The organism is Streptomyces sp. SAI-135, from assembly GCF_029893805.1.
Lineage (GTDB): Bacteria > Actinomycetota > Actinomycetes > Streptomycetales > Streptomycetaceae > Streptomyces.
The window spans coordinates 3034958-3091885 of record NZ_JARXYP010000002.1 but is presented as its reverse complement, the minus strand read 5'-3'; the positions used below and the strand labels follow the sequence as shown (position 1 = coordinate 3091885).

Here is a 56928-nt window from a genome sequence, read left to right as displayed (position 1 = left end):
GCCACCCGCCCGGACGCCCCGTACGCCGTCGAGGGCCCGTCCGTCGTGCGGCACGGCCGCTACTACTACCTCCTCGCGTCCTACGACGCCTGTTGTGCGGGAGTGAACTCCACGTACAAGATCAGGGTCGGAAGAGCCACGACGGTCACAGGCCCGTACGTCGACAGCACCGGCAAGCCGCTGTCGGCGGGCGGCGGCGACCTGCTGCTGGCAGGACACGGGAGGTACATCGGCACGGGAGGCGAGTCGGTCTTCCGCACCCGCGGCCAGGAATGGCTGGCCTACCACTACTACGACGCAGAGGACAACGGCACGCCGAAGCTCGGCCTGAACAGGCTCGGCTGGGTGCGTGACTGGCCCGTTGTCCGGTAACTCCGTTCCTGAAAGGTCCCCATGAGCAAGTCCACCGCCCGCTTCACCCTCGACCCCGCCTTCACCGTCGGCGAAGTGAACCCCCGTCTCTTCGGCTCCTTCGTCGAGCACCTCGGCCGCTGCGTCTACACCGGCATCTTCGAACCCGGTCACCCCTCCGCGGACGAGAACGGAATCCGCACCGACGTCCTGGACCTCGTCCGCGAACTCGGCGTCACCGCCGTCCGCTACCCCGGCGGCAACTTCGTCTCGGGCTACAAATGGGAGGACAGCGTCGGCCCGGTGGAGGACCGGCCCCGCCGCCTCGACCTCGCCTGGCGCTCCACCGAGACCAACCGCTTCGGCCTCTCGGAGTACATCGCCTTCCTGAAGAAGATCGGCCCCCAGGCCGAGCCGATGATGGCCCTCAACCTCGGCACCCGGGGTGTCGCCGAGGCCCTCGAACTCCAGGAGTACGCCAACCACCCGGCCGGCACCGCCCTCTCCGACCTCCGCGCCGCCCACGGCGACAAGGATCCCTTCGGCATCAGGCTGTGGTGCCTCGGCAACGAGATGGACGGCCCCTGGCAGACCGGCCACAAGACGGCGACGGAGTACGGCCGGATCGCCGCCGAGACGGCCCGCGCGATGCGCCAGATCGACCCGGGAGTCGAACTCGTCGCCTGCGGCTCCTCCAGCCAGTCCATGCCCACCTTCGCCGAGTGGGAGGCGACGGTCCTCGCCGAGACCTACGACCTCGTCGACTACATCTCCCTGCACGCCTACTACCAGCCCGAGGACGGCGACCTCGACTCCTTCCTGGCCTCCGCCGTCGACATGGAGTCCTTCATCGAGAACGTGGTCGCCACCGCCGACCACATCGGTGCGCGGCTCAAGTCGAAGAAGAAGATCAACCTCTCCTTCGACGAGTGGAACGTCTGGTACATGTCGAAGTGGCACGAGATCGAGAACTCTGGTGCCCGGGACTGGGCGGAGGCGCCCCGCCTCCTGGAGGACAACTACAGCGTCCTGGACGCGGTCGTCTTCGGTTCCCTCCTCATCGCCCTGCTGCGGCACGCGGACCGCGTCACCGTCGCCTGTCTCGCCCAGCTCGTCAACGTGATCGCCCCGATCATGACCGAGCCCGGCGGCCCGGCCTGGCGCCAGACGACGTTCTTCCCGTTCGCCCAGGCCTCGCGGTACGGCCGCGGCGAGGTCCTCGACGTACGCGTCGACTCACCGACGTACGAGACGCGCAAGTTCGGCGAGACCGACCTCCTGCACGCCACCGCGGTCCGTGCCGAGGACGGTTCGGTCACCGTCTTCGCCGTCAACCGCAGCCGGAGCGAGTCGCTGCCCCTCGAAGTCGCCCTGAGCGGCCTCGGGCTGACGGACGTCGTCGAGCACAGCGTCCTCGCCGACGCCGACCCGGACGCCCGCAACACCCTGGACGCGCCCGACCGGGTCGCCCCGCACGCGGCCGAGGGCACCGCGCTGGAGGACGGCACCCTCACCGCCGTACTGGAGCCGCTGTCCTGGAACGTGATCCGGCTCGGCTGAACCGGGCACCCCGGGGGCGTCAGCAGGTTTCGCGCAGGAAACCCGCGGCGCCCTCGGGCACGACCTCCTCGTCCCGGCGCACCACGCCGAGGGTGCAGCTCCAGCCGGCGCACGCCTTGGCCAGGCCCTTCTTCGTGTACTCGACCAGGAGGACGTGGCCGTCGAAGGCGTCGGCGAACGTGCCGCACTCGTCGTGGCGCGCGCACTCCTCCACGACGGCGAAGTCCAGGCCCAGCGAGGCGCGGCCGGAGACCACCTCCGCGGTGCTCTTCTGCGCGACCGCCCGGGCTAGCGGCCGGGGGAGTCCACCGGCGTGACGGGTACACCTCCGGCAGAAGCCCCCAGCAGCGCCAGCCGTACGACCCCGGGCCCGGACTCCGTCGTCCCGTCGGACAGCACCGCCAGCGCCAGGGTGTTGGTGCCCCGGGTGCGCAGGATGCCGTTGGGCAGGACGAAGGTGTGCTGCGGGCCCACGTCGTTGACGTACTGGCCCATGTTCCAGCCGTTGAGGAAGATCTGGACGCGGTAGGCGCGCTTCGGGTCGTCCTCGAGGACGAGGCCGACGGAGGCGTCGATGCCGGTGTCCACGGCGAGCCGGAACGTCGTCCGGTACCAGGTGACCCCCTGGCGCCGGTCGGCGCGCGGCAACTCCGTGTCCTCCCAGTGCTCTTCGCCGAATCCCGGCAGATGCCAGCCCTTGCGCTCCCCGTACAGGCCGCCGTTGTTGAGCGGCCCGCGCACCGGGTCGGGTGCCCTCTCGCCCCGGATGCGCCAGCTCGCCCTCGCGGAACCGCCCTTGAAGGTGACCGCCGTCAGTCCCCGGGCCGCCTTGTGGGAGTCCGCGGACCCGCCGTCCGTGTCGTGCGCCATCCGCCGGACGAGCACGGACAGGACACGGGGCGAGCGCCCGGCGGGCGGCGGTGTGTCGAAGGTGGCCGTCGCCGTCCAACTCCCCTTGTGCGCGCTGCCCTTGTCCGGCACCGGCATCCGGTGCGTGCCCAGCGGCTCCCCGTCCAGCCACGCCATCAGCAGCCCCTGCGCGCCCGTGCTGTAGGCCAGGGACACCGACTCCAGCTCCTCGGCGTCCGTCAGGCGCCCCCGGTACCAGACGTCGCCGTAGTGGAAGCCGTAGTCGTCGGCGAACAGGACCGGCTGCCCCTCCGGGACCGGGGTGACGCTGTGCGAGGTCGTGCGGTCGGCCCGGGTCCAGCCGGAGTCGTCGTAGTCCGGGAGGGCCTCGAAGTTCTCGTCACGGCGGCGCCAGCCGCCCAGCGCGGGCAGCCGCACCGCGCCCACGGCGGGGAGGGGGAACTGTCCCGGCACGGCCGGCATGTCGGCCCGCAGGCTGTCCATGGTGGTGGGGGAGGCGGGCACCGGGCGGCCGTTCCAGGTGATCCGGTCCATGCCGCGCGGCCCCCACACCTCCATGCCCGTGCCCTTGACGGTGTCGCCGGTGAGATGGACGGTCGTGCCGTCCAGGGTGACCCCGCGCACCAGCGAGGGCCCGTACACCAGCACCGGCCCGGTCGGGGTGTCCACCGGGAACAGCCGCAGCGACCAGGGGTCGTCGGCGAAGAGCAGCAGCAGCGGGGTGTCGCTGCCGCCGCCCTCGACCCGCACCCGGGCCAGGCCGCCGGCACCGACCGGCACGGTGATCCTGAGGACGCCGAGGTCGTAGTTCCACGCGGGGTCCGAGTCACCCCGGGTGACCAGCGGCTCCTCCGGGCACTCGAGGAGGACCTGGGCCATCTCGCCGTGCGGGGCCGTGAACACGGCGATGTCCAACCGGCCGGCCTTCAGGAACATCATGGGCTGCGCGGTGGCGAACTTGAGCCTGCGTTCGCCCAACTGCAGTCCCGTGACGAGCAGTCGGGCGTCGTGGGCGGCGACGGTGAACGCCACGTCGATCCCGGCCTCCGGGACGGACGTCGTGATCGGCGCGTCGGTGTCGTTGCGTACGACGTACACGTGCGAGCCGGTGTCCGGGTTGGTCAGGTGGTACACCTTCAGCCGCTCGTCCGCGGCCCGCACCGGGTCGGACCGGTCCAGTTTGGCGAAGTCCGGCACGGTCCGCAGGAGATGGCCCAGCTGGTGCTGGGGAGCCAGCTTGGGCGTCGGGCGGCGGGCCTCGTCGATCGCCGCCCCGTAGTCGTACGACGTGTAGACCTGCGGCGCGGGCAGCCAGCCCCAGGAGGTGCCGCCGAAGGTCATGTAGACGTTGTGCACGGTGATGCCGTTGGCGAGGTTGGTGAGCTGGAAGCGCCGCTCGTAGGCGGCGTCCCGGCTGTACCGCGCCTCGGCGTACCCCTTGCCGTCGAGGGCGGCCCCGCCCCACGGATCGGGCCGGCCCCCGCCGAACTCCGGGACGAACCCCGGCGTCCCGGGACTGGCCGTGGCCCCGCCCGTCAGCCCGCCCTCACCGAAGTCCCCCCAGTCCGGCGGCACTTCCTCGGGCAAGGGGGAGCCGTCGAAGCCGTAGAGCCAGCCGCGTTCCTCACCGCCGGTGTTGAAGGACCCCGGGGTCCAGTAGCCGTTCCTGCCCTTGTCGTTGTGGAACAGCGGGACGTCGATCCCGTCGGCGCGCACCTTCTTGTACAGGTGGGACATGTAGTCGCGGCCGAGGGACTCGTCGACGAAGGCGTCGTACTCGTTCTCGATCTGGTAGAGCAGGACCGTGCCCCCGCCCTTGGTGAACAGGTGCCGGGCGGCGATGGCGTTCACCTCGGTCAGCCACTCGTCGACGTACGAGAGGTAAGCCGGGTCAAAGGTGCGGGCCCGGCCCGCGGTCGCGGTGAGCCAGCCGGGGAAGCCGCCGCCGTCGACCTCGGCGTCGATGTACGGGCCCGGGCGCAGGATCACGTACAGGCCGGTCTCGGCGGCCGTGCGCAGGAACAGGTCGAGGTCGCGGACGCCGGTGAAGTCGTACTGGCCGGGGCCCGGGGAGTGGTAGTTCCAGGCCACGTGGACACTCACCGCGTTGAAGCCGTGGGCGCGCATCTTCTGCAGGATGTCCCGCCACAGCGACGGGCTCGGCAGCCGGAAGGGGTGCATCTCGCCGGACCACAGCACCAGGCGCCGGCCGTCGACCAGCAGCGAGTACTTGTCGTAGCCGACCTTGTGGCGGGCCCGGTCGGCGGCGGGCGCCCCGGGCGCGGGCCCGGTGGGCACGCTGTGGGAGGCGTAGGCCCGGGTGGTCTCCCCACCGCTGCCGCTCAGCGCGAAGCCGAGCGCCGTGGTGCCGGCGAGGGCGCTGAATGTACGTCTGCTCAGCTCCAAGGGAGCGCCTCCTGGTCGTGCCGCGCTTGCGCCAGTCCGTCCGTGGGTGTGGGTGGTGTGCCTATTGTGGCGTGGCCATTGTCTCCGCCCGTACGCCGCACAATTGTCGTATGAGGATCTCTGCACGGGCGGACTACGCGGTACGGGCGGTGCTGGAGCTTGCCGTGCGGCAGGACACGGAGCCGGTGAAGGCCGAGGCCATCGCGGCGGTCCAGGGCATTCCGCACAAGTTCCTGGAGGGGATCCTCGGCGACCTGCGGCGTGGCGGCATCGTCGACAGCAGGCGTGGCGGGGGTGGCGGCTACCGGCTCGCGCGGGAGGCTTCGGCCATCACGGTCGCCGACGTCATCCGCGCGGTCGACGGGCCGATCGTGTCGGTGCGCGGCGAGCGGCCCACCGGTCTGGAGTACACGGGTTCCGCACAGCCCCTGCTCCCGCTGTGGATCGCCCTGCGGGCCAACGTCCGCAAGATCCTGGAGGGTGTCTCCATCGCCGACATCGCGGGCGACGCGCTCCCCGAGCCGGTGCGGCGGCTCGCGGCTGAGCCGGCCGCGTGGGAAAACCCCTGATCCGGTCAACTACGCCTGTAGACACGCGAGTTGAGCCATTGCCGGAATGGCTGGAGTTCGCCCTGGCGGCGCCTCAGGGGGCTCCCTACGATTCGAGCGCCGCGGTGCTTCACAAAAAACACACAGGTTCTCCACGCTTCAACATGTCAGCGCAGAGGAGAGACCCCCCATGGCAAGTGGACTGCTCCTGGGCGGCGCCGTCGCCGCTCTCGTGACCGCGGCGGTGCCCGCGCACAACCCCTCCGGCGGATTCGTCGACCCGCCCCCGGACAAGATCGTCATCAACGTCGCCACGGTGAACGGCTCCGGCTGTCCCGCGGGCACGGCGGCCGTCGCGGTCTCCGAGGACAACACCGCGTTCACGGTGACCTACAGCGACTACCTGGCCCAGGTCGGCGGCAACTCCGACCCCACGGCGTTCCGCAAGAACTGCCAGCTCAACCTGATCGTCCACGTCCCGCAGGGCTTCACGTACGCCATCGCCAGCGCGGACTACCGGGGCTTCGCCTCGCTCCAGGCCGGGGCGAGCGGCGTCCAGCGGGCCTCGTACTACTTCCAGGGCTCCTCGCAGACGGCCTTCAAGACCCACACCTTCCCCGGCGCCCTCAACGACAACTGGCAGGCGACCGACACCACCGACTGGGCCCAGCTGGTCTGGGCACCCTGCGGGGTGCAGCGCAACTTCAACATCAACACGGAGGTCCGCGTGAACGCGGGCACCTCCTCGCCGTCCAAGGTCAGCTTCATGACGATGGACTCGACCGACGGCGACATCAGCACGATCTACCACATGGCCTGGAAGGAGTGCCCGGGCAAGTGAGGTCCTGAGAGAACGGGTCGCCCGCCGCCTCCCCGGCGGCGGGCGACTTCTGTCCGCTGTGTCAGCGTTCGACGCCGAGGGTGAGGGTGCCGGTGTATCCGGCGGACGGGCTGCTGCCCAGGGCGGTCAGGGTCAGGAGGCCGGACGCGGCGCCGCCGTCGTCGTAGATCCCGTCCTGGGCGAGGGTGGTGCGGGTGACCGTGTTGGCCGAGTACGGCGGGAGCGCGCCGACCTTGGCGGTGACCGCCTCGTCGAAGAAGAGCTGGCCGGTGTGGAGTTCGGTGCCGCCGGTGAAGGAGCCGTCGGCGGTGAGGGTGACGTTCACGTGCACCTTCACGTGGATGTGCACGCAGCGGCCCCGGTACCAGCCCGGGTAGACCGTGGTGATGTCGGCGACGCCACGGGAGTCGGTGAGCACGCCGCCGCGCAGGAAGGTGCCGCTGTCGGGCTCGTTGTGGCCGTTGTTGCCGACGTAGCCGGAGTACTCGCCGAGCGCGTCGCAGTGCCAGATCTCCACGAGGGCGTTGCTGATCGTGGCGCAGGTGTCGTCGTCGACGACGGTGAGGGCGAGTCTGAGCGGGAAGCCGGTCTTGCCCTCGGTGATGTCGGAGCGGACGTACTGGCCGTCGAGGTAGTAGGGGCCCTCGGTCATCTCCCTGGTGAGCGTGCAGACCGCTGCCGCGGCTACGGGGGCCGTGTCGGTCGTGTCGGTCGTGCCGGTCGTGGGGGAGGGGTGGGTCCTGGAGGTCGCGGTGCCCACGGCCAGGGTGGCGGCGGTGGCACCCGTGGCGACCAGGACGGTGCGGCGGGCGAGGCTGTTCCTCGCGGGGGCGCCGGTCGTCGGGGTCGCTTCCGTGGGGTGCTCGTCCGCGGGGTTCGCGGGGGTCTCGTGCATGGGGGTCTCGTGCATGGGGGTGTCTGTCATGGACACGGCACCGTAGAAGTGGTTGCTGTCGGCGGGCTGTGGGTTCGGCAAAGTGAGGGGTCGTCAAGTTTTCTGCGAGACAGGTTGCGGTGTCGGACGGGGTGGGCGCGCTACCGTATCGGGGCGTATGCCGACAAGGAGGGTAAATGGGGCTTACCGTGCGGGTCGAACGGCGCATCGCGGAGGACTTCCCCGGCCGGGAGGGCGAGGTGGTGGGCGATCTCCTCACCGAGCTGGTCAACCACCTGACCGACCGGGGCGACCAGGAGGACAAGGAACGGATCGCCGCCGCGACACTGCTGTGCGGCCAGGGCCGGGTGGACCGGCTCCTCGACGCCGTCCAGCTGGCCAAGGAGGACTGGCGGGACGTGCTGGTGGGGGCGGGGCTGGCGGACTCGGGGTGGAAGGAGCGGCTGGAGGCGGACTTCGGCCCGGCGGCCGCCTCGGGCTGACCGGGGATGCGGGCCCCGCGGTGGCTGCCGGACCTCAGGGGTCCGGGGCGGCCGCGGGGCCGGCCCGTGCAGTGCCGGGATCCGGCCGTGCGTCGGAAGCCGCGTGTGCGTGTCGTACCGCCCGCGTGGCGGAGCGGTGCACGGGCCGAACGCACCCGGACTCGGCTGCCGCCCTGACGCTTACTCCTCGGGTAATCGACCCCGGTCGGGAGCGCGTGCCAAGCTCGTCCGCGTACGGAGCGAGCCGAGCCGAGCCGACCGGAGGACACCATGACCGCCTACGCCATCGCCCACCTGCGGGAAGCCGCGCCGCACCCGGAGATCGCCGAGTACATCGAGCGGATCTCCGCCACCTTCGAGCCGTACGGCGGCCGCTTCCTCGTGCACGGCACGCAGCACGAGGTGAAGGAGGGCAGCTGGCCCGGGCATGTCGTGGTGATCGGGTTTCCCGGGATCGCGGAGGGGCGGGCCTGGTGGGACTCCGCCGCGTACCAGGAGATCGCACCGTTGCGCTCGCGGCACATCGAGGGCGACATCATCCTGGTCGAGGGCGTTCCGGACGGCTACGACCCGGCGGTCACCGCGAAGGCGCTGCGGGACGCGATCGCCTCCTGAGGAGACGGGTCCGCCGACTGCCGTGGCGTCTGCTGCTGTTGGATACTGGGGCGACTGACGTACGGGAGGGGGAGGTCAGGGTGCCGGACGGACGTGAGGTGGATCAGGGGGAGTTGCTGGGTGTCGCGAAAGACGAGGAGCGGGCCCGTAGCCTGCTCCGCGCGCTGCGCACCCTGAGCACCGGGCCCGATCCGAAACTGCGCGAGATGGCGAGCGGGGTGCTGCGCGGCGACCTCACCGCCGAACAGGCCTTCACCGACCCGGAGTACACCGCCGCGCTGTTCTCCGGCGCCGACAGGATCCGCCGCGCGGGGGAACGGCGTACGGAGGCGGAGGCCCGCGAGGCGGGTGAACGCTTCGGCGCGTGGCAGGCGGCGCGCGACGCCGTCGACGAGGGCGAGGGCGAGGGCGAGGGGGAGGAGACGGCCGGGGCACCGTCCGACGCGCCGTCCCGTCCGGCCCCTCGGCCGCCGTCGGGACCTTGGGGACAGTCCGGTGCGGGTGGCCTGGGCGGTTCCCGCCCGGCAGGCCCGTTCGGCCACCGCTGAACTCGCGTCCGGTGCGACCTTGTTCGCGTAACGGGAGTACAGAGCGGTGCCGAGTGCCGCGTCCGTCTGTCCACTTCGACGCTGCCGTCCGTGCCGGGGCCATGGACTGCTGCCGAACCTGAGCCGGTTCCAGAACTGCGCCCGGTGCCAGGGCGCTTGGCCTCGCCCGGACGCCGCTCCCTTCCCGTGCGGCCCCTCGCTCTCGGCCTGTTTGCTCCCCTTGGCCGCGGCTGAATCCTGCGCGCCCGCGGCACGGCCCTCCACCTCGACCACAGCCCCCTTCGCCCCAACACGCCACCCCTGCGCCCGAATCCAGCCACCGGACGTCACCCCACCCCACCGCACCCCACCCCCACCGCAGGCCCTGACCCGGCCCGCCGCGCCCACCTCAGCCCCTCCCGACCCTCCAGCAATTCCCGTCCCCCGTAGTAAGGTTCGGCCGTCGTACGCGTGACCTGAAACGGTCCTGCCAAGACAAGGGGGAACGAGCATGGGGGTCGTGCTGCCCGACGAGGCGGCGTGGGTGCTGGACCTCATCGGGGTCGAGTGGCCGAACGTCGACGAGGACGACTACCGGGACATGGCCGACGGCCTGCGTTCCTTCGCCGCGCAGATGCGGGAGGGCAAGGCCGCCACGGCGAGCGTCGTCCGGGAGTTCCTGGAGGGCAACGAGGGCATCGCCACCGCGGCCTTCCAGCAGCACTGGGGCAAGGTCAGCGACGTACACCTGGAACGGCTCGGGGAAGCCGCCGACCTCGGGGCGACGGCCCTGGACGGCGCCGCGATCGCCGTGGCCGGGGCCAAGGTCGCCGCCATCGTCCAACTCGGCATCCTCGCGGCCGAGATCATCGCCGCCCAGGCCGCCGCCCCCTTCACGCTCGGGCTCTCCGAGGTCGGCGCGCTCGGTGCCACCCAGGCCACCCGGCTCATCGTGCGGCGGCTGCTGAAGGAGGCCGAGCAGCTCCTGGTGGAGGAGCTCATGTCCGTCGCGATGGGCCCGGTGTACTCCGCGCTCGGCAACATGGCCACCGACCTCGTCCTCCAGCTCGGCGCCAACGCCGTGGGCCTCCAGGACGGTTACAGCCCCGGCAAGACCCTGCACGCGGGCAGCGAGGGCTTCTCCGAGGGGCTGGACGCGGCCACCGGCACCACGGGCACCTTCGGCAAGGGAGGCGCCGCGTGAGCGACACCGTGCGCAGCGACAAGGACCTCCACGACCGGCTCGCCGACCGCATCACCTCCCAGGCCGACGAGCACGAGTCCGGCGCCCGCCCCCATCTGCGCCCGCAGCCGCGCCGGGCTGGACCGCACCCGGGGCAAGGGCGCCCTCGCGGCGGCCGTCGAGACCGGGGCCGAGAAGATCCTCCGGGCCATCGAGGAGGCCGAGGACCAGCTCCACAAGCACCTTCAGGACGTGTCCAAGGGTGTGCGCGCCATGGGGGACAACCACGCGCGCAACGACAAGAACATCGAGACGATGCTCCAGAGCATCGTCAAGCGCTCCCGCGACCAGGACACGGTCCGCGACGGCGGCGGGATCGGCAAGGACCGGCCGGACACGACGAAGGACCCGCACACCGTCACCCTGGAGTGGAAGCCCGGGATGCCCAAGCCGGCCTTCGAACGCAAGGCGCGGGCCCTCCAGCGGCTCGGCGAGGAGGGCAAGCTCTTCAAGTTCAAGGGCAAGACGGAGGACTACCGGGACAAGGAGATCACCAAGCAGTACAAGGGCGCGCTGGAGGCGCTGATCCGCAGGAACCACAAGGACGACCCCGAGTTCGCCGAGGAGGCCGCCGTGGCGGCCCGCGCGATGCAGCCCGACCACGTCAACGAGCTCCAGACCGGTGGTCCGGACGCGTGGCGTAACCTGCGGATGCTGGACCGGACGACCAACTTCGACATCGGTACGCAGCAGATACGTCCGCAGATCAGGGATCTTCCGGACGGCAATCCGATCAACATCGACATCAAGTGGTGGCCAGATGACTAGCGCGAGCCCGGGACCGTCCCGTCTGACCGACACGGTGGACGCCCTGCGGACGGCACTGGCGCAGAGCCCGGACGTGCTGAGCTTCACGCTCGGCGGGACGATCGACGAGGAGACCGCGGCCGCCGCGGAGGCCGACGGGGTGCCGCGGGAGTTCCTGGACTTCTGCCGGGTCCTGGACGGCGCGAGCTGCGGACCGAACGTCCAGCTGTTCGGCCTGGCGGAGGCCGAGGAGCACCAGTTCTACTGCGGTCCGGTGGCCGACTCCCCGCTGCCGCTGTCCCCGGAGAAGCTGTTCTGCGTCGGGATGGTCAACGAGGCGCCGCTCTTCCTCGACCGCGCGGGAGGCGGCGTGCTCGGCGCCCCGGCAGCCGGCCCCGACTGGGTCGACGCGGAACGCTTCGAGCAGCTCGCGCCCGGTGTGGAGGCGTTCTTCCTGGACCGGCTGGCCACCGCGGAGTACGCGCGGCTTGCGGAGATCGACGACGAGCTGTTGGAGTACGACGACTGGCTGAAGCTGCTGCGGCGGGCCGGTCTCACGGACTGAGTCACACGGAGCACGAGGGGAAGCAGAGGACGCATGGCCACCCATGACGAGATGACGGAGCTGTTCGGCGCGGACCGCGTGGTCACGCTGGACCGGGCCGTCGCCGAGGAGCGCGGACTGTCCGGGGCCGACGCCGAGGTGCTGTGCGAGGTCGGTGTCCCCGTCTTCGTCGACGTGCTGTTCACCCTCGACACCGCCGACGAGGGACCGGACCCCTTCACCGTGGTGCCGGTGGCCGCGGGCGGCGAGGAGACCCACATCCTCGTCCTGGGCGGCCCCACCGACGACCCGGCGATGCGGTACTGCCTCGACATGGACCGCGGCTACGTCATCCTCATGTCCTTCGACGCGGAGCCGCGCGCCGAGATCGTGAACCGCACCCTCGCCGACCTCGTCGAGTTCCTGTACCGCTTCGCCCTGCGCACCAAGCACCTGGAACAGGCCGCCCCCCAGGACCGCGCCCCGTACACCGACAAGCTCGTCGAGTACCTCAAGGCCCGCGACCCGTACGCCTTCGCCCAGCCGGACAGCTGGTGGTCGATGGTCTTCGAACAGGTCGGCTGAGACCCGCGACGCGCTCAGCCCCGTGAGGCGTGCGCGGACCATTGACGCGCAAGGGGTTCGATTCTACGGTCCCGTCCGAAGCTCTGATCGGTGATCGGCATATCGAACATCCCCCACTCGCATCCTGCGAAGGAGCGTCACCGTGCGCCGCACCTCACTCCTGGCCGTCCCCGTGGCCTTCCTGCTGGCCCTGATCCCGGGCACGGCCTCCGCGTACCCCAACCCCGGGACCGTCACCGGTGCCACCACCATCCACGACCCGACGATGATCCGTACGTCTGTGGGCCGTTACCTGCTGTACGGCACGGGTGGCGGCCTCGGCCACCGCACCTCCACCGACCGGATCGCGTTCACGGCCGGCGGCGACGCCTTCTCCACCAAACCGGGCTGGTGGTCCTCGTACGCCACCGAGGCATGGGCGCCGGACATCTCCTACCAGGGCGGCAAGTACCTGATGTACTACGCCGTCTCGACCTTCGGGTCCAACAAGTCCGCCATCGGCCTCGCCACGTCGGGCACCGGCCTGCCCGGCTCCTGGAGCGACCAGGGCACCGTGTACACCTCCACCACCTCCAGCGACTACAACGCCATCGACCCGAACCTGTTCGTCGACGGCGACGGAAAGTGGTGGCTGTCCTTCGGCAGTTGGTGGACCGGCCTGAAGATGATCCAGATCAACCCGTCCACCGGCAAGCAGCTCTCCACCAACACCACCCGCTACTCGATCGCCTCCCGCCCGACCGGGACCAAGGCCGTCGAGGCGCCGTACATCGTGAAGCGCAACGGCTACTACTACCTCTTCGCGTCCTACGACACCTGCTGCGCCGGCACCAGTTCGACCTACAAGGTCAAGGTCGGCCGTGCCACGAGTGTCACCGGGCCGTACGTCGACAGGAACGGCGTGTCGATGATGAACAACGGCGGCACCCCGGTGCTGGAGTCGCACGGCCGGTACATCGGCCCCGGCGGCCAGTCGATCATGAACGACTCCGACGGCGACCTGATCGTCTACCACTACTACGACGGCAACGACAACGGCACGCCCAAGCTCGGCATCAACCTGCTGAGCTGGAGCAGCGGATGGCCCGTCGCCTACTGATCGCGCCGGCCGCGCTCCTCCTCACCCGGTCCCGCCGGCGCCCGTCAGCCGGCCTGCCCCATACCGGCCGCGTTGGGCCAGCTCTGCGCGTTGGGCCACCCGGTGGCCGGCGCCTGGGACAGCTCCTGCGGAGCCCCCGGCGCCGGTGCGGTCATCCCCCGCACCTGCGCGGCGGTGAGCCCCCCTCGGGCCGGCACCCCCGGCGGGGTCGGCCCGCCGGGCGGCGCGAAGGGCGCCGGAGCCGGAGGGGCCGGAGCGGGCATCGGGGCCGGGGCGGGCATCGGGGGCGGCGTCTGCATCGGGGCCGGCATGGGCATCCCCGCCCCCATGGACCCGGCCGTCCCCAGGGAAGCGGCCGCCCCCATGGGAGGCGCCGCGGCCACCGCCACCGGCTGGGCGACCGGCATCGGCATGCCGACGCCCCCGCCCGCCCCGCCACCGCCGACGGCCATCGCGGCGAGGTCCTGAAGGCCCGCCCCGTTGGTCTGACCGACCAGCCGGTCCACTGCCGCCGTACCCGAGCTGTAGCTGGTCCCTTGAGCGAGCTCGGGCACGGCGGCTCCCCTCCTGGTCCCGTAGAGCACCTGTTCCAGGCCGGACACCAGGCGACGCACGTCCACCTGGGGGCGCACCACGAGCCGCAGGAAGCGGCTGGAAGAGCCGATCTTGTTGCCGCACTCGCGGACGAGGATGCGGTGCTCGGTGAGCATCCGGTCCCGGACCACGGTGCCCTCGGCGCCCACGGGCAGGCGCACGAAGAGGAAGTTCCCCTGCGAGGGGTAGACGGTCAGGCCGGGCAGCGCGGCGAGCTGGCTCGCCATGTCGAGGCGGTCCCGGCGGACCTGGTGGAGGCTCTGCGCGTACTCGGCGCCGTGCTCCTTGAGCATGAACACCACGTACTCGGCGAAGGCGTTGAGGTTCCACTTCGGCAGCATGGAGCGGACCCGGCCGGCCAGCGAGGGGTTGGCGACCATGTAGCCGAAGCGGATGCCGTGCAGGCCGAAGTTCTTGCCGAGGCTGCGCAGCACGATGACGTTCGGCCGGACCATCGCCTCCTGGACGACGCTCGGCTCCTGCTCGGCGTCGGCGAACTCCAGGAACGACTCGTCGATGACGATGAGGTCCAGGTCGGCCATGGCATCCATGAACTGCACCAGCGCGTGCTTGTGGAGGAAGCCGCCGTCGGGGTTGTTCGGGTTGCAGATGACCGCGACCCGTGTCCCCCGGGTGCGTATGAACTCGGCGTACTGCGCGAGGTCCAGGGCGAATCCGCTGGACTCCTGGAGCGGGAACATGTCGACCCGCTTGCCGGTCTCCATCGGCTGGTCGGTCCAGCGGCCGAAGGTGGGGACCGGGACGGCGAGGGACTCGCGGACCAGCAGGTGGTCGATCCAGGTGATCAGCTCGGTCGAGCCGTTGCCCATCGCCACGGCCTGCGGCGGGAGTTGGAGCAGGTTGCACAGCTCGGCGGTGATCGTGTCGGCGCTGCTGGGGTAGTAGGTGATGATGTCCTTCAGCCGCGCGGCCATGGTGTCCATCATCGCCGGGGTGGGGAAGTAGGGATTGCAGGGGATACAGAAGTCCACCGGGCCGGTCCCGTCGCCGCCTTCGCGCGCCAGCGCCGCCATGGACGGGCTGTGCGCAGTCGTGCTGCGGAACAACGAGGTGACGTTGTCGGCCATCGAACCTCCGTATGGGGCGGACCCGGCGGGGACGACCGGGTCCGTCGTCATTGGGTGGCCCGCGCGGGGGAGCACGGGCCGCCCATACATACGGATGCCTGCGTGGCGCTGTTCAACGGGTGTGAAAGAAGTGTGAGTTCGGGAACCCCTACCCCGATCTCCGCATCTCCAAAGGTCAGGCGCCGAACGAGTGGATCGTCGTCGTCCGGTACGTCTGTCCCGGGCGCAGCACCGTCGAGGGGAACGACGGGTGGTTCGGCGAGTCCGGGAAGTGCTGCGTCTCCAGGCACAGGGCGTCGCCCTGGCGGTAGGTGTGACCGGAGGGGCCGACCAGGGTGCCGTCGAGGAAGTTGCCCGAGTAGAACTGCAGACCCGGCTCGACGGTGGAGATCCGCAGGCTGCGGCCGGACGCCCGGTCGCGCAGGGTCGCCACGTGCTCGGGCTTGGCCGTGATGCCCTTGTCGAGCACCCAGTTGTGGTCGAAGCCCTTGGCGGTGACCAGCTGCGGGTGCCCGACGCGGATGTCCCGGCCGATCAGCTTGCCCTTGCGGAAGTCGAAGGGGGTGCCCGCGACCTTCGCCAGCTCACCGGTCGGGATGAGGCCCGAGTCGGTGGGCGTGTAGCGGGAGGCGGCGATGCGCAGCTCGTGGTCCTCGATCGTGCCGGTGCCCTCGCCGCCCAGGTTCCAGTACACGTGGCTGGTGAGGTTGACCACGGTGGCCTTGTCGGTGGTGGCCTCGTAGTCGATCCGCCAGTCGCCGTGCCGGGTGAGGGTGTACGTCACCTTCACCTTGAGGGTGCCCGGGTAGCCCATCTCGCCGTCGACCGAGGTGTAGTACAGGTGCAGGCCGACGTCCGAGCCCTTGGTGAACGGCTCGACGTCCCACACCCGCTTGTCGAAGCCCTGGGTGCCGCCGTGCAGGCTGTTGTCGCCGTCGTTCACGGAGAGCTGGTAGCTCTTGCCGTCCAGGGTGAACTGCCCCTTGGCGATGCGGTTGCCGTACCGCCCGATCAGCGCGCCGAAGTACGGGGTCTTGGCGACGTAGTCCTCGAGGTTGTCGAAGCCCGCCGAGACGTTGGCGTAGTGGCCCTTGCGGTCGGGGATCTCCAGGGACTGCACGACGCCGCCCCAGGACAGGACCTTCATCCGCGTGCCGCCGTTGGCCAGCGACCAGATGTGGACCTTCGTGCCGTCGGCGAGGGTGCCGAAGAGCTTCTTGGTCGGCTTCCTGCTGCTCGACGCCTCAGCGGTGCCCCCGAGCGTCGTCGCGGCGATTCCCGCGGCCGCGGCACCGGCGATGACCGTTCGTCTGTTCAGTTCCATCTAGCGGCTCCTGTGAAGGAAGCGGGCCCCGCCGGTTGCTCCGACGGGGCCCGAGACGACTTACGAACCGGACTTGCGCTTGTTCCACACGTCGAACCCGACCGCGGCCAGCAGGGCGAGGCCCTTGATGACCTGTTGCCAGTCGGTGCCGACACTGAGGAGGTTCATGCCGTTGTTCAGCACACCGAGGACGAGACCACCGATGATCGCGCCGAGGACGGTTCCCACACCGCCGCTCATGGACGCGCCACCGATGAACGACGAGGCGATCGCCTCGAGTTCGAAGTTCAGACCCGCCTTCGGGGAGGCCGCGTTCAGACGGGCTGCGACCACCAGACCCGCCAGGGCCGCGAGCACGCCCATGTTCAGGAAGACAAGGAAGGTGACCTTCTTGTCCTTGACGCCGGACAGCTTCGCGGCCGGCAGGTTGCCGCCGATCGCGTAGATGTGCCGGCCGAAGACCGCGTTGCGCATGACGTAGCCGTAGCCGACCACGAGCACACCGAGGACGAGCAGGATGATCGGCGCGCCCTTGTAGCTGGCGAGCATCATCGTCAGGGCGATGATCGCCGCGCTGATGGCGACCAGCTTGAGCAGGAACAGGTTGCGCGGCGCCACTTCCAGGGAGAACTCCTGCGAGCGCCGCCGCTCACGAAGTTCCTGGAGGATCACGAAGGCCAGCAGGACGAAGCCCAGCAGCAGTGTGATGTTGTGGTAGTTGGTCTCCGGGCCGACCTCCGGCAGGAAGCCGTTGCCGAGCTTCTGGAGCCCGTCCGGGAAGGGGCCGAGGGTCTGGCCCTCCAAGAAGATCTCCGTCAGACCGCGGAAGAGCAGCATGCCGGCCAGCGTGACGATGAACGACGGTATGCCGAGATACGCGATCAGATAGCCCTGGATCGAGCCCGCGACGGCACCCACCACCAGGCACAGCACCAGGGCGATGGGCCACGGCACGTCGTGCTGCACGGTCAGGACGGCCGCGAAGGCGCCCACGAACGCGGTCAGTGAACCGACCGACAGGTCGATGTGCCCCGCGATGATCACCAGCATCATGCCGATGGCGAGGATCAGGATGTAGCTGTTCTGGAGCACCAGGTTGGAGACGTTGCGCGGCAGCAGCAGGTCTCCGTCGGTCCACACGGCGAACAGCGCGACGATCAGACCGAGCGCGATCAGCATGCCGTACTGCCGCATGTTGCGGCGCAGCCCGTTCAGCATCAGCTGGAGCAGGCCCCCGCCGGAGGACGACCCCCCGTCCTTGCCCGGCGGCGCCGCGGCCGGGACCTTCGTCACATCGGTGCTCATCGCGTTACCTCTTTGTCCTTCGTCATCTGGCGCATCAGCACTTCCTGCGTGGCCTCGGCCCGCGGAACCTCACCCGTGAGGCGTCCGGCGGCCATGGTGTAGATGCGGTCGCACATGCCGAGCAGCTCCGGCAGCTCGGAGGAGATGAAGATGACCGCCTTGCCCTCGGCGGCCAGCTGGTCGATGACCGTGTAGATCTCGTACTTGGCGCCCACGTCGATGCCGCGCGTGGGCTCGTCCAGGATCAGCACCTCGGGACCCGCGAAGATCCACTTGCTGAGGACGACCTTCTGCTGGTTGCCGCCGGAGAGCTTGCCCACCGGTTCGAAGACGGTCGGCGCCTTGATGTTCATGGACTTGCGGAACCGCTCGGCGACCTGCCGCTCCTCGTGCTCGTCGACCACACCGCGCTTGGCCACCTTGTTCAGGGCCGTCAGCGAGATGTTGCGGTTGATGGTGTCGATGAGGTTGAGGCCGTAGTGCTTGCGGTCCTCGGTGACGTAGGCGATGCCGTGCTTGACCGCCTCGGCGACGGTCTTGGTACGGATCTCCTTGCCGTCCTTGAAGACGTGACCGCCCGCGTGCCGGCCGTAGGTGCGCCCGAACACGCTCATCGCGAGTTCGGTGCGCCCCGCGCCCATCAGGCCCGCGATGCCGACGATCTCCCCGCGCCGCACGTTGATCGACACGTTGTCGACCACCTTGCGCGTCTGGTCGATCGGGTGGTGGACGGTCCAGTCGCGGATCTCCAGTGCCGGGGCCGCGTCCACCTCGCCCTCGTAAGGCGTGCGCTCGGGGAAGCGGTGGTCGAGGTCGCGGCCGACCATGCCCGTGATGATCCGGTCCTCGGTGGTCTCCGGGGCCTTCACGTCGAGGGTCTCGATGGACCTCCCGTCGCGGATGATCGTGACCGAGTCGGCGACCCGGCGGATCTCGTTGAGCTTGTGGGAGATGATGATCGAGGTGATGCCCTGCTTCTTCAACTCCAGGATGAGGTCCAGGAGTTTGCCGCTGTCCTCGTCGTTCAGAGCCGCGGTCGGCTCGTCCAGGATGAGGAGCTTCACCTTCTTGGAGAGCGCCTTGGCGATCTCCACGAGCTGCTGCTTGCCCACGCCGATGTCGGCGATCCGGGTCTCCGGGTGATCGGTCAGGCCCACCCGGCGCAGCAGTTCGGTGGCGTGCTTCAGCGTCTCGTTCCAGTTGATGAACCCGCCCGCGGCGTGCTCGTTGCCGAGGAAGATGTTCTCGGCGATCGACAGGAACGGCACGAGTGCCAGCTCCTGGTGGATGATGACAATGCCGTGCTGCTCGCTCGCCCGGATGTCCTTGAAGGAGCAGAGTTCGCCCTCGAAGAGGATGTCTCCCTCGTAGGTGCCGTGCGGATGGACGCCGGAGAGCACCTTCATCAAGGTGGACTTGCCGGCGCCGTTCTCACCGCAGATGGCGTGGACCTCGCCCTGGCGGACGGTCAGTGTGACGTCCGACAGCGCCTTGACGCCGGGAAAGGTCTTGACGATCGAGCGCATTTCCAGGACGGGTCCCGCCATGGTCGTGCCTTCCAATCCGTAAGGTTCGACGCTTACTTGAGCTGGTCCGCCGTGTAGTAGCCGTCGTCCACGAGCTCCTTGACGTAGTTGCTCTTGTCGACGCTCACCGGCTGGAGCAGGTAGGCCGGGACGACCTTGGTGCCGTTGTCGTAGGACTTGGTGTCGTTGATCTCGGGCTTCTTGCCGTTGAGGGAGGCGTCCACCATGTCGGTGGCGACCTGGGCCAGCTTGCGCAGGTCCTTGTAGATCGTCATCGACTGCTGGCCGGCGATGATCGACTTCACCGAGGCCAGCTCGGCGTCCTGGCCGGTGACCACCGGGAGCTTCTTGCTGCCCGAGCCGTAACCGTCCGACTTCAGCGCGGCGATGATGCCGATGGAGATGCCGTCGTACGGCGACAGGACCGCGTCGACCTTGGCGCTGCCGTACGTGGAGGTGAGGATGTCCTCCATGCGCTTCTGGGCGGTGGCGCCGTCCCAGCGCAGCGTGGTGACCTGGGTGAGCTTGGTCTGGCCGGACTTGACGACGAGCTTCTTGCTGTCGATGTACGGCTGGAGCACGCTCATCGCGCCGTTGAAGAAGTACTTGGTGTTGTTGTCGTCGTTGGAGCCGGCGAACAGCTCGATGTTGAAGGGGCCCTTGCCGCTCTCGAGACCGAGCTTGTCGACGATGTACTGGGCCTGGAGCTTGCCGACCTTCTCGTTGTCGAAGGACGCGTAGTAGTCGACGTTCTTCGTGCCGAGGATCAGGCGGTCGTAGGAGATGACCGGGATGTCGGCGTCGGCGGCCTGCTGGAGGACGTTGTTCAGGGACTTGTTGTCGATGGCGGCGATGACGAGTGCCTTGACGCCCTGGGTGATCAGGTTCTCGATCTGGGAGACCTGCTGGTCGGGGTCGTCCTCGCCGAAGACCAGCTTGGTCTTGTAGCCCTTGGCCTTGAGGTCCTTCTCGACGTTGGCACCGTCGGTGATCCACCGCTCGGAGGACTTCGTCGGCATCGCGATGCCGATGGTCGCGCCCTTGGTGCTGCCGCCCTTCTCCTCGCTGCCGCCCTCGCTGTTCTGGCCGCAGGCGCTGAGGGTGAGGGCGAGGGAGGCGGCGCCGGCTATGGCGGTGAGTGCGGCTCGACGAGTACGCATGATCATCATCCTTGATGTCGGGACGGGCTCGGTCTGGTGGTGCGGTGACGCTCCGGCAACGAGGTGCGGCTCGGACCGAGGGAAGAGGCGTGTGGGATTGTGTGTGACTGCGTCTGCTTTTGTGAAGGGACTCGGCCCGAAACGTTATGAGGGTGTTTCGAAACGCTTCAGAGCCCCGGGCAGTCGCGAACCGAGCGGCGCCATGTCGCCGTCCGCTCCGTGCCGTGCCAGCAGGTCCAGGGCGAGCCGGCCCCGCCGCACCCGTTCCCGGGCCGTGTTCAGGGTCAGATCGCGCAGGTGGTGGCCGTACGGGTAGATCCCCGGGGCCTTGGACAGGCCGAACTTCAGGTAGAGCGGCGCGCCCCGCCGGATGAGTTCGGCGACCTCGTACATCCGGACATAACCGCCGAGATCGTCGGGCGCCTCGATGTACATGTCCATCGGAGCTGCCGACACCCTTCGGATCTCCGTGAGGTGATCGAGCGTCAGATCGCTGGGCACGTTGATGGAGTCGGCGCCCAGGTTCTCGTAGACCGCGAACGCGGCCGGGTTGACCGGACCGACGAGCGCGCTCAACTTCAGGGTGGTGTCGGCCGGAAGGATCCCGGCGGCCCGCGCCCGGTGCAGCGTCCACAGCACGCCCTCGTCGGCGACGAGGAGGCACTGGACGCCCAACTCCGTTGCCCGGACGGCGTCTTCGACACAGCCGGCCACCGCGTCGTGACCGCGGGCCCGCAGGCCCCCGCCGCGCGAGTCGGTCCGGACCGAGCCGCCGATGTCCCAGGTGCCGCGCGGGCCGGTGAACAGGCAGAGCTCGATGTCGCGTTCGTTCGTGGCTTCGACCATCTCGGTGATCTCGGCGTCGGTCAGCATCCAGACTCCGCTGCCCTGACTGATCCGGTGGATCGGCACGTCGAGCCGCGAGGCTTCCTTCAGGACGACGGCCAGCGCCTCCGGTCCCTCGCACGAGGGGATCTCGGTGCGCCAGCGGCCGCCGCCGGGGAAGGCGTGCGGTGAGGCGTCGGCGGGATCGAGGGCGGGTGCGCCCAGGCCGAGCGCGGTGAGCGCCTGCTCACCGGGTCGGCGGGCCGCCGGGGCGGAAGCGTCGGTCGTCACAAGCTGTCCTTCGTGTTCGGTATGTCGGACGAGGTTCGCGGCTCAAGTCGTGCGGGGCTTGGGGGTACGCCGGTACGGGGTGGTCAGGTCACCCCGTACCGGCGTACGGCTAGGGGCGGAGCAGCACCTTCCCGACCTTCGGATCACCGGACCCGACGAGCTCGATCGCCTCCGGGAACCCGTCGAGCGGCAGCTCGTGCGTGACCAGCGGCAGCGGGTCGAGCAGACCGGCCCCGAAGACCCGTACCGTGTGCGCCCAGGCGTCCGGCGGGGCCCCGAAGACGGTGTGCACCTCCAGCTGCCGTACGACCAGGTCCGTCGGGTCGAGACCCTCGGCACCCGGCGCCGGGATGCCCGTCAGGACCAGCCGCCCGCCCCGCCGGAGCAGCGAGGCGGCCGTGGCCGCGGCGGACGCGGACCCGGCGGTCTCGATGACGACGTCGAAGTCGTCCGGGAGCTCCTGGGACCTGGTGCGGAAGTCGGTGGCGCCGAAAGCTTTCGAAAGCTCCGCCCGGTCGGGCCGGGTCCCCACCACCAGCAGCTCGGCGGGGGAGTTCGCCTTCAGGAACTGAACGGCGAACATCCCGAGCGTCCCGGTCCCCACCACGGCCACCCGCTCGCCGGGCAGGGCGTTCGCCTTGATCGCGGCGGCCGCGATGCAGGCGGCCGGCTCCAGCAGGGCCGCGGCCGTCAGGTCGGCGTCGTCCGGCAGGACGTGCAGCAGCCGTGCGGGCAGGGTGAGCGTGGTGGCCATCGCACCCGGCTGGGTGAACCCGGTCTCCTCGTACCCGGCCGTGCACAGGGTCGTCTCACCCGCGTGACACCGGTCGCACACCTGGCAGTTGCGGAAGCCCTCGCCGACGACCTTGCGGCCGACAAGACTTGAAGGCACACCCGCCCCGACCGCCTCCACCGTCCCGGACCACTCGTGGCCCGGAGTGAGGGGGTAACGCACGTATCCCTCGGGCCGGTTGCCCTGGTACACCTCGCGGTCGCTGCCGCAGATGCCGACCGCGTGGACGCGCACCAGCGCCTCACCGGCCGCGGGCTCACGAGGGGCGTGCGCGTCGAGCCGGTGCTCGCCGGGCCCCTCGATGACGACCCGCGTGCTCACTTGGTGCCCTTGGGCTTGCGCTGCTCCCAGCCCTCGGCCCACAGGTCGAAACGGGCCTGCTGCTGCGGGAACTCCGCGGCCGCGTCGACGTCCAGCTCGACACCGAGGCCCGGCGCGTCGGAGAGGTGGAAGTAGCCGTCCACGACCTGCGGGGCGCCCTTGACGACCTTCTTGATGTCCGCGTCGGCGAAGTCGTTGAAGTGCTCGAGGATCTTGAAGTTGGGGGAGGTGAAGCCCACCTGGAGCGAGGCGGCGGTCAGCACCGGACCACCGACGTTGTGCGGGGCGACCAGCATGTAGTGGGTCTCGGCGGTCGCGGCCAGCTTCCGGGTCTCCCAGATGCCGCCGATGTGGCCGACGTCGGGCTGGATGATGTCCACGGCCTGGCTCTCGAAGAGCTCGCGGAACTCGATGCGGTCGTGGATGCGCTCACCGGTGGCGACCGGCATGTCGACCTTGGCGGCGACCTTCTCCAGCGCCTTCAGGTTCTCCGGCGGCACCGGCTCCTCCAGCCACGCGGGCTTGAAGGGCGCGAGGTCCTTGGCCAGCCGGACGGCGGTCGACGGCGAGAAGCGGCCGTGCATCTCCAGCATCAGCTCGGCGTCCGGGCCGATGGCGTCGCGGACGGCCTCGATGAGGGAGACCGCGTACAGGCTCTGCTCGTGGTCCAGCTCGAAGTGGCCGGTGCCGAAGGGGTCGATCTTCAGCGCCTTGTAGCCGCGCTCCATGACGCCCCGGGCGGCCTTGTGGTAGGCCTCCGGCGTCCGCTCGGTGGTGTACCAGCCGTTGGCGTACGCCTTGACCTTGTCGGTGACCTTGCCGCCCAGGAGCTGCCAGACCGGCACGCCGAGGGCCTTGCCCTTGATGTCCCAGCAGGCCATCTCGATCACGGCGATACCGGACATGACGATCTCGCCGGCCCGACCGTAGTCGCCGTACTTCATCCTCTTGACGAGGTCCTCGACAGCGAACGGGTCGGAGCCGAGAATGTGATTGGCCTCGGCCTCCCGCAGGTAGCCGATCAGCGCGTCGGTGTGTCCCAGCATCCGGGTCTCGCCGACTCCGGTGATGCCTTCGTCGGTGTGCACCTGGACGTACGTCAGGTTGCGCCACGGCGTCCCGACCACGTGTGTGCTGATTCCGGTGATGCGCACGGCGGTTGCCCCTCGTTGCTTCGTCGGCTCAGTGACGTCTGTTCGAAATTTCGTCACACGTTCGAAATGCTGACGTGACAGTAGGGAGGGGGTGGCGGGAGTGTCAATGGGTCGAACGCATAACGGTTTCGACACTGCTTTCGACACGGCTTTCGAAGGCGGTTTCGGTGAGATCGGGAAGGATGCCCGAACGGTTCCTGGCGGACCTCTCAACTCGACGCGCCCGAACGGGTAGTTCGACACACAACCTTCACAGGCGTGACTATGAAAGCCACGTGAGAGGAACTTAGTCTTCCCGCGTCATGGACTACTGCGACCCGTGCCGACGGCACCTCAACGGCGCCCTCGCCTGCCCGGGGTGCGGCACCACGATCGAAGCACTGCGCGTGCCCGCCCAGGCCCGGCCGCAGGAGCCCTCGGTGGCTCCGGCGTACGCCGCCTACGGGGTCGCCGAGTCGCAGTACGGCACCGCGAGCGCCCCCGGCGCGACGCCGTACGGGGGAGAGGCCCAGGGCGCCCAGGAGGCCTCCCTGTACGGCACGGGCGGCGCGGGCTACGACACGGGCGGCCGGGCCGACATGGCGTACGGCACGGCGGGTCAGGGTGGTACGGCGTACGGCGCCGGCGGCCCGGCGGGCATGGCGTACGGCGGCGACGTCCGCGAGGGTGCCCCGCACGCGGGTGGTCCTGTGGGCGGAGGGTCGGCGGAGTACGGCTCGACCGGATCCGGCACCGGCTCGGCCGCCGATCCCGACAGCGATGTCACCCCCGCCCAGGGGACCGACGGCACGGCCGAGGGCTCCGTGGAACCCACCGGCGGCCGAGCGTCCCGTCGTCGTGCACGCGGCCGCGGTGGCCGGGGTCCCGTGGAACCCGAACCCGCCCACGACGAGTACGACGCCCACGACGAGTACGAGGGGGACGTCGGGGGCGGCGGGGACGGCGACGAGTCCGACGACCCGGAGGATCCCTCCGGCGGAGCCAGCCGTCGCGATCGCAAAGCCGCGGCGCACCGCCGTCGCCGTCGCCGGACCCTGCTGATCGCCGCGGGCTTCGTGCTCGCGGCAGGCGGTCTGAGCCTCGCGGAGCTGGGCATGGACGCCCCCGGCTCTCCCGCCAAGCCGGCCGCGGCGGGCGGGGAGTCGGCCGAGGGCGGCGCTTCCCCGGAGGCGAGCGCGTCGGCGTCCAGGGCGGCCGACTCCCGAGGGGACCGTTCCCTCCGACTCGCCTTCCCCGTCGGCCTCCGAGTCCCCGTCGCCCTCCGCGTCCGAGAGCGGGGACCCGGACGCCAGCAGGAGTCCCGAAGCCGGTTCGGCGACCACCAGGCCTTCCGGCGCGTCGCCCCCCGCCGCCACGCCCACGTCCACGGGGGGCGGTTCGGCTCCCACGGTCACCCCCACCACCGCTGCACCGAGCCCGAGCCCGACCCCGACGGAGTGCGACCGCTTCCTGTGGTGGTGCACGTAGGGCTTCGCCGGTGCGAAGGCTGCCCTGGGGGTGCCCCCGCTACGGCCCGCTGTGGATCAGCGACGCCCACAGGTGCGGTCGCCCGGGGTGCTCGGCACGCAGGTGCCGGATGACGCGATGGAGCACGGCCGCCGCGTCGTCGGCGGACGGTGTGTCCGGCATCAGCCGGTAGAAGTGCTCGGCCGCCCCGGCCGCGACGCGGTCGTCCAGCGGCCACAGACTCGCCACGACATGCCGGAACCCGGCCAGCTGGAACGCCGAGGCGAGGTGGATGGACTCGTCCGCGTGCCGACGGCCCACATGTCCGGTGGAGCAGGCGGACAGGTAGGCCAGCTCGGCCTCGTGGAGGTCGCGGCGGCCGATCTCCGCGATGGACAGCACACCGTCGTGCAGGTGGAGCCCGCCCTCGGAGGGCGCGTCGGGGTCGGTGCCGGCGTGGCAGGCGAAGTGCGCCCAGTTCGCCTCGGGGAGCGCGCCGGTCACCCGGGCGGCGGTGGCCTGCTCGTTGACGAGCAACGGCATGTCCGGATGGGCCGCGTGCAGGATCGCCGCCTCGGCGGTGGTGGCCGGCAGGTCCGGCAGCCCCGGGGTCCGGTCCAGGGCGACGGTGAGCCGGCGCAGGGCGGTCGCGGCCGGCCGCCCCTGGGCGCGGGCCAGGGCCCGCAGCGTGGGTGTGTACGACGAGACCACCCGGTCGAGCGCCCCGGTCCGGCCCGGGTGCCCGGCCGCGTGCAGCGGCAGCAGCCCGAGCGGTCCGGTCGGCATCCACCACACGCGGGGGAGGACTCCGTCGTCCGGACGGAGCCGTTGTCCGACCGCGTCGAGGACCGGCTCGACCGCCGTGTCCCACAGCCGGCCGAGCACCTCCGTCAGCACCCGCTGCCGGCGCAACTCGCCCGTGAACGAACCGGAGTCGTGCGTCGCCTCCGTCAACTCGGCGGCCCACGCCTCGGCGTCGGCCAGTCGCAGGTCGGGCAGCGGTACCGGCAGCGGCGGCCCGTCGGCGGTGACGACGATGCCGTCGCACCTCTGCAGTCCGGCGTTGAGCAGCACGACCGCCCCGCCGCCGGCCGCCGGCCGCAGCTCGCTCCACGTCGGCGGGAGCAGGAACCGGTCAAGGCCCGGCAGGCGCCGGATCTCCGTCAGGACGGCGTCGTGCTCGTCCCACAGCCTTCTGCGCCGGTCGACGTGGTCGATGTCCTGGCCGTCGTCGGGCGTGGTGGCCATGGCCGGGGGATCCGGGGCGTTGAGGGCCGTGCGGACGCGGCTCAGACGGCGGGCCAGGGCGGGGTGCTCGGCCTCCAGCTCCGCCAGGGGAGTGCGCAGCGCCAGCCGGGACGCCAGCAGGACCGACCGGCCCAGCTCACCGGCCTGGACCGCGCCCGCCGGATCGTCGAGGGCGCAGTGCACGGCGATCGTCTCGCCGACCAGTCCGCGGTTCGCGCCGAGGCGGTACTCGTGGTCCGCCGAGGAGGTCTCCCGCGCCGCGACCGAGGGCAGCAGCTCGACCGCCGTGTCGAACAGCAACCGGGCGGTGCGCAATTCGTCCAGTACGTAGGCGAGGCGGCCCGTCGCCCAGCAGGCGCGCAGCCGGTCCAGCGGGGGCGCCGTCGTGGCCGCGAGCGCTTCCCGTGCCAGTCCGGCGATCCTCGACCGGTCCAGGGCGCCGCCGGTGTCCCACCGCCTCCGGTAACAGGTCGCGAGGAAGTAGATGCGAGCGGCCCGGCCGGGATGGTCGCCCGGGGTGGCCCTGACCGCCTGTTCCGCGGCCTCCACGGCGCGGTCGAGGTCGGACGTGGCGCCGGTCCGCTGGAACCGCAGCCGGTGGGCGTTGCCGAGACTGAACAGGTACCGGGCGCGCTCCGGATGGTCGGCGGGGACCGCGGCGGTCGTCTCCAGGGCCAGTTCGACGGAACGGTCCAGGTCGGCCGGGTCGCCCGAGTGCTCGTACCGGCTCTGATGGGCCCGTGTGAGGTTGAACAGGCGTAGCGCACGGTCGGGATGGTCCGCAGGGGTGGCAGCCACCGCCTGGAGCGCGAGGTCGACGGCGCGGTCGAGGTCGGCCGTGGCGCGGCTGCGCTGGAACCGGTCCTGGTGGACGATCCCGAGGCTGGTCAGGTACATGGCCCGGGCCGGGTGGTCGGCCGGTGTCGCGGCCAGGGCCCGTTCGTGATGCGCGAGGGCCCGGTCCAGGTCGTGCAGGCTGCCGTTGTGCCCGAAGCGCTGGCTGAGCGCGCTGCCGAGGTTGCTCAGGTGCCTCGCACGGCTCGGGTGGTCGTCGGGTGTGGCGGCCACCGCGCGTCGGCCGGCGTCGATGGCCGCGTCCAGGTCGGACGGCTCCCCGACGCGGGTGAACCTGGACCAGTGGATGAGGCTCAGGTTCGACAGGCGGTGGGCGACATCCGGGTGGTCGGGGGGTGTGGCGGCCACGGCCTGTTGCTGATGGGCGACGGCCCGGTCCAGATCGGCCACGTCCCCCAGCTGTTCGAACCGCCCGCGCAGGGCCAAAGCGAGGTTGTTCAGGGCGGTCGCGCGGAACGGGTGATCTGCGGGCGCCGCGGCGACCGACCTCTCCAGACTCTCGACGGCCCGGTGCATGTCGACGGGACGTCCGGTCCGGTCGAATCGCGCGTCGTACGCGGCACCGAGGTTGGACATGAGCAGCGCACGGTTCGGGTGGTCGGAGGGTGTGGCGGCGACGGCCCGTTCGTAGTGCGCGACGACACGGTCCAGATCGCCCGCCTCACCCAGCCGTTCGAACCGCGCGTGGTACGCGACCCCGAGGTTGGACAGGAACGTCGCGAACTGGTGGTGCCCCTGGGGCGCCGTGGCGACGGCACGCCCCAGGTGGTCGATGGCCCGGTCCACATCGGCCAGTTCTCCCAGCCGTTCGAAGCGCGCGTGGTACGCCAGGCCGAGGTTGGACAGGTAGGCCGCACGGTCCGGCGCGTCGTCCGGGGCCGCGGCCACCGCGTGTTCGTGGTGGCCGATGGCCCGGTCCAGGTCCGCCAGGCTGCCGGTCCGCTCGAAGCGGGCCTGGTAGGCGACGGCGAGGTTGGACAGGGTGGTCACTCGGTACGGGCTGCCGGTGTGGGTGGCGGCCCGCTCCCCGAACCCGATGGCACGGTCCAGGTCCGCCGGCCGGCCCGCCCGTCCGAACCGGGCCCAGTAGGCGGTGCCGAGGTTGGTCAGGATGGTCGGCAGGTGAGGGGAGTCGGCGGGGTTGCCGGCCAGGGCGCGCTCGCCGGTGTCGATGGCGCGGTCCAGGTCCGCGAGGTGCCCGCTTGCTTCGAAGCGCCGCAGATGACATGTGGTGAGGTTTGTCAGGGCCGTCGCCCGGTTCAGGGGGTCGCCGGGGTTGCCGGCCAGGGCGCGCTCGCCGGTGTCGATGGCGCGGTCCAGGTCCGCGAAGTACCGCGTCCTCTCGAAGCGAAACAGGTAGCCCGAGGCGAGGTCGGTCAGGATGGTCGCGAGGCGCGGGGAGGCCGCGGGGGCCGCGGCCAACGCGCGTTCGTCCATGTCGATGGCGCGGTCCAGGTTCGCGTGGTGCCCGGTCCGCTGGAACCGCATCAAGTGGCCCGTGGCGAGGGTGGCCAGGTAGAACTCTATGTTCAGCTCGGCGCCGGTCGCGACGACGGCCCGTTCCCCGAACTCGATGACCGCGTCCAGGTCGTCCGGGTTCCCCGCCCGCTGGAACCGCAGGAGATGGGTGACGCCGAGGTTGCCCAGGATCAGCGCGGAGTTCGGGTCACCGGCCCGGAGGGCGGCCACGGCCTGCCGCCCGATGCCGATCGACTGCTCGGCGTCGTCCTCCCGTCCCGTCAGCGCGTACAGCGCCCGGTGGGTCTCGGCGAGGTTGTACAGGCGGGTGGCACGGTACGGGTGCTCCGGCGGTGTCAGGGCGACGACGTTCCGGAACAACGGGACACACCGGCCCAGCAGGACCGTGTCCCCGGCCTGGGTCGCGCGGTTCAGAAGGTCGACCGCCTGGTCGTTCAGCTGACCCGGATCAAGCCGGTGGTCGGAGGACATCGACCATGAGACTATCGGCCGACTGACGGAAGGGGGAGCCGTGGTGGACGCCGAACGATCGGCCCTGACCACGCTGTGCAGGGAGTTCGACGCGCTGATCGGCGAGACCAGGCTCCACACCGCGGCACGTCAGCAGCTGCTGGAACGGATCGTGGCCGAGGCACGGGCCCGGCGCCCGGTGCTCACTCTGCTGGGCCAGTTGCTCAACACCGACCGCGAGACCACCTTGCGCACCCTCGCCACGGGACTGCCGGGCGCCGGGCCGGGCACCGCCCGTCAGGAGAACTTCCGCTGCCCGGACGGAGCCTGCGACCGTACGGCGGTGCCGCCGCCGGCGGGTGCCCTCCCGCGCTGCGCGGTACTGGGCCGTGTCATGGAGCGGGGGTAGCGCAAGTGGGCGGATTCCTCCAGCAGTTGGCCAAGACACTGGCCGACCGGTGGATCAGCCTGCTCGTGCTGCCCGGGGCGTTCTTCCTCGGCGCGGTCTGGCTCGCCGTCCAGCTCGGCCACGCCGACGCGTGGAACGTCGCGCTGCTGACCCGGCGGGCCGAGGACACCATGGCCGAGGTCGCGGACCTGCCGAGCGGGGCGCAGGCACTGCTCGTCGTGGCCGTTCTGGCGGCCGCCTCCGGGGTGGGCTTCGTCGTGCAGACGCTGGCGGCGGTCACCCGACGGGTCTGGCTGGGGCCGTGGCCCCGCCCGCTCGCCCGGGTCGCGGCGGCGCGTACGGCACGCCGGCGTGCGCGGTGGTACCGGCTCGTACAGGAACGCCGGGCGCTGGAAGCCGTGAGCCCGGCCGTCCGCACCCGCGAGCGGCAGGACCGCATCGACGACGTGGCCCGGCGCATCACCCGGCTGGCCATGGCCGAGCCGGGCAGGCCGACCTGGATGGGGGACCGGATCCACGCCGTGGAGTCCATCGCCCACCACCGCTACGGACTCGATCTGACCTACGGCTGGTCCCGCCTCTGGCTGGTGCTCCCCGACTCCGCCCGGACCGATCTCACCGCCGCGCACTCGGCGTTCGCCGCCTCGGTCGCCACCGGGACGTGGGCCGTGCCCTACCTGCTGCTCACCGTGGTGTGGTGGCCGGCCGTGCTGGTCGCCGCGGGCATCGGCCTGACCGGATGGGCCCGTGCCCGCGCCGCCGTGGCCGACCTCACCACGCTGACCGAGGCCACCCTCGACGTCCACGGCCGTACGCTGGCGGCCGCACTGGGAATCGGCGACGAGACCACCGGCCCCCTCACCATCAGCGAGGGCGAACACATCACCGACCTCATCCGCAAGGGCCGCTAGCCCCCGCGCTCCGCCCGACCCCACTTCCGCGCAACCCCCCGAACCCGCGCCGACCGCGGGCGGTTGCCCGGCTTTGGTGGGGGCGGTCGGTCGAGGCTTGGCTGCGGGCTCCGGGCCGGGTCTGATCGGCTGCCGCTTGGCCTCAGTTGCGGCAGTGATGCGATGCGTGTTCCGGACAGTGGCCCGGCCTTTGTCGGGGCGGTCGGTCGAGGTGTGGCTGCGGGTACCGGGCCGGGTCCGGATGGCTGCCGCTTGGCTTGTGTTCCGGTTGCCGTGCGATGCGGTCGCGGGTAGTGGCCCGCTTCTGTCGGGGCAGTGGCCCGATGGGTTCTTGCGGGCGGCCGACCGGGTCCAGCCGGCAGCCACCGGGGCCTTCTCCCGGCAGTCGCCCGGACCCTTTTGGCAACCGTCACTCCCCGTTCCGACAGTCGTCCGCCCCGTTCCGGCAACCGTCACTCCCCGTTCCGACACTCGTCCGCCCCGTTCAGGCAGCCGCCCCCGCGCCGCCCGCGAAGCCCCCCGAGCGGCCCCGTCACGCGTCCCGCATCCGCCGCAGCAGATTCCGCAGTGACTCCCGCTCCTCCTGGGAGAGCCCTGCCAGTGGCTCGCGCGCGAAGCGCAGGCCCTCCCGCAGTTCCCGGGCCACCTCCAGCCCCGCCTGGGTCGCCGCCGCCACCTTGACCCGCCGGTCCGCGGGGTCGGGGCGCCGCTCCACCAGCTCGCGGGCCTCCAGCCGGTCGACTATCCCGGTGACGTTCGACGGCTCGCACTTCAGTTTCTGGGCCAGTTTGCGCATGGGCAGCGGCTCCAGGGAGAGCAGACTCAGCAGCCGCGCCTGCGCCCCGGTGAGGGCGTGCTCCGCGGCCGCGTCCTCGTAGTCCGAGTAGAAGCGGGCCACCACGTCCCCGATGAGCTCCACCACTTCCAGGGTGAGCGCATCGGGCCGGGTCTTGTGAGGAGTGGGCATGGGGTCAAGGGTACCCCTTTACTTGACAACCTGAAATATTCAGAGGCATGGTTGTTTAAGGTACTGAAGTAAATGGAAAGGTCGCAGGCATCATGATCAACCGCGAATGGCACCTCGTCTCCCGCCCGGTCGGCTGGCCCAAGCCCGAGGACTTCGCCCTGGTCGAAGCCGAGGTCCCGACCCCCGGTGAGGGCCAGGTGCTGGTCCGGAACAAGTACCTCTCCGTCGACCCGTACATGCGCGGCCGCATGAGCGCCGCGAAGTCGTACGTCGCCCCCTTCGAGCTCGGCAAGGTCATGCAGGGCGGCGCGGTCGGCGAGGTCGTCGAGTCCCACGTGGACGGCATCGCCGTCGGCGACCACGTCCTGCACTTCCTCGGCTGGCGCGAGTACGCGGTCGTACGCGCTGAGAACGCCGTCAAGGTCGACGCCGACGCCGCGCCCCTGTCCACCTACCTCGGCGTCCTCGGCATGACCGGCCTCACCGCCTACGCCGGCCTGCTGCGCACCGCCTCCTTCAAGGAGGGCGACTCGGTCTTCGTCTCCGGCGCCGCGGGTGCCGTCGGCAGCCAGGTCGGCCAGATCGCCAAGCTCAAGGGCGCCTCCCGGGTCATCGGCTCGGCCGGCTCCGACGACAAGGTCAAGCTGCTCGTCGAGGAGTACGGCTTCGACGCGGCCTTCAACTACAAGAACGGCAAGGTCAGCGAGCAGCTCCGCGAGGCCGCCCCGGACGGCGTCGACGTCTACTTCGACAACGTCGGCGGCGACCACCTGGAGGCCGCCATCGGCTCCCTCAACCAGGGCGGCCGGATCGCCGTCTGCGGCATGATCTCGGTCTACAACAACACCGAGGCAGCCCCGGGCCCGCGCAACCTCGCCCGGCTCATCCAGACCCGCGGCCGCATCGAGGGCTTCCTGGTCGGCGACCACTACGACCTCCAGCCGCAGTTCGTCTCCGAGGTCGGCCCCTGGGTCGCGTCCGGGCAGCTCAAGTACCGCGAGACGGTCGTCGAGGGCATCGAGAACAACCTGGAGGCGTTCCTCGGGGTCCTGCGCGGCGACAACACCGGAAAGATGATCGTCAAGCTCTGACCCCTGCCCGGTGTTTCCGTCATGCGGTAACTTCTTTCCGAATCCCGCCGTCGATCGTGGGCGCGAGTCGCGGTGGACCGAGGAGGAAGACAACCGCATGCCGGAAATCCAGCAGTCCGACGTCCTGTACACGGCCGTCGCCACCGCCGAGAACGGCCGCGACGGCCGTGTCGCCACCGACGACGGCAGGCTCGACCTGGTCGTCAACCCGCCCGTGGAGATGGGCGGCAGCGGCAAGGGCACCAACCCCGAGCAGCTCTTCGCCGCCGGGTACAGCGCCTGCTTCCAGGGTGCCCTCGGCGTCGTCGCCCGCCAGGAGAAGGCCGACATCTCCGGCTCGACGGTCACCGCGAAGGTGGGCCTGGGCAAGAACTCCGACGGGTTCGGCCTGATCGTCGAGATCTCGGCGACCCTCCCGCAGCTCGACGCGCAGACCGCCCGCGCCCTCCTTGAGAAGGCCCACCAGGTCTGCCCGTACTCGAAGGCGACCCGCGGGAACATCTCCGTGACGCTCGTCTGACGGAGCCCGCCGGTCGTACGGGACGGAGGCGGCACCCCTGGACGTGGGGTGCCGCCTCCGTTCCCGTCAGAGCGCGAGCGCTGCCGTGTGCACGGCCCGCACGAACCGCTCGTTCTCCGGCGCCGCCCCTCCCGGGAACGCCATCCGGCGGCGGGTGTAGCCGTAGGACAGGCCGCTGCGCGGGTCGGCGAAGGCCTGGGAGCCGCCGGCGCCGCTGTGACCGAAGGAACCGGCCCCGAGACAGGGGTGCCACATGTCGGCCGTGGCCTGGAAGCCGAGGCCGTAGGACTTGTGGGCCCGGGCCACCAGGTCGTAGCCGACGGAGTGGATCTGGCCCACCTCCGCGATGGTGTCCGGCTTCAGCAGCGGGGGCCGGTCGGCGACTTCGCTGATCGCCGCCGCGTACATCCCGGCCAGACCCCGCGCCGCCGCCACGCCGCCCGCCGACGCGGGCCCTTTCGCGCGCACGGCACGGGAGTTGGCGTAGCCGACCAGGTCACCCGGGTCCGGGACCTGCTGGTTGAAGGTGATCGCGGCCAGGGTGTGCGGGCCCGTCGGTGTCGTGTCCAGCAGGGCCTGCTGCGTGGCCGTGGGCGCCATGGGCTGCACCGAGCGGTAACGGGGTTCCAGGGACTCGGGCAGCCCCAGGTGGAAGTCCAGTCCGTACGGAGCCCGGATCCGCTCCTCGTACACCTCCTGGAGCGTGCGGCCGGTGGCCCGCCGCACGATCTCGCCGGTGAGGGCGCCGATCACGAGCGCGTGGTAGCCGAAGGCCGTGCCGGGGCGCCAGAACGGCTTCTGGTCCGCGAGCCGTTCCGCCACCGCCCGGTCGTCCGCCAGTTCCTGAGCGGTGAAACCGCCGTCCAGCCCCACCACCCCGGCCCGGTGCGCCAGCAGTTCCCGCAGGGTCAGCTGGCCCTTGCCCTCGGCGGCGAACTCCGGCCAGTAGTAGGTCACCTTGCGGTCCAGCTCCAGGGTGCCCTCCTGGACGAGGAGCGCCACCACCAGATGGGCGGCACCCTTGGTCGACGAGAACACGCCGTAGAGGGAGTCCGGCCCCACGCCCTCACCGGCCCACAGGTCGACGACCCGCCTGCCGTGCACATACGCGCTCAACTGCCCCTCGTAGTCGGGCCGTTCGCCCGCCACGAAAGCGGTGAACTCCTCGCGCACCGCTTCGAAGCCGTCCGCGACGGTGCCGTGGATCTCCTGCGTCATCCGCTCTCCTCAACTCAGCCGCTGCTCGCGCGTGCCATGGTGAACAACGCCCGTCCGACCTGGGCGAACTCCCCCTTGGGATGATCCCGGAAGAGGGGCTCGGTGCCGAACAGGACGGCATGCGGGCCGCTGACGACCGACGCCCGCCCGGCCGCGGCGGCGGGACCGCCCGAGCCGTCCGGCAGGGACCGCCAGTGCCCGGAGACCAGCGGGTTCCCGGTGGCGTACGCCTGTTCCACCCGTACGCCCGGCCCGAGGCCGGTGAACCACACCGGTGCGTAGACGAACCCGTGATCAGGTGCCCCGGCCGTCACCGGGCCCGAATTCACCACCCGCACCACGCCGTTGGCGTCCCCGTTGCCCTCCACCGGCTGCGCCGCCAGCAGCCCGGTGTCCGTGCTCAGCGCGGCCCCGACGGTCCCGCGCCCGACGAGCCCGTGCCCGGCGCCCAGGAAGGCGTCCAGGGCCGTACGGGCGCCGCTGGTGAGGGCGTCACGGTCCAGCCCCGCCGACACGAACAGCACGTCCACCGACGACCAGTCGAAGCCGGCGTTCAGGACGGCCGTCGAGACCGGGGTGACCTCGAACTCCATCTCCCGCAGCGCGAACAGCTCGCCGGGGGTCACGGCGGCGGCCACGCGGGTGCGGCGCAGTTCCGCCGTGCCCTTCTGCCGCGTCGCGTCGAACACCACGTCGTAGGTACGAGCGGCCCCGGCGGCGAGGGCCCGCGCCGCCGCGGGCACGATCGCACTGCCGTCGGCGGCCCGCCGTACCGCAACGCCCTGCCGGAGCAGCGAGTTGAGGGCCGCGATCTCCTGCGGGTCGGTCAGCCGCAGCCGCAGGTCGCCGCGCGGGGCGACGGAACCGACGTGCGCGGCGGCCGCGACGGGCCGCAGGTCCGCACCGGCCAGGCTCCCGGAGCGCACCGGTGCGACCGTCGCGCCCCACAGCCGGCCCAGGCTCCAGCCCGAGATGTCGTACATCACCGAGACCTTGTCGCTGATGTCCCGGCCGTCCGCGAGCAGCACGTTCGCCAGGCCCCGCTTGGGCTGGCGCATGTCGACGACGTACGAGCCCTTCGGGTACGTCCGTCCACCGAGCCTCAGGTCGCGGCTCGCGCGGCCGACGCGGACGTCGTTGGCGAGGAGGTGGTCGACGAGCCGGGCGGAGGCCGTCGAGCCGGACGGGATCACGTACGCGCGGGGGAAGTCGGTGGTGTACACGTCCTCGGGTCCGATGCCCGGCACCCCGGGGACCGTCTCGGCAGACACCGGCACCTGGGCGGCCCCCGCTGCCCCGCGCCGGAAGACCTCGATCTGGTCGGCGATCAGCGAGGTCCGCCTCTCCCGGACGAAGTCGAGGGTCGCCGTGACGGCCGCCTGCGCGACCGCCGTGTTGATGGCGGAGCGCCGTCGCAGCTCCGCCACGGGCAGGCTGTCGTAGAGGGAGTTGTTGACGGCCAGCGGGATCTCCACGGTGTGCGCCGCGACCGTGCCGTGGAAGGCCGCGTACTGCGGGGTGAAGATCGGAGGCCAGTCGTCCCAGCCCTCCTCCTGGTCCCGGAAGGGGATCTGCGCGGGCTCGACGCCGTCCTTGGCGGGTGTGTAGCCGAGGCCGTTGACGGCGGTCTCCATGCCGAGCGCGTTGGCGTAGGTGTTCTTCAGGAAGAGGTCGTACTCGTAGTTCTCGCCGTGCGGGGGAGTGGTGGGTTCGATGAGCGTGCCGTTGACGTAGCCGTGCAGGTCGAGCATGACGGCCGGCTGCTTGTCGATCTCGATCTGCCGCATCGCCCGCGTCTCGGGCTGCGAGGCGGTCACGAAGTCCCGGTTGAGGTCGAAGCCGTTGGCGTTCGCCCGGGTGCCGGCGATACGGCCGTCGGGGTTGGCGGTGATGTTGAAGTACAGCCGGGAGTGGGCGAGCAGGTCCCGGGTGCGCCGGTCCCGGGCCGTCGCGAGCCGCTCGACGACCTTCAGGGAGGCGTCCGTGCCCTCCCACTCGTTGCCGTGGATGTTGTTGTTGAAGAAGACCGGCGTCTTGTAACCCGCCTTGATCTCCTTCGACTTGGCGGCGGTCGCGGGCGCGTTCTCGATGAGCTCGCGCATCCGCTCCTGGGCGCGGGCCTGGGCGGTGGTCTCCGGGGCGGTCACGGTGACGAGGTAGAGCCGGTGCCCGCCCGCCGAACGCCCGGCGACCTCGACGCTCACCCGGTCGCCCAGCCGCTGGAGGGCGTTGAGCCTCGGCGCGATCGCGTGGTACGGCGTGAGGCCCAGCTTGACGGACCGGTCGGCCGGGTTCTCGGGGTCGGGGGTGAGGACCTGCTCGCGGGGATAGCCGCGGGTGGTGTCGGTGAGGCCGGTGACGGGGGCGGTGAGCGACCGCCGGGCGGCGCTCTCCGGGGCCCGGGCCAGCCCCTGGTCGTGGGCGCGCTCGCGGGTGGGGGGCTTGGGGGGCTCGGGGTCGGCGCTCGCGCTGGTCGGGGTGAGCAGCAGCGAGCCGGCGAGGGCGATGAGCAGGACGGGTCTCGCAGGAACGGTTCTCGTGGTGTGCACGCGTACCTCCTCCGGGGCTTCCTGAGATCGGTACGGCGAGATGTACCTGTTCGACTCAACCGCAACAAGAGGGAGTTCGTGGCGCGGATGCCCCGGATGGCGCAACTCGGGTGCCCGGGCCGCGCATACGGCCGTATCCGCAGCTGGAGAGCCACCCGATAGGGTGCGGGCATGCGTGATCTCGGGGCGGGCTTCCACTATCTCCTCAAGGGCCAGCGGTGGGTGGCCCGGCACGGCAGGCAGTACGGCTTCGGGCTGATCCCGGGCCTGATCACCCTGGTGCTGTACGTGGCGGCGCTGGTGGCCCTGGCGAACTGGGGCGAGGACGTGGTGTCCTGGGCGACCCCGTTCGCCGGTGACTGGTCGAGCCCGTGGCGGGGCCTGTTCCGGGGCTTCCTGACCGCTGTCCTGTTCGCACTGGCCCTCCTGCTGGCGGTGCTGACCTTCACGGCGGTCACCCTCCTGATCGGCCAGCCCTTCTACGAGAACCTCTCCGAGAAGGTCGACCGGGACGTCTCCCCGGACGGCACGGCCCCCGAGTCCGGTCTGCCGCTCTGGCGCGAGCTGTGGATCTCGGCGCGCGACAGCGTGCGCATCGTGGTCCGGGCCGCGCTGTGGGCGGTGCTGCTCTTCGCGCTGGGCTTCGTCCCCGTCATCGGCCAGACCGTGGTCCCGGTGCTCGGCTTCTTCGTGACCGGGTTCTTCCTCACCGAGGAACTCACCGCGGTGGCACTCCAGCGCCGCGGCGTGGACCTCCGAACCCGGCTGACCCTCCTGCGCTCCCGCAAGACCCTGATCTGGGGCTTCGGCACCCCCCTCGGCCTGTCCTTCCTGATCCCCTTCGTCGCGGTGTTCCTGATGCCGGGCGCGGTGGCGGGGGCGACCCTGATGGCACGGGAACTGCTGGGAGAGGAGACGCGGGACGGGGACGAGGAGGGCGACGAGCCGGACGGGGAAGCCGTATCCGGTGAACTCGGCGCCTGAGCCCACGATCCGCCCGGCGACGCGCACGGACGCGGACGCGGTCTTCCGGCTCCTGCGCGACTTCGCCACCACGTGCCGTCCCGACCCCGCCCGCCACGGGACCGTCACCTTCCCCCAGGTCCTGCGGGCGGCCGCCGAGAGCCGGGCCGGGGTCCCGGTCGCCGACTTCTACCGCCGGCTGGACTCCACCAGGACGGCGGCCTGCCTCAAGTGGCCTGCTCCACCGCCACCACCACGATCGCCCGCACCTGCGCGATGATGTCCAGCCGGTTCTGCACGAACCCCGGATCGGTCACCGTCCCCGTCGCCGGATCGGTGTTCCCCGTGCCGAACTGCAGTACCGGCGTGTGCACATGACCGCCCGGCAGTTCGTCGTGCCGTCCCAGCCGGTCGCGCAGCAGGGTGACCCGGTAGGCGATCTCGTTGGACAGGTAGTCCCCGCCGCCGCCCGCCCGCGCGGTGGACCCCGGGGTCGGCCCGTCCGGACGCACGACGGGCTGTGTCCCTCCCGCGGGGATCTCGGTCACGCTCGTGTTGTCGTAGACCGGGAAGCGCCCGGTGTCCGCGTCCACGATCGCCTTGTACGGCAGCGTCGTGGTCGTCCACTGCGGCTGGGTGGCCGGATCGGTGACCGGCACCGTCCCCGTCACCCCGATGTTGTCGTTGTCCGCGAACCCGCCCCGCCAGGCCCCGTTGGTCCGCTCGACGTCGAACCGGCCCACCCGCCCCTGACTGACGGTCGTGAAGAGATCCACGTGCTTCAGATACGGCCGCAGCGCCCGCTCCACGGTCTGGTCCGTGAAGTCCTGCCACCGCACCGGGAAGACGACCGTCTCCACCCGCGCCGGCCCTTCCGCCGTCTCGACCACCGTCCCGTCGAGGGCCAGCGCACTGGCCCCGGACGGATTCGAGATCCGTATGTCCCGGTCCAGCGTGAACGGATCGAACCCGGTGACGAGCACCCGCTTCAGCCGGTCGCCCCCCGGGTACCGCACGGACGTCTGCCCCCGCGAAGTCCGCTCCAACTCACCCAGCAGAGCGGCCCGTTGGCGGTTCGTGAGCCCGAATCGCGGCTCCCAGGTGCGCACCGCGCGGGTCATCCCCAGGCGCGCCCAGTACAGGGGCCGGTCGTCGTCCCGGCTCAGGTCCCCGCCGGCCGGCCCCCGCCCCTGCGCCCGGTCGACGGCCCGCTTCCACAGCGCGGCCCCCTGCCGTACGACGAGCTTGTGCGCCTGCCCGTAGGAACGCGCCGAGCCGAGCGCCCGCGTGAAGCGCTGCGGGACGGCGTCGAATCCGGACCGTTCGAGGATCTCCCGCGGCACGGCCCGGTCGAGCCGCTGTTCCTCCACGGTGGGCGAGGGCGCGGCCGGTGCCGTCGCCGCGCTGGCGGAGGCCACCGGCCCCGCCAGCAGGGCCAGCAGGGCCAATTGGGGAACGCCGATCCGAACACGTAGGAATGTCAAGGGAGTTCAGGTCCTTCCGTCGCTGTGGGGCGCGCGTGGTGCGGGACGTCGGCAGTATCGCGTGACGGAAGGGGGCCACGCCATGGGGACGAGGCGCGGGCGAGCCGCCCCGCGGCCTCCCGCAGCGACTCCACGAACGCCGCCACGGCCGGTGAGACCGACCGGCCCCGCGGCGTCGCCGCGTACACCGCCCGAGCCGGAGCCCCCTCGTCGAGCACCGGGAGCAGCACCACGTCCGGCCGTACGGCCTCCGCGGCGAGTGCCGGGACCAGCGTCACCCCCAGCCCGGCGGCGACGTAGCCCTGCTTGGCGGTCCACTCGCCGACGACATGGGCGATCCGCGGCCGGAAGCCCTGCCGCAGGGCCGCGTCGAGAAGCGTTCCCTCGGGCCGCGGGCTCCCGGAGATCCAGTCGGCGTCCGCGAGCCGCCCGAGCCGTACCGGCCCGCCGCCCTCGTCCAGGAGCGGATGCCCGGCCGGCACGGCGACGTACAGCGACTCGTCGAGCAGATGGCTCAGTTCGTACGCCGACAGCGGTGCCCCGCCGGTCGTGGAGACGACCGCGAGGTCCAGGCGCCCCTCGGTGAGCCGGTCCAGCAACGACGGCGTGAGCCCCTCCTCGCGGGAGACCCGCACGCCCGGCCGGCGGGCGCGGAAGGCGCCGAGGGCGTGCGGGACCAGGGCCGCGTCCGCCGTGGGGAACGCCCCGAACCGCAGCCGCCCGCCCGCCGGTTCCCGCAGCGCCGCCAGCTCGCGCGCGGCCCCGTGCAGCGCCCCGGTGACGGTCTCCGCGTACGGCACGAGCACCCGCCCCGCCTCGGTCAGCCGGACCCCCCTCGGCAGCCGGTCGAACAGCGGCGCCCCGCCCAACGCCCCCTCCAGCGAGGCGATCTGCCGGGACACGGCCGACTGCGTCCAGCCCAGCGTGCGCGCGGCCACGGTGAACGACTCGTGCCGGGCGACCTCCAGGAAGACCCGCAGCCAGACGGTGGCGAGGTCGGGAGGGAGATCCGTGTGATGCGGTTTCGGCATGGCAGCCATGCTGGACATTCGCTTGTCGCATCACAAGGGCGGACCTAGCGTCGAGGCCATGCGGATCACTCTGGACAACCCCGTCGGCGCGCCCCAGCCCCTGAGCCCCTACTACTCCCAGGTCGCCCGGGTCGAACAGGACGGCGGCGGCGCCCTGTTGTTCGTCTCCGGGCAGATCGCCGAGGGCGCCACGCTCGCCGAGCAGTCCCGGGGCGTCTTCGAGACCCTCGCCGCCCTCCTCGACGCACACGGCGCGAGCCTGGCCGACGTCATCAACATCCGCACCTACCTCACGGACATCTCCGAACTGGAGCAGTACGGCGCCGTACGGCGGGAGTTCCTCACCGGCACCCCACCCACCAGCATGACCTTCGAGGTGCCCCGGCTGTTCAGGCCGGAGGCGCTGATCGAGGTCGAAGTCGTGGCGGCGGTGTCCGCGGGCGGGTGATACTGCGGGTCGTCGTCCTGTGGGCGCTGTTCGGCCGGGCGTTCGCCCTCGCCGCCGTCTGTGCGCTCAGCAAGGCTCTCGCCGTCGCCTGGAGCCAGTGAGCCTCAGCCCGCCGGCTCGCCCAGCAACCGCAGGAAGTCCCGGAACGCACCCGGCATGTCCACCGACTCCGGGTCCAGCAGCCACTGGTACTGGAGGCCGTCCATGACGGCGACCAGCAGCGGCGCGGTGCGCTCCGGGCTCAGTCCGTTCGGCAGGCGGTCGCCGTATTCGGTGCGCAGGGCCGCCGCCATCGAGGCGCGCACCCGGGTGTAGCGGTCGGTGAAGTACTCCCTGGCCGGGTGCCCCTCCGTCACGCTCTCGCCGAGCAGCGCCGAGAAGGTCTGGATGATGCCGGGCCGCATGGCGTTGTACTCGACGAGCGAGGCGAGCAGGTCGACGCGCCAGCTGCCGTTCGGCACGGCGTCCCACTTGTCCCGCTCCTCCAGCACCGCGACCAGCAGCGCGTCCTTGGTCGGGAAGTGGTGCAGCAGCCCCTGCTGGGTCAGCCCCACCCGCTCGGCCACCGCGGCCAGGCTCGCGCCCCGGTAGCCGCGCTCGGCGATGACCTCCAGAGCCGCCCGGACGATCTCGCCCCGGCGCTCCTCGCTTCTCGTCCTGGCGCTCATGGCGTCACCGTACGACATGCCCCACCCGCTTATGTAACAGCAGAATAACGAAACCTACCGCTCGCCAGGTAATGGATGCACGATGTGAGGACCGCACGGACTTCAACGAGGAGGCACCGCCATGGCGGCATCCGAGGACCCCGAGGGCATCACCCCCGCCGACCAGGCCCGTGAGGCGGCCGTCGAGGCGGCGCTGGCCGCACTCGACCTCGACGCCAAGGCGAGGCTCCTCTCCGGCCAGGACATGTGGACCCTGCCCGCGCTCCCCGGGATCGGCCTGGCCTCCCTCGTCATGTCCGACGGCCCGATCGGCGTCCGGGGCGTGCGCTGGAGCGCCGACGACCCGTCGATCGCCCTGCCCTCCCCGACCGCGCTGGCCGCCACCTGGGACCCGGAACTCGCCCGCCGGGCGGGCGTCCTGCTCGCCCAGGAGGCCCGTCGCAAGGGCGTCCACGTCCTGCTCGCCCCCACCGTCAACCTCCACCGCTCCCCGCTCGGCGGCCGCCACTTCGAGGCCTACAGCGAGGACCCCCTCCTCACGGGACGGATCGGCGCCGGATACGTCACCGGTGTGCAGGAGGGCGGTGTCGGCACCACCGTCAAGCACTTCGTCGCCAACGACGCCGAGACCGACCGCTTCACGGTGAACAACCTGGTCTCCGAACGCACCCTGCGCGAGCTGTACCTGGCACCCTTCGAGCACATCGTCGACAACGCCCACCCGTGGGGCATCATGACCGCCTACAACACGGTCAACGGCACGACGATGACCGAGCACCACCACCTGGTCAACGAGGTCCTGCGCGGCGAATGGGGCTTCGACGGCTGCAACGTCTCCGACTGGATGGCCGCCCGCTCCACCAAGGGCGCCATCGAGGGCGGCCTCGACGTCGCCATGCCCGGCCCGGCAACCGTCTACGGCGAAGCCCTCGCCCGGGCGGTGCGCGACGGCGAGGTCGAGGAGAGCTCCGTCGACACCGCCGTACGCAATGTGCTGCGGCTCGCCGCCCGTGTCGGCATCCTGGAGGGCGCCGAACCCGTCGTCACCGACCTCCCGGACCCGGTCGACGGCATCGGGCTGGCCCGCGAGATCGCCCGCCGCGCCTTCGTACTGGTCCGCAACCAAGGGGCGTTGCCGCTCAGGCCGGGCGCGGTCGCCCTCATCGGCGCCGCCGCCCGTGACGCGCGGGTCCTCGGCGGCGGCTCCGCCACCGTCTTCCCGGACCGGGTCGTCTCCCCGCTCGACGGCCTCACCGCCGCCCTCCCCAAGGGCACCCTGACCTACGCCGTCGGGGCCGACCCCAACACCGAACTCGCCGTCGCCGACAAGGGATTCACCCTGCGGGCGGTGTGCCGGGACGCGGCGGGGGACGTCATCGGCACGGCGTCCGCCCCCAACGGCCAGATCCAGTGGATGGGCACGGACCTCCCCGAGGGCGTGACCCACGACCGGCTGCACAGCGTCGAGTTGACGGGCACCTTCACCCCGCGCGAGAGCGGCTCGCACACCTTCGGCATCAAGGGGCTCGGCGCCTTCAGGCTGGTCGTCGACGGCACGACGTACTACGACGACGTCCAGAGCACCGACAAGGATGACCCGTTCGTCACCTTCTTCGGTGCCCCCGAGCCCCGCGCCCGGGTCGAACTGACCGCGGGCGAGCCGGTCGAGGTCTCCCTGACGCACGCCGTCGTCCTCCCGGACGACGTGCCGATGAAGGTCGTGGCGTTCACCCTCGCCCACCAGGACCCGCGGCGCGACCCCGACGAGCTGATCGCCGAGGCCGTCGAGGCGGCCCGGAACGCCGACACGGCCGTCGTCGTGGTCGCCACCACCGAGCGCGTCGAGTCCGAGGGCTACGACCGCCGGGACCTCACCCTGCCGGGCAGCCAGGACGAACTGGTCCGCGCGGTCGCCGCCGCCAACCCGAACACCGTCGTGGTCGTCAACTCCGGCTCCCCCGTGGAGATGCCCTGGCGCGAGGACGTCGCCGCCGTCCTGCTCGGCTGGTTCCCCGGCCAGGAGGGCGGGGCGGCCCTCGCCGACGTGCTGACCGGCGCCCACGAGCCCGGCGGCCGGCTCCCCACCACCTGGGGCGCCCTGGCCGACGCCCCGGTCACCCGGGTCGTCCCCGAGGGGGGCGAACTCCCTTACAGCGAGGGCGTGTTCATCGGATACGCCGCCTGGGAGAAGGAAGGCCGCACCCCGGTCTACCCCTTCGGCCACGGCCTCGGCTACACCGACTGGACCTACGAGTCCGTCGAGGTCCGCGGCACCACCGTCCGGGTCCGGCTGCGCAACTCCGGTGCCCGGGCGGGCCGCGAGGTCGTCCAGGTCTACCTGGCGCCCGCCGAGCCCGACGCCGAGCGCCCGGCCCGCCGGCTCGCCGGGTTCGCGGGGGCCGAGGCCGGCCCCGGCGAGAGGGTCGAGGTCACCGTCCGGATCCCGCGCCGGGCGTTCGAGATCTGGGACGAGAAGACCTCATCGTGGTCGTATGTGAAGGGTTCGTACGAAATCCAGGTCGGGCGCTCGATCGGGGACCGCCGGGTCACCGCGACGATTAACGTCTGATCACAGGGGGCAGAGCCCTCTCACAAGCAGCCCCGGCCCGGGACCTGACCCCTGGGCCGGGGCTCGTTCGTCCCTAGCGGCTGGAGAAGCGGTACACCGTCTCGGAGCGGTAGACCTCGCCCGGCCGCAGCACCGTGCCCGGGAACTCCGGGCGGTTCGGGGAGTCGGGGAAGTGCTGGGTCTCCAGCGCGACGCCGTCCCCGGGCGAGAAGGGCTCGGTCAGATGGTCCGCGGTGTAGAGCTGGAGCCCCGGCTCGGTGGTCGCCACCGTCAGCACCCGCCCGGACGCGGGGTCGTACAACTCGGCGACCTCGACGGCCTCTGCGGTGAGCCCCTTGTCGAGCACGAGGTTGTGGTCGTAGCCCGCGCCCACCTTGCGTGCCTGACGGAAGTCGAACCGGGTGCCCTCGACCTCCTCGATCCCGGTCGGGATGAGATCCGCGTCGACCGGGGTGAAGCGCGAGGCGTCGACGCGCAGTTCGTGCCCGCCCGCGTTCCCGGACCCCGCCAGGTTGAAGTAGCTGTGGTTGGTCAGGTTCACCAGGGTCGGCGCGTCGGTGACCGCCTCGTAGGAGATCCGCAGCGCACCCGACTCGTCCAGGCCGTACGTCCCCGAGACCTCAAGGCGCCCCGGGAAGCCCTCCTCGCCGTGCGGGCTGACCCGGCTCAGCCGCACCCCGTGCTCACCCGCGGGCTCCATGTCCCACACCCGCTTGTCGAAGCCGCGCTCGCCGCCGTGCAGGGAGCCCGGCGCGTTGTTGGGCGCGAGCGCGTACGTCACCCCGTCCAGCTCGAAGCGGGCGCCCGCGATGCGGTTGGCGTACCGCCCGATGAAGGCTCCCAGATACGGCTCCGGGTGCTCCAGGTACCCCTCCAGGCCGGCGAACCCCAGCACCACGTCCGCCGTCCGCCCGTCCCGGTCCGGGACCTCGACCGACTGCACGATCCCGCCGTACGACAGGATCCGCACACGGACACCCGCGCGCTCCAGGGTCCAGCGGTGCACCGGGGTGCCGTCGGGAAGGGTGGCGAAGAGTTCGTTCATGTGCGGAACTTTAGGTCACCGACCTGACCTTGCGGTATGCGATCTCCGCCAGCCGTGCCTGTCCGTTCACACTCGGATGGAACCAGTCCCAGTGGCTGAGCTGGTCGGTGCCGAACCGGTAGTCGTACACCGCGCCCCCGTCGTACCGGCACCGTTCGTCCTTCGCGCACACCTCCTTCAGCACGGAGTTGTAGGCCTCCACCCGCTCCTGCACGGTGTCCCGCCGCTCGGTCGCCGCCGCGTCCAGGGCGTCCGCGTCGGCGAGCATCGACGGGCACACGCCCAGCTTCCACACCTGCTTGCCCAGCGGGTTGGTGCGGCCCTGGGACCACAGCCGCTTGAGGTTCGGCACGCTCGCCACGTACACCTGCGCCTTGGGCGCCCGCTTGCGCAGCACACCGAGGGCGTCCTCGAAGCCGGCCCGGAAGTCGGACACCGACGTCATCGCCGCCGTGGAGTCCCGGCAGGCGTCGTTGGCGCCGACCATCACGGTGACCAGCGCCGGTGTGCGCGCGGCCGCCTGTGCCATCTGCGTGGACAGGTCGGCCATCCGCGACCCGGACACCGCGTAGTTCCAGCTGTGCTGCGCCGCCTTCGCCCGCCCCAGCAGCCGGACGGCGAGCGAGTCGACCTGGGTGCTGCCGCCGGTGGCCCAGGACACGTCGGGGCAGTCCTTGAGGATCCCGCAGGCGTCGAAACCGCGGGTGATGGAGTCGCCGACCGCGGCGATCGACCCCGGTTTGCTGTTCCACGCCGGCGTGGCCCTGGGCGAGGGCTTGGGCTTCTGGGTCGGCGCCGCCGAGTCGCCCCCCACGGCGTCACAGCCGGCTGCGCCCACCAGAGCCGCCGTCAGGACGGCGACGACGGCCCGCGAGCGGTGGCCCTGCTTCCGCATCCGTGGTGTTCCCCTCGTGAAATGGTGGTCCTCTCATAACAACGCACGGGAGTTCCCGAGGCGCCCGAGGGAACGATCGGCACCCGTACTAGCGTCCTGCCGGGTGAATGGCGGGCGTTTCGGGGCACCGGGACCGACGGTACGTCACACTCCTTGCGCCGCCGCACGGTAGCCTCGCCATCAACGCGGCTGCCTGCCATCGCCGCCGTGCCAGCCAGCAAGACTTGTCCCGCTCTGCCCGGAGGTCCCGGTGACGACACGTGGAGTTCTGTACGTGCACTCCGCGCCGCGCGCGCTGTGCCCGCACGTCGAGTGGGCCGTCGCCGGGGTGCTCGGCACGCGCGTCAACCTCGACTGGATCCGGCAGCCGGCCGCGCCGGGCACCTGGCGCTCGGAGTTCTCCTGGAAGGGCGAGGCGGGCACGGCGTCCAAGCTCGCCTCCGCCCTCAGAGGCTGGCATCTGCTGCGCTTCGAGGTCACGGCCGAGCCCTGCGCCACCGCCGAGGGCGAGCGTTACAGCTGCACGCCCGAGCTCGGCATCTTCCACGCCGTCACCGGCATCCACGGCGACATCCTGATCCCGGAGGACCGGCTGCGCGCGGCGCTGACGCGTTCGCAGCGGGGGGAGACGGACCTGGAGGCCGAGCTGGCGAAGCTCCTCGGCAAGCCCTGGGACGACGAGTTGGAGCCCTTCCGGTACGCCGGCGAGGGCGCCCCGGTGCGCTGGCTGCACCAGGTGGTGTAGGTCTTCCGTACGCGTGAAGGGCCCCCACCGCTCGGTGGGGGCCCTTCACACACGTTCTCAGACGGTACGGAACGCCAGGACGACGTTGTGCCCGCCGAACCCGAACGAGTCGTTCAGCGCGGCGATACGGCCCTCCACGGGCAGCTTGCGCGCCTCACCGCGGACGACGTCGGCGTTGGCCTCCGCCTCCGGGTCGAGGTTCTCGACGTTGATGGTCGGCGGAGCCACCCGGTGGTAGAGGGCGAGGACGGTCGCGACCGTCTCCACGCCGCCCGCGCCGCCCAGCAGGTGACCGGTCATCGACTTGGTGGCGGACACGGCGATGTGGTCGGCCTCGTCGCCGAAGACCTTGCGCAGCGCCTTGAGCTCGGCGATGTCACCGGCCGGCGTCGACGTGGCGTGCGCGTTGACGTGCACGACCTCCGCCGGGTCCAGGCCAGTGCTGTCCAGCAGGTTCTGCAGCGCGTGCGAGATGCCGCGGCCCTCGGGCTCCGGCTGCACGATGTCGTGGGCGTCGGCGGAGATGCCCTGCCCGACCGCCTCGGCGTACACCCGCGCCCCGCGCTTGGCGGCGTGCTCGGCGGACTCCAGGACGACGACACCGGCACCCTCACCGAGGACGAAGCCGTCCCGGGCTACGTCGTAGGGGCGCGAGGCGCCCTCGGGGTTCTCGTTGTTCTTGGACATCGCCATCATGTTGCCGAACGCGGCGATGGGCAGCGGGTGGATCGCCGCCTCCGTACCACCGGCGACGACGATGTCGGCGCGGCCGGTACGGATCATCTCGATGGCGTAGCCGATGGCCTCGGCGCCCGAGGCGCAGGCGGAGACCGGGGTGTGCACACCCGCGCGGGCGCCGACGAGCAGACCCACGTTGGCGGACGGGCTGTTGGGCATCAGCATCGGCACGGTGTGCGGGGAGACGCGGCGGACGCCCTTCTCCTTGAGCACGTCGTACTGGTCGAGCAGGGTCGTCACGCCACCGATGCCGGAGGCGATGACGGCGCCGAGACGGTCCGGGTCGACCTCGCCGACCGAGCCGTCCTCACCGGCCTTGCCCTCGAAACCGGCGTCGGCCCACGCCTCCTTGGCCGCGATCAGCGCGAACTGCGCGGAGCGGTCCAGCCGGCGGGCCTGCGGCCGCGGGATGACCTCGGTCGGCTCCACCGCGATCTGCGCGGCGATACGGACCGCCTGCTCGGCGGCCCACTCCTGCTCAAGGGGCTTGACGCCGGACTTGCCGGCGACCAGACCCTCCCAGGTAGAGGCTGCGTCGCCACCCAGCGGTGTGGTTGCGCCGATACCGGTGACGACCACGGTGCGATTGGTCGGGCTCACGGGAAATCTTTCTCCAACGTTACGAGGATTAAGCGGCGCCACCGCCGGGTGGCGGGGCCGGCACGTCCGGCCTGGAGGGCTCCGCGAGGAGCCCGGGAGACTCAGGCCTGGTGCTTGAGGATGTAGTCGGTCGCGTCGCCGACCGTCTTGAGGTTCTTGACGTCGTCGTCGGGGATCTTGACGTCGAAGCGCTCTTCGGCGGCGACGACGACCTCGACCATGGACAGCGAGTCGACGTCCAGGTCGTCGGTGAAGGACTTGTCCAGCTGGACGTCCTCAACCGGGATGCCGGCGATCTCGTTCACGATGTCGGCGAGACCGGCGACGATCTCTTCCTGAGTGGCGGCCATGGTGGCGCTCCTTCGTTTTCTTATCCAGAGGGTTGGCAGTGCTTCCCGTCCCGGACCGGTTGATCCGGCACGGAGTGCCTAGGGGAGGGTAACGACAGTGGCGGCGTAGACGAGACCCGCCCCGAATCCGATGACGAGCGCGGTGTCGCCGCTCTTCGCCTCGCCGGTCGCCAGGAGCCGCTCCATCGCGAGCGGGATCGAGGCGGCCGAGGTGTTGCCGGTGGTGCGCACGTCCCGCGCGACCGTGACGTGCTCCGGCAGCTTCAGCGTCTTCACCATCGAGTCGATGATCCGCTCGTTGGCCTGGTGGGGAATGAAGACGTCCAGGTCGCTCGGGGTGATCCCGGCCGCGTCCAGCGCCTGCTGGGCGACCTTCGCCATCTCGAACACGGCCCAGCGGAACACCGCCTGGCCCTCCTGCGTGATCGCGGGGAACTTGTCCGTGGAGCTGTCGTACTCGTTCCACGCCACGGTCTGCTTGATCGTCTCGGACTTGTCGCCCTCGGAGCCCCAGACCGTGGGGCCGATGGCCGGCTCCTGGGAGGGGCCCACGACGACCGCGCCGGCCCCGTCGCCGAACAGGAAGGCCGTGGCACGGTCCTCCAGGTCGGTCAGGTCGGACAGCCGCTCCACGCCGATGACGAGTACGTACTCCGCGGAGCCCTCGACGATCATGCCCTTGGCGAGGGTCAGGCCGTAGCCGAAGCCCGCGCAGCCCGCCGAGATGTCGAACGCGGCGGCCTTGTCCGTGCCCAGCTTGTCGGCGATCTCGGTCGCCACGGCCGGGGTCTGCTTGAAGTGCGAGACGGTCGAGACGATCACACCGCCGATCTGCTCGGCGGAGATCCCGGCGTCGGCGATGGCCTTGCCGGACGCCTCGATCGACATGGCGGCGACGGTCTCCTCGTCGTTCGCCCAGTGCCGGGTCTGGATGCCGGAGCGCGAGCGGATCCACTCGTCGGACGAGTCGATCGTCTCGAGGATCACCTCGTTCGGCACGACCCGGGTCGGGCGGTAGCCGCCGACACCGAGGATGCGCGCATACGGGGCGCCCTTGCTGGGCTTGATCTTCGACATGCTCTCGTGCTCCTTCTCAGGCACTGTGCTCGGCGATGAGCTCGCGAGCAGCGTCGAGGTCGTCCGGGGTCTTGAGCGCGAGCGTCTTCACACCGGGCAGCGCGCGCTTGGCGAGGCCGACCAGCGTGCCGCCGGGGGAGACCTCGATGAACGCGGTGGCGCCGAGCTCCTTGAAGGTCTCCATGCACAGGTCCCAGCGGACCGGGTTGGCGACCTGGCCGACCAGCCGCTCCAGCACCTCGGCGCCGGTGGCGACGGCCTGCCCGTCCTTGTTCGAGACGTAGGTGACCTTCGGGTCGGCCGGCGTCAGATCGGCGGCGGCCTTGGCCAGCGCGTCGACCGCGGGGGCCATGTGGTGCGTGTGGAAGGCGCCGGCGACCTTCAGCGGGACGACCTTGCGGACGCCCTCGGGCTTGTCGTCGTTCAGCACGGCGAGCTGCTCCAGCGTGCCCGCGGCGACGATCTGCCCGGCGCCGTTGACGTTCGCCGGCGTCAGGCCCAGCTTCTCCAGGTGCGGGACGGTGACCTCGGGGTCCCCGCCGAGCAGCGCCGACATGCCGGTCTCGGTGATCGCGGCGGCGTCGGCCATGGCCAGACCCCGCTTGCGGACGAGGGTGAGGGCGGCGGAGTCGTCCAGCACGCCCGCGAAGGCCGCGGCGGTGATCTCACCGACGCTGTGCCCGGCGACGGCGCCCGGGACGATCGTGGCCATGTCACCGAGTGCCGCGGCGGACAGGATCCCGGCCGCGACCAGCAGCGGCTGGGCCACGGAGGTGTCGCGGATGGCGTCCGCGTCGGCCTGCGTGCCGTAGTGGACGAGGTCCAGGCCGATGGCGTCGGACCACGCGGCGACGCGGTCCGCGGCACCGGGGAGTTCGAGCCAGGGAGTCAGGAAGCCGGGCGTCTGGGCGCCCTGGCCGGGAGCGACGAGTACGAGCACTCTCACACTCTCTCTTGAGGGCGGCCCAAGCCGCCCGTGGGGACAGGGACGAAGAACAGGAGGGGGTTTTGTGGGCCCCCGACAAAAGCCTAGGGCTGGAGATCTCCGTCGGCCAGACGCCCCAGGATGAGCGCGATCCGCAAGGTGAACGCCGACCGCACATCGGAGGGTGACCAGCCGGTGACGTCAGTCACACGTCGGAGCCGGTAGCGCACGGTGTTCGGATGCACGAAGAGCATCCGGGCCGCGCCCTCCAGACTGGACGCCTGTTCGAGGTAGACGGAGAGCGTCTCCAGGAGCGCGGAACCGGCCTCCTCCAGCGGTCTGTAGATCTCCTCCACCAACTGCTCGCGCGCACTGGGATCACCGGCCATCGCGCGTTCCGGAAGCAGGTCGTCCGCCAGGACCGGGCGCGGGGCGTCCTGCCAGGCGGAACACGCCTTGAGCCCGGCGGCGGCCGCCTGCGCGGACCGGGTCGCGGCCAGCAGATCGGGGACCACGGGCCCGGCGACCACCGGTCCGGCCGCGTAGGGCCCGATCAGCGACTTGGCCACGGCGAGCGGGTTGTCGCTGCCGCCCGCGATCACGACGAGCCGGGCCCCGAGCACCCCGGTCAGCACCTGGAGCTTGGCGTGCCGGGCGGCCCGCCGGATGGCCTCGACCGTCAGCTCCGAGTCACCGTCGGGGGCGGTGCCGAGAACCACGCACACGTGCTCGGGGGCGTTCCAGCCCAGCGCGGCGGCCCGGCTCACGGCCCCCTCGTCGGCCTCACCGCTGAGCACGGCGTTCACGACGAGCGACTCCAGGCGGGCGTCCCAGGCACCGCGTGCCTCGGCGGCCTGGGCGTAGACCTGCGCGGTGGCGAAGGCGATCTCGCGGGCGTACACGAGCAGGGCCTCGCGCAGCACGGACTCGTCGCCGGGGGCGGCGACCTCGTCGATCGCGCTCTCCATGACCTCGATGGTGGTGCGCACCATCTCCACGGTCTGGCGCAGGGTGATGGCCCGGGTCAGCTCACGGGGTGCGGTGCCGAACACATCGGTGGAGATGGCCTGCGGGGCGTCCGGATGCCGGAACCACTCGGTGAAGGCCGCGATGCCGGCCTGGGCGACCAGCCCGATCCAGGAACGGTTCTCCGGGGGCATGGCCCGGTACCACGGCAGCGTCTCGTCCATGCGCGCGATGGCCTGCTGCGCGAGAGACCCGGACGACTTCTCCAGCCGCTTCAGGGTCGCGGCATGAGCGTGGTTGCCGGGCGCGGCGGGGTCGGACTTGCGGTGTTCGGGTTCGGGCACGGGGACAAGACTGCCTTATCCGGACGTCAGTGCGCGCCGCCGGGTACCGGCTGAGGCCCCACCCGCGGCCCGGCCTGGCACTACCGTGGTCCCGTGACGGACGTACGGCGCGCCGCGGAGCGCTACCCAGGCGGGGACCCCGGGACCGGGATCGAGTCGTGGCACGCCTTCTCGTTCGGGCCGCACTACGACCCCGACAACCTCCGGTTCGGCGCGCTGATCGCCTGCAACGAGGAGCGGCTGGTGCCCGGGGCCGGTTTCGACGAGCACCCGCACAGCCACACCGAGATCGTGACGTGGGTGGTGGAGGGCGAGCTGACGCACCGTGACTCCACCGGGCACGAGACGGTCGTACGGGCCGGTGACGTCCAGCGGCTGAGCGCCGCCGCGGGCGTACGGCACGTCGAGCGCAACGACGGCGAGACCCCGCTGACCTTCGTGCAGACCTGGCTGGCCCCCCTGGCGCCCGGCGGCGAGCCGTCGTACGAGATCGTCCGCGGGATCGCCGACTCGACGCCGTACGCGATCCCGGAGGCGGGCGCGCTGCTCCATGTGCGGCGACTGGCCGTGGGGGAGCGCACGGCGGTGCCGGACGGGCGCTTCGTCTACGTCCATGTCGTGCGCGGTGACGTGCGGCTGGACGGCGAGGAGCTGGGCCCAGGGGATGCGGCCCGGGTCACCGGCGCGAAGGAACTGGACGCGGTGGCGGTGACCCCGGCCGAGCTTCTGCTGTGGGAGATGTCCTAGAGACCGGCGAGCACGGCGTCGGTGAAGGCGGGCCAGGCCTCGACGGCCCACGGCCCGAAGGCGCGGTCGGTCAGGGCCACGCAGGCCGCCCGCGCGTCCGGGTCGATCCACAGGAACGTGCCCGACTGGCCGAAGTGCCCGAAGGTGCGCGGTGAGGACGAGGAGCCGGTCCAGTGCGGGGACTTGGAGTCGCGGATCTCGAAGCCGAGGCCCCAGTCGTTGGGGTTCTGGTGGCCGTAGCCGGGGAGCACGCCCTTGGTGCCGGGGTACTGGACGGTCATCGCCTCCGCGACCGTACGCGGGTCCAGCAGCCGCGGTGCCTGCACCTCGGCCGCGAACCGCAGCAGGTCCTCGACGGTGGACACACCGTCCTTGGCGGGCGAGCCCTCCAGGCCGGTCGACGTCATGCCCAGCGGTTCCAGGACCGCCTGCCGCAGGTACTCGGCGAACGGGATGTCCGTGGCCTTGGCGACATGGTCGCCGAGCTGCTCGAAGCCGGCGTTGGAGTACAGGCGCCGCTCCCCGGGCGGGGCGGTGACCCGGTGCTCGTCGAAGGCCAGCCCCGAGGTGTGCGCGAGCAGATGACGCACCGTCGAGCCGCTCGGCCCGGCCGGCTCGTCGAGCTCGACCGCCCCTTCCTCGTACGCGACGAGGACGGCGTACGCGGCGAGCGGCTTGGTGACCGAGGCCAGCGGAAAGCGGTGACCGGACGGACCGTGGGTGCCGAGGACGGTGCCGTCGGCCCGGACCACCCCCGCCGCAGCGGTGGGAACCGGCCAGTTCTCGATCAATGCGAGGCTCTGCAAGGACATGCCGTCGAGCCTAAGCGGCTCGCAGCTCCAGAATCATCGTGGGGTCCGGTACCCGTCCACAGGACGGCGTCCTGCCGATTTCTTACCGGTTCCGCTTGCTTGGAGTGCACTCCAAGGTCATAGCGTTGGGAGCATGACGGTGATGGAGACCACGGGTACCAGGACCGACAGCTGCGCGGCCCCGCCGCACCCCCACCGGCGTCCGGTGGGGCAGGACAGCTACACGATCAGCGAGGTCGTCGCCTTCACCGGGCTGACCGCGCACACCCTGCGCTGGTACGAGCGCATCGGCCTGATGCCGCACATCGACCGCTCGCACACCGGCCAGCGCCGCTACAGCAACCGCGACCTCGACTGGCTCGACCTCGTCGGCAAGCTCCGGCTCACCGGCATGCCGGTCGCCGACATGGTGCGGTACGCGGAACTGGTGCGCGAGGGCGACCACACGTTCACCGAACGGTTCGAGCTCCTGGAGACGACCCGCCGGGACGTCCTGTCCCGGATCGCGGAACTCAAGGACACGCTCGCCGTTCTCGACCGGAAGATCAGCTTCTACGCCGAAGCCGGTCGCGCCTACGAATCGGAGAAAGCCGGATGACGGACCGCACGATCCCCACCGCACGACTCGGCGACACCGGCCCCGCGGTCGGCGTCCAGGGGCTCGGCTGCATGGGCATGAGCTTCGCGTACGGCCCCACGGACGCGAAGGAGTCCCGGGCCACCCTGGAGCGGGCCCTCGAACTCGGCATCACGCTCTACGACACGGCGGACGCCTACGGCAACGGGGAGAACGAGACGTTCCTGTCCCCGTTCTTCAAGGCCCACCGCGACGAGGTGGTGATAGCCACCAAGTTCGCCCTGTCGATACCCCCGGACGACCCGACCCGGCGGATCATCCGCAACGACCCGCCCTACATCCGCAAGGCGGTCGAGGCGAGCCTGAAGCGCCTGGACGTCGACGCGATCGACCTCTACTACATGCACCGGCGCGATGTGAACGTGCCGATCGAGGACTCCGTCGGCACCATGGCCGAGCTGGTGCGCGAGGGCAAGGTCAAGCACCTGGGCCTCAGCGAGGTCACCGCGGCGGAGCTGCGCGCGGCGCAGGCCGTCCACCCCATCGCGGCCGTGCAGTCGGAGTGGTCCCTGTTCAGCCGGGACATCGAGGCCCAGGTGGTCCCGGCCGCCCGTGACCTGGGCGTGGCGCTCGTCCCTTACTCGCCGCTCGGGCGCGGTTTCCTCACCGGCTCCTTCACCAACGCCGACAAGGACCTCACCGCCGACGACTTCCGCCGCCAGCAGCCCCGCTTCACGGGCGACAACGCGGCGGCGAACGCGGCCCTCCTGGAGCCGGTCCGCACGGTCGCCGAGGCGCACGGCGTCTCCCTCGGCCAGGTCGCCCTGGCCTGGGTCCAGCAGCAGACGGCGGTCCACGACCTCCCGGTCGTCCCGATCCCGGGCACCCGCAAGCCGGCCCGTGTGGAGGAGAACGCGGCCGCGACGCGGATCGAGCTCACGAAGGAGGAGCTGGAGCTGCTGGAGCCGATCGCGGGCCAGGTGGCAGGCGACCGTTACGCGGACATGCGGTTCTCGTCGGCGGGCCGGGAGTAGGTCACAGCTCCGCCAGCAGTTCCGCCTTCTTCACGGAGAACTCCTCGTCGGTGACCAGCCCGGCCTGGTGCAGTTCTCCGAGATGGCGGATGCGCTCGGCGATGTCCGCGGGGTCCCGGCGTGGCGCGGCCACGGCCGGGACCGCTGCCGCGGGCCCCCGCTGCCGTACGGCGGAGAGCACCGCCGCCGCGAACGGCAGGGACTCGTGGACGGGCCCGTACCCCAGGCCGAACACCACGGCTGCGGGGTCCTGGTCCGCCTGCACCGGCCCCGGCTCCCCGCGGAGCAGTCGCAGATGGCCCTCGAAGACCTCCGGCGACCGCCACTCGACACCCGTCAGCTCGGACACCGCGAAACTCTGGTCGCCGGCCTTCCACTTCGCCGAGGACGCCCCCGTCCAGAACCAGCGGAAGTGCACGGTACGGCCGTCGAAGGACGCCTTCCCGTCGTACGCCTTGAACTGCAACGGCACCTCGGGCGCCGGCACCAGGAAACGTTCCGCCGGTTCGGCGTCCTCCTTCAGCAGCGCGCGCAGCTCGTCCGCGTAGTACTCGGCGAGCGTCTCCTTGTCGGCCGGCAGCACCAGCCGGTACGGGTCGCACCCTTCCTTGAGCTGTCCCGCCGCCGCCTCCATGAGCGGATCCGCCCCGGACCGCGGCTCGGCGTGCAGCACCACCGTGCCCCGCTTGCCGGGAGTCAGCGTCACCCCGGAGATCGCCTCCAGGGGGATCCGTCGTTCCCCCAGTGCCTGGAAGAGCTTCGGTGTGCGAATCCCCCGTTCGTAGCGGATGAGCACGGAGTCGGACTCGAACTCCCAGGCGGCATGAAATCCGGCCAGTACGTCACCCATGCGGGTCATCGTATGCGGCACGAGCTCCTTCGTCCCCTCCTCGCGCAGACCGCGATTCCTGCGGTCTCTACGCGCGTCCGGCCGTGGCCGTGCCGGGCAAACCGGCGCGGCAGGCTTCGTCCTCGTGGGCGCACTGCACCGAGCGGTATGCGCCAATGCCGATCTCGGCGAAGTTGAGCAGGCTCTCCGTTCCGGGCTCGAAGTAACCGGCGTGACCGTCCGCGCCCCGCGCGGACAGCACCCGCGCGCCGAACGCGGAGGACACCGGATCGGCACCGTGGCCGAGACCGCCGACCTCCAGGTACGGCACGTCCTGGATCCAGTCGTCGGCGTCCCGCATCGCCCACACATGGGCGGAGGTGCGCAGATGGGAGGCGTCGGCGACCCGCATCCCGGGGCTGCCGGCCACCGCGATGTCGGACACCCGCCCGGGCAGCGCGGGCGCGGCGACCCCGCACACCACGGAGCCGTAGCTGTGGCAGAACAGGGAGACCGGCGAGGTGCCGGGCAGCGCGCGCACCAGTTCGTTCAGCCGGACGGCGCCGGTCTCGGCGCGCATCGCGGTGGCCGAGTCGATGCCGAGTCCGGCGGGCGCGGTGTAGTCGGCCCAGGCGATCACCGCCGTACGCGTGGCCGGGCTCGCCTCCCGCTCGGCTCGGTAAAGGGCCTTGGCCATGCCGACCGGCGCGGACCAGCTGCGCTTGGTGCGCTGGAAGGTGAGCACGTCGGTGTCGACACCGGGCACGACGACGGAGACCCGCTCCGCTCGGCCGAGGTCGCCGAAGACCTCGGCGACCCGCCCCGAGCCGTCGGGGTCGAAGGCGAGGATGTGGCGCTCCGGGGCGGTCAGCGCCTCGAAGCGGTGCATACGGCGGCCCGCCTCCTGCTGACCGGCCGGTGTGAGCCGGGCGTCGTGCATGCGGGCGCGCTCGACGGCACGGGCCTGCAGGAGCGCGAGGCGGTTGGCCTGGTAGCGCAGTGTGACGGGGGCGCCGTTCATGTTGCCGACCGCGAGCGGGTAGCGCTGGGCGAGGCGGACGCGCTCCTGGGAGGTGAGGGCGGCGAAGAAGCGCGTGAGCTGAGCGGGGGCGGTGTCCGGGTCCGGCAGCCGGTGTCCGTGGAGGCGGCCGTGCGCCCAGGACTCGAGCGAGGCCTGGAGCGGGGTGGCCTCCCGCTGGTTGCGCAGCGCGGTCCAGCCGGTGGTCGCCAGCATCACGAACACC

General features: G+C 71.3%; 52 protein-coding genes and 1 pseudogene (2 of these 53 only partly in view). 25 read left to right on the top strand and 28 right to left on the bottom strand.

The features are described 5' to 3' along the window. On the top strand, positions 1-372 hold the end of the coding sequence (locus tag M2163_RS18445) for an arabinan endo-1,5-alpha-L-arabinosidase (RefSeq protein WP_280894490.1). It extends 594 nt beyond the left edge of the window; only the last 372 of its 966 coding nucleotides appear in the window; its start codon lies beyond the left edge, outside the window; it ends in the stop codon at positions 370-372. A 21-nt stretch (positions 373-393) separates the two neighbouring features. Next, complete coding sequence (locus M2163_RS18440; protein ID WP_280851695.1) at positions 394-1911, top strand: alpha-N-arabinofuranosidase; 1518 nt, start codon at positions 394-396, stop codon at positions 1909-1911. A gap of 19 nt (positions 1912-1930) precedes the next feature. On the opposite strand, the pseudogene M2163_RS18435 reads toward M2163_RS18440, so the two are convergent. Both M2163_RS18435 and M2163_RS18430 read right to left on the bottom strand, forming a co-directional pair. Further along, positions 1931-2182, bottom strand: a pseudogene (locus tag M2163_RS18435) (endo alpha-1,4 polygalactosaminidase); the annotation flags it as partial. Between the two features lie 17 nt (positions 2183-2199). Beyond that, positions 2200-5187 carry a beta-galactosidase gene (locus M2163_RS18430; RefSeq protein WP_280851696.1) on the bottom strand — a complete coding sequence of 996 codons (2988 nt, stop codon included), beginning with the start codon at positions 5185-5187 and terminating at the stop codon, positions 2200-2202. 110 nt (positions 5188-5297) lie between these two features. On the opposite strand from M2163_RS18430, the gene M2163_RS18425 reads away from it, so the two are divergent. Then, complete coding sequence (locus M2163_RS18425) at positions 5298-5756, top strand: Rrf2 family transcriptional regulator (RefSeq protein ID WP_280851697.1); 459 nt, start codon at positions 5298-5300, stop codon at positions 5754-5756. Positions 5757-5925: 169 nt separating this feature from the next. After that, a complete protein-coding gene (locus M2163_RS18420; RefSeq protein ID WP_280851698.1) occupies positions 5926-6576 on the top strand; it encodes a DUF4360 domain-containing protein in 651 nt (216 codons plus the stop codon). 61 nt (positions 6577-6637) lie between these two features. Here the strand turns inward: M2163_RS18420 and M2163_RS18415 are convergent, their stop codons facing one another. Further along, complete coding sequence (locus M2163_RS18415) at positions 6638-7507, bottom strand: intradiol ring-cleavage dioxygenase (RefSeq protein WP_280851699.1); 870 nt, start codon at positions 7505-7507, stop codon at positions 6638-6640. Between the two features lie 140 nt (positions 7508-7647). Here M2163_RS18415 and M2163_RS18410 point away from each other — a divergent pair, with 140 nt between their 5' ends. The 8 genes from M2163_RS18410 to M2163_RS18375 all read left to right on the top strand — a co-directional run bounded on the left by M2163_RS18410 (position 7648) and on the right by M2163_RS18375 (position 13313). Continuing rightward, positions 7648-7953: a hypothetical protein gene (locus M2163_RS18410; protein ID WP_280851700.1), complete on the top strand. Its 306-nt coding sequence runs from the start codon at positions 7648-7650 to the stop codon at positions 7951-7953. Positions 7954-8223: 270 nt separating this feature from the next. Beyond that, the gene (locus M2163_RS18405) at positions 8224-8568 is read left to right on the top strand and encodes a DUF1330 domain-containing protein (protein WP_280851701.1); all 345 of its coding nucleotides are present in this window, start codon (positions 8224-8226) and stop codon (positions 8566-8568) included. A gap of 80 nt (positions 8569-8648) precedes the next feature. Further along, positions 8649-9116, top strand: a complete 468-nt coding sequence (locus M2163_RS18400; RefSeq protein ID WP_280894489.1) for a hypothetical protein — start codon at positions 8649-8651, stop codon at positions 9114-9116. Between the two features lie 490 nt (positions 9117-9606). After that, positions 9607-10299 carry a hypothetical protein gene (locus M2163_RS18395; protein WP_280851703.1) on the top strand — a complete coding sequence of 231 codons (693 nt, stop codon included), beginning with the start codon at positions 9607-9609 and terminating at the stop codon, positions 10297-10299. 231 nt (positions 10300-10530) lie between these two features. Then, positions 10531-11106: a hypothetical protein gene (locus M2163_RS18390; RefSeq protein WP_280894488.1), complete on the top strand. Its 576-nt coding sequence runs from the start codon at positions 10531-10533 to the stop codon at positions 11104-11106. Next, entirely contained in the window at positions 11099-11650 is a 552-nt protein-coding gene (locus tag M2163_RS18385; RefSeq protein ID WP_280851705.1) for a hypothetical protein, read from the top strand. The genes M2163_RS18390 and M2163_RS18385 overlap by 8 nt, the downstream gene beginning before the upstream one ends. Positions 11651-11683: 33 nt before the next feature. Then, positions 11684-12214: an SUKH-4 family immunity protein gene (locus M2163_RS18380; protein WP_280851706.1), complete on the top strand. Its 531-nt coding sequence runs from the start codon at positions 11684-11686 to the stop codon at positions 12212-12214. 142 nt (positions 12215-12356) lie between these two features. After that, positions 12357-13313: an arabinan endo-1,5-alpha-L-arabinosidase gene (locus M2163_RS18375; protein WP_280851707.1), complete on the top strand. Its 957-nt coding sequence runs from the start codon at positions 12357-12359 to the stop codon at positions 13311-13313. A gap of 44 nt (positions 13314-13357) precedes the next feature. Here the strand turns inward: M2163_RS18375 and M2163_RS18370 are convergent, their stop codons facing one another. The 8 genes from M2163_RS18370 to M2163_RS18335 form a co-directional block, all read right to left on the bottom strand. Further along, positions 13358-14995, bottom strand: a complete 1638-nt coding sequence (locus M2163_RS18370; RefSeq protein WP_280851708.1) for a histidinol-phosphate transaminase — start codon at positions 14993-14995, stop codon at positions 13358-13360. 175 nt (positions 14996-15170) lie between these two features. Further along, a complete protein-coding gene (locus M2163_RS18365; RefSeq protein WP_280851709.1) occupies positions 15171-16319 on the bottom strand; it encodes an aldose epimerase family protein in 1149 nt (382 codons plus the stop codon). A gap of 60 nt (positions 16320-16379) precedes the next feature. Continuing rightward, positions 16380-17624 carry a multiple monosaccharide ABC transporter permease gene (gene mmsB, locus M2163_RS18360; protein ID WP_280851710.1) on the bottom strand — a complete coding sequence of 415 codons (1245 nt, stop codon included), beginning with the start codon at positions 17622-17624 and terminating at the stop codon, positions 16380-16382. After that, entirely contained in the window at positions 17621-19171 is a 1551-nt protein-coding gene (mmsA, locus tag M2163_RS18355; protein WP_280851711.1) for a multiple monosaccharide ABC transporter ATP-binding protein, read from the bottom strand. Before mmsA ends, mmsB begins: the two co-directional genes overlap by 4 nt. 32 nt (positions 19172-19203) lie before the next feature. Further along, a complete protein-coding gene (chvE, locus tag M2163_RS18350; RefSeq protein ID WP_280851712.1) occupies positions 19204-20310 on the bottom strand; it encodes a multiple monosaccharide ABC transporter substrate-binding protein in 1107 nt (368 codons plus the stop codon). Between the two features lie 144 nt (positions 20311-20454). Further along, positions 20455-21426 (bottom strand): hypothetical protein, encoded by a 972-nt coding sequence (locus tag M2163_RS18345; protein WP_280894487.1) that lies wholly within the window; start codon positions 21424-21426, stop codon positions 20455-20457. Between the two features lie 109 nt (positions 21427-21535). Continuing rightward, positions 21536-22540, bottom strand: coding sequence for an alcohol dehydrogenase catalytic domain-containing protein (locus M2163_RS18340; protein ID WP_280851714.1), 1005 nt, complete (start codon positions 22538-22540; stop codon positions 21536-21538). Continuing rightward, positions 22537-23694: a mandelate racemase/muconate lactonizing enzyme family protein gene (locus M2163_RS18335; RefSeq protein WP_280851715.1), complete on the bottom strand. Its 1158-nt coding sequence runs from the start codon at positions 23692-23694 to the stop codon at positions 22537-22539. The genes M2163_RS18340 and M2163_RS18335 overlap by 4 nt, the downstream gene beginning before the upstream one ends. A gap of 302 nt (positions 23695-23996) precedes the next feature. Here M2163_RS18335 and M2163_RS18330 point away from each other — a divergent pair, with 302 nt between their 5' ends. Then, entirely contained in the window at positions 23997-25274 is a 1278-nt protein-coding gene (locus M2163_RS18330; RefSeq protein WP_280894486.1) for a hypothetical protein, read from the top strand. Here the strand turns inward: M2163_RS18330 and M2163_RS18325 are convergent. After that, on the bottom strand, positions 25201-29193 hold the full coding sequence (locus M2163_RS18325) for a CHAT domain-containing tetratricopeptide repeat protein (RefSeq protein ID WP_280851717.1): 3993 nt from the start codon (positions 29191-29193) through the stop codon (positions 25201-25203). The genes M2163_RS18330 and M2163_RS18325 overlap by 74 nt on opposite strands. A gap of 43 nt (positions 29194-29236) precedes the next feature. Between M2163_RS18325 and M2163_RS18320 the strand changes: the two genes are divergently transcribed. Both M2163_RS18320 and M2163_RS18315 read left to right on the top strand, forming a co-directional pair. Then, complete coding sequence (locus M2163_RS18320; protein ID WP_280851718.1) at positions 29237-29581, top strand: hypothetical protein; 345 nt, start codon at positions 29237-29239, stop codon at positions 29579-29581. Positions 29582-29586: 5 nt separating this feature from the next. Beyond that, the gene (locus M2163_RS18315) at positions 29587-30492 is read left to right on the top strand and encodes a hypothetical protein (protein ID WP_280851719.1); all 906 of its coding nucleotides are present in this window, start codon (positions 29587-29589) and stop codon (positions 30490-30492) included. 532 nt (positions 30493-31024) lie between these two features. Here the strand turns inward: M2163_RS18315 and M2163_RS18310 are convergent. Further along, entirely contained in the window at positions 31025-31459 is a 435-nt protein-coding gene (locus M2163_RS18310; protein ID WP_280894485.1) for a MarR family transcriptional regulator, read from the bottom strand. 92 nt (positions 31460-31551) lie between these two features. Between M2163_RS18310 and M2163_RS18305 the strand changes: the two genes are divergently transcribed. Continuing rightward, a complete protein-coding gene (locus tag M2163_RS18305) occupies positions 31552-32550 on the top strand; it encodes an NADP-dependent oxidoreductase (protein WP_280851721.1) in 999 nt (332 codons plus the stop codon). Positions 32551-32647: 97 nt separating this feature from the next. After that, positions 32648-33070: an organic hydroperoxide resistance protein gene (locus M2163_RS18300; protein ID WP_280894484.1), complete on the top strand. Its 423-nt coding sequence runs from the start codon at positions 32648-32650 to the stop codon at positions 33068-33070. A 66-nt stretch (positions 33071-33136) separates the two neighbouring features. Here the strand turns inward: M2163_RS18300 and M2163_RS18295 are convergent, their stop codons facing one another. Further along, on the bottom strand, positions 33137-34288 hold the full coding sequence (locus M2163_RS18295; RefSeq protein ID WP_280894483.1) for a serine hydrolase domain-containing protein: 1152 nt from the start codon (positions 34286-34288) through the stop codon (positions 33137-33139). A 14-nt stretch (positions 34289-34302) separates the two neighbouring features. Then, the gene (locus M2163_RS18290) at positions 34303-36837 is read right to left on the bottom strand and encodes a M14 family zinc carboxypeptidase (RefSeq protein WP_280851724.1); all 2535 of its coding nucleotides are present in this window, start codon (positions 36835-36837) and stop codon (positions 34303-34305) included. 171 nt (positions 36838-37008) lie between these two features. Between M2163_RS18290 and M2163_RS18285 the strand changes: the two genes are divergently transcribed. Together M2163_RS18285 and M2163_RS18280 are read left to right on the top strand one after the other, a co-directional pair. Then, complete coding sequence (locus M2163_RS18285) at positions 37009-37821, top strand: EI24 domain-containing protein (protein WP_280851725.1); 813 nt, start codon at positions 37009-37011, stop codon at positions 37819-37821. Continuing rightward, a complete protein-coding gene (locus M2163_RS18280) occupies positions 37805-38080 on the top strand; it encodes a hypothetical protein (RefSeq protein WP_280851726.1) in 276 nt (91 codons plus the stop codon). The genes M2163_RS18285 and M2163_RS18280 overlap by 17 nt, the downstream gene beginning before the upstream one ends. Here the strand turns inward: M2163_RS18280 and M2163_RS18275 are convergent. Both M2163_RS18275 and M2163_RS18270 read right to left on the bottom strand, forming a co-directional pair. Continuing rightward, entirely contained in the window at positions 38028-39284 is a 1257-nt protein-coding gene (locus M2163_RS18275; RefSeq protein WP_280851727.1) for a pyroglutamyl peptidase, read from the bottom strand. The genes M2163_RS18280 and M2163_RS18275 overlap by 53 nt on opposite strands. Continuing rightward, positions 39281-40324: a LysR family transcriptional regulator gene (locus tag M2163_RS18270; protein WP_280851728.1), complete on the bottom strand. Its 1044-nt coding sequence runs from the start codon at positions 40322-40324 to the stop codon at positions 39281-39283. The genes M2163_RS18275 and M2163_RS18270 overlap by 4 nt, the downstream gene beginning before the upstream one ends. A 49-nt stretch (positions 40325-40373) precedes the next feature. Between M2163_RS18270 and M2163_RS18265 the strand changes: the two genes are divergently transcribed. Then, on the top strand, positions 40374-40763 hold the full coding sequence (locus tag M2163_RS18265; RefSeq protein WP_280851729.1) for a RidA family protein: 390 nt from the start codon (positions 40374-40376) through the stop codon (positions 40761-40763). Between the two features lie 104 nt (positions 40764-40867). On the opposite strand, the gene M2163_RS18260 is transcribed toward M2163_RS18265, so the two are convergent. Further along, the gene (locus M2163_RS18260) at positions 40868-41449 is read right to left on the bottom strand and encodes a TetR/AcrR family transcriptional regulator (protein WP_280851730.1); all 582 of its coding nucleotides are present in this window, start codon (positions 41447-41449) and stop codon (positions 40868-40870) included. A gap of 103 nt (positions 41450-41552) precedes the next feature. On the opposite strand from M2163_RS18260, the gene M2163_RS18255 reads away from it, so the two are divergent. After that, positions 41553-44000: a glycoside hydrolase family 3 C-terminal domain-containing protein gene (locus M2163_RS18255; RefSeq protein ID WP_280851731.1), complete on the top strand. Its 2448-nt coding sequence runs from the start codon at positions 41553-41555 to the stop codon at positions 43998-44000. A 73-nt stretch (positions 44001-44073) separates the two neighbouring features. Here M2163_RS18255 and M2163_RS18250 read toward each other — a convergent pair whose 3' ends face one another. Beyond that, the gene (locus tag M2163_RS18250; RefSeq protein WP_280894482.1) at positions 44074-45045 is read right to left on the bottom strand and encodes an aldose epimerase family protein; all 972 of its coding nucleotides are present in this window, start codon (positions 45043-45045) and stop codon (positions 44074-44076) included. Positions 45046-45055: 10 nt separating this feature from the next. Further along, the gene (locus M2163_RS18245; protein ID WP_280851733.1) at positions 45056-45940 is read right to left on the bottom strand and encodes an SGNH/GDSL hydrolase family protein; all 885 of its coding nucleotides are present in this window, start codon (positions 45938-45940) and stop codon (positions 45056-45058) included. Positions 45941-46190: 250 nt separating this feature from the next. On the opposite strand from M2163_RS18245, the gene M2163_RS18240 reads away from it, so the two are divergent. Continuing rightward, on the top strand, positions 46191-46685 hold the full coding sequence (locus M2163_RS18240; RefSeq protein ID WP_057615313.1) for a DUF3145 domain-containing protein: 495 nt from the start codon (positions 46191-46193) through the stop codon (positions 46683-46685). 57 nt (positions 46686-46742) lie between these two features. Here the strand turns inward: M2163_RS18240 and fabF are convergent, their stop codons facing one another. The 5 genes from fabF to M2163_RS18215 form a co-directional block, all read right to left on the bottom strand. Then, positions 46743-48023 carry a beta-ketoacyl-ACP synthase II gene (fabF, locus tag M2163_RS18235; RefSeq protein ID WP_280851734.1) on the bottom strand — a complete coding sequence of 427 codons (1281 nt, stop codon included), beginning with the start codon at positions 48021-48023 and terminating at the stop codon, positions 46743-46745. Positions 48024-48124: 101 nt separating this feature from the next. Continuing rightward, positions 48125-48373 (bottom strand): acyl carrier protein, encoded by a 249-nt coding sequence (locus M2163_RS18230; RefSeq protein ID WP_007381745.1) that lies wholly within the window; start codon positions 48371-48373, stop codon positions 48125-48127. Positions 48374-48451: 78 nt separating this feature from the next. Further along, the gene (locus M2163_RS18225) at positions 48452-49450 is read right to left on the bottom strand and encodes a ketoacyl-ACP synthase III (RefSeq protein WP_280851735.1); all 999 of its coding nucleotides are present in this window, start codon (positions 49448-49450) and stop codon (positions 48452-48454) included. Between the two features lie 16 nt (positions 49451-49466). Then, complete coding sequence (locus M2163_RS18220) at positions 49467-50390, bottom strand: ACP S-malonyltransferase (RefSeq protein WP_280894481.1); 924 nt, start codon at positions 50388-50390, stop codon at positions 49467-49469. An 89-nt stretch (positions 50391-50479) separates the two neighbouring features. Continuing rightward, a complete protein-coding gene (locus M2163_RS18215; RefSeq protein ID WP_280851737.1) occupies positions 50480-51685 on the bottom strand; it encodes a helix-turn-helix domain-containing protein in 1206 nt (401 codons plus the stop codon). A 93-nt stretch (positions 51686-51778) separates the two neighbouring features. Between M2163_RS18215 and M2163_RS18210 the strand changes: the two genes are divergently transcribed. Further along, positions 51779-52432 (top strand): pirin family protein, encoded by a 654-nt coding sequence (locus M2163_RS18210; RefSeq protein ID WP_280851738.1) that lies wholly within the window; start codon positions 51779-51781, stop codon positions 52430-52432. Here M2163_RS18210 and M2163_RS18205 read toward each other — a convergent pair. Continuing rightward, entirely contained in the window at positions 52429-53244 is an 816-nt protein-coding gene (locus tag M2163_RS18205; protein ID WP_280851739.1) for a serine hydrolase domain-containing protein, read from the bottom strand. The genes M2163_RS18210 and M2163_RS18205 overlap by 4 nt on opposite strands. Before the next feature lie 133 nt (positions 53245-53377). Between M2163_RS18205 and M2163_RS18200 the strand changes: the two genes are divergently transcribed. Continuing rightward, positions 53378-53842: a MerR family transcriptional regulator gene (locus M2163_RS18200; RefSeq protein ID WP_280894480.1), complete on the top strand. Its 465-nt coding sequence runs from the start codon at positions 53378-53380 to the stop codon at positions 53840-53842. Then, on the top strand, positions 53839-54855 hold the full coding sequence (locus M2163_RS18195) for an aldo/keto reductase (RefSeq protein WP_280851741.1): 1017 nt from the start codon (positions 53839-53841) through the stop codon (positions 54853-54855). The genes M2163_RS18200 and M2163_RS18195 overlap by 4 nt, the downstream gene beginning before the upstream one ends. A 1-nt stretch (position 54856) precedes the next feature. Here the strand turns inward: M2163_RS18195 and M2163_RS18190 are convergent, their stop codons facing one another. Continuing rightward, complete coding sequence (locus M2163_RS18190) at positions 54857-55714, bottom strand: DUF4429 domain-containing protein (RefSeq protein WP_280897276.1); 858 nt, start codon at positions 55712-55714, stop codon at positions 54857-54859. Between the two features lie 58 nt (positions 55715-55772). Beyond that, positions 55773-56928, bottom strand: the 3' portion of a protein-coding gene (locus tag M2163_RS18185) for an alpha/beta hydrolase (protein WP_280894479.1). It continues 62 nt past the right edge of the window; the window shows 1156 of its 1218 coding nt (coding positions 63-1218); its start codon lies off the right edge, out of view; its stop codon occupies positions 55773-55775.

What these genes read in the sequence shown, in the direction of transcription:
- mmsB (WP_280851710.1), bottom strand. Translation starts at nt 17,624, where the DNA reads ATGAGCACCGATGTGACGAAGGTCCCGGCCGCGGCGCCGCCGGGCAAG.
- M2163_RS18420 (WP_280851698.1), top strand. Translation starts at nt 5,926, where the DNA reads ATGGCAAGTGGACTGCTCCTGGGCGGCGCCGTCGCCGCTCTCGTGACC.
- M2163_RS18230 (WP_007381745.1), bottom strand. Translation starts at nt 48,373, where the DNA reads ATGGCCGCCACTCAGGAAGAGATCGTCGCCGGTCTCGCCGACATCGTG.
- M2163_RS18250 (WP_280894482.1), bottom strand. Translation starts at nt 45,045, where the DNA reads ATGAACGAACTCTTCGCCACCCTTCCCGACGGCACCCCGGTGCACCGC.
- M2163_RS18395 (WP_280851703.1), top strand. Translation starts at nt 9,607, where the DNA reads ATGGGGGTCGTGCTGCCCGACGAGGCGGCGTGGGTGCTGGACCTCATC.
- M2163_RS18310 (WP_280894485.1), bottom strand. Translation starts at nt 31,459, where the DNA reads ATGCCCACTCCTCACAAGACCCGGCCCGATGCGCTCACCCTGGAAGTG.
- M2163_RS18380 (WP_280851706.1), top strand. Translation starts at nt 11,684, where the DNA reads ATGGCCACCCATGACGAGATGACGGAGCTGTTCGGCGCGGACCGCGTG.
- M2163_RS18205 (WP_280851739.1), bottom strand. Translation starts at nt 53,244, where the DNA reads ATGTCCTTGCAGAGCCTCGCATTGATCGAGAACTGGCCGGTTCCCACC.
- M2163_RS18285 (WP_280851725.1), top strand. Translation starts at nt 37,009, where the DNA reads ATGCGTGATCTCGGGGCGGGCTTCCACTATCTCCTCAAGGGCCAGCGG.
- M2163_RS18405 (WP_280851701.1), top strand. Translation starts at nt 8,224, where the DNA reads ATGACCGCCTACGCCATCGCCCACCTGCGGGAAGCCGCGCCGCACCCG.
- M2163_RS18410 (WP_280851700.1), top strand. Translation starts at nt 7,648, where the DNA reads ATGGGGCTTACCGTGCGGGTCGAACGGCGCATCGCGGAGGACTTCCCC.
- M2163_RS18195 (WP_280851741.1), top strand. Translation starts at nt 53,839, where the DNA reads ATGACGGACCGCACGATCCCCACCGCACGACTCGGCGACACCGGCCCC.
- M2163_RS18385 (WP_280851705.1), top strand. Translation starts at nt 11,099, where the DNA reads ATGACTAGCGCGAGCCCGGGACCGTCCCGTCTGACCGACACGGTGGAC.
- M2163_RS18300 (WP_280894484.1), top strand. Translation starts at nt 32,648, where the DNA reads ATGCCGGAAATCCAGCAGTCCGACGTCCTGTACACGGCCGTCGCCACC.
- M2163_RS18295 (WP_280894483.1), bottom strand. Translation starts at nt 34,288, where the DNA reads ATGACGCAGGAGATCCACGGCACCGTCGCGGACGGCTTCGAAGCGGTG.
- M2163_RS18245 (WP_280851733.1), bottom strand. Translation starts at nt 45,940, where the DNA reads ATGCGGAAGCAGGGCCACCGCTCGCGGGCCGTCGTCGCCGTCCTGACG.
- M2163_RS18370 (WP_280851708.1), bottom strand. Translation starts at nt 14,995, where the DNA reads ATGGCCGACAACGTCACCTCGTTGTTCCGCAGCACGACTGCGCACAGC.
- M2163_RS18200 (WP_280894480.1), top strand. Translation starts at nt 53,378, where the DNA reads ATGACGGTGATGGAGACCACGGGTACCAGGACCGACAGCTGCGCGGCC.
- M2163_RS18190 (WP_280897276.1), bottom strand. Translation starts at nt 55,714, where the DNA reads ATGACCCGCATGGGTGACGTACTGGCCGGATTTCATGCCGCCTGGGAG.
- mmsA (WP_280851711.1), bottom strand. Translation starts at nt 19,171, where the DNA reads ATGGCGGGACCCGTCCTGGAAATGCGCTCGATCGTCAAGACCTTTCCC.
- M2163_RS18365 (WP_280851709.1), bottom strand. Translation starts at nt 16,319, where the DNA reads ATGGAACTGAACAGACGAACGGTCATCGCCGGTGCCGCGGCCGCGGGA.
- M2163_RS18440 (WP_280851695.1), top strand. Translation starts at nt 394, where the DNA reads ATGAGCAAGTCCACCGCCCGCTTCACCCTCGACCCCGCCTTCACCGTC.
- M2163_RS18270 (WP_280851728.1), bottom strand. Translation starts at nt 40,324, where the DNA reads ATGGCTGCCATGCCGAAACCGCATCACACGGATCTCCCTCCCGACCTC.
- M2163_RS18260 (WP_280851730.1), bottom strand. Translation starts at nt 41,449, where the DNA reads ATGTCGTACGGTGACGCCATGAGCGCCAGGACGAGAAGCGAGGAGCGC.
- M2163_RS18265 (WP_280851729.1), top strand. Translation starts at nt 40,374, where the DNA reads ATGCGGATCACTCTGGACAACCCCGTCGGCGCGCCCCAGCCCCTGAGC.
- chvE (WP_280851712.1), bottom strand. Translation starts at nt 20,310, where the DNA reads ATGCGTACTCGTCGAGCCGCACTCACCGCCATAGCCGGCGCCGCCTCC.
- M2163_RS18325 (WP_280851717.1), bottom strand. Translation starts at nt 29,193, where the DNA reads ATGTCCTCCGACCACCGGCTTGATCCGGGTCAGCTGAACGACCAGGCG.
- M2163_RS18330 (WP_280894486.1), top strand. Translation starts at nt 23,997, where the DNA reads ATGGACTACTGCGACCCGTGCCGACGGCACCTCAACGGCGCCCTCGCC.
- M2163_RS18255 (WP_280851731.1), top strand. Translation starts at nt 41,553, where the DNA reads ATGGCGGCATCCGAGGACCCCGAGGGCATCACCCCCGCCGACCAGGCC.
- M2163_RS18425 (WP_280851697.1), top strand. Translation starts at nt 5,298, where the DNA reads ATGAGGATCTCTGCACGGGCGGACTACGCGGTACGGGCGGTGCTGGAG.
- M2163_RS18225 (WP_280851735.1), bottom strand. Translation starts at nt 49,450, where the DNA reads ATGTCGAAGATCAAGCCCAGCAAGGGCGCCCCGTATGCGCGCATCCTC.
- M2163_RS18305 (WP_280851721.1), top strand. Translation starts at nt 31,552, where the DNA reads ATGATCAACCGCGAATGGCACCTCGTCTCCCGCCCGGTCGGCTGGCCC.